Annotated in this window: 32 protein-coding genes and 3 tRNA genes (1 of these 35 only partly in view); 10 read left to right on the plus strand and 25 right to left on the minus strand. The window is 74.3% G+C overall.

Features of this window, described 5'->3' with window-relative positions; genetic code table 11:
- The 4 genes from FHL79_RS05580 to FHL79_RS05595 all read right to left on the minus strand — a co-directional run.
- Positions 1-883: the 5' portion of an NAD(P)H-dependent glycerol-3-phosphate dehydrogenase gene (locus FHL79_RS05580; RefSeq protein WP_138757630.1), read on the minus strand. It extends 113 nt beyond the left edge of the window; only the first 883 of its 996 coding nucleotides appear in the window; the start codon lies at positions 881-883; the stop codon falls past the left edge of the window.
- The gene (locus FHL79_RS05585) at positions 880-1,659 is read right to left on the minus strand and encodes a lysophospholipid acyltransferase family protein (RefSeq protein ID WP_138757631.1); all 780 of its coding nucleotides are present in this window, start codon (positions 1,657-1,659) and stop codon (positions 880-882) included. Before FHL79_RS05585 ends, FHL79_RS05580 begins: the two co-directional genes overlap by 4 nt.
- 127 nt (positions 1,660-1,786) lie before the next feature.
- Positions 1,787-3,316, minus strand: a complete 1,530-nt coding sequence (locus FHL79_RS05590) for an amidohydrolase (RefSeq protein WP_138757632.1) — start codon at positions 3,314-3,316, stop codon at positions 1,787-1,789.
- Positions 3,313-4,722 carry a serine hydrolase domain-containing protein gene (locus tag FHL79_RS05595; protein ID WP_138757633.1) on the minus strand — a complete coding sequence of 470 codons (1,410 nt, stop codon included), beginning with the start codon at positions 4,720-4,722 and terminating at the stop codon, positions 3,313-3,315. The genes FHL79_RS05590 and FHL79_RS05595 overlap by 4 nt, the downstream gene beginning before the upstream one ends.
- Positions 4,723-4,771: 49 nt before the next feature.
- Here FHL79_RS05595 and cofC point away from each other — a divergent pair, with 49 nt between their 5' ends.
- From cofC to FHL79_RS05615, 4 genes are read left to right on the plus strand one after another with little or no spacing between them, the layout of a single operon-like run.
- Complete coding sequence (cofC, locus tag FHL79_RS05600) at positions 4,772-5,434, plus strand: 2-phospho-L-lactate guanylyltransferase (protein WP_138757634.1); 663 nt, start codon at positions 4,772-4,774, stop codon at positions 5,432-5,434.
- Positions 5,435-5,448: 14 nt separating this feature from the next.
- The gene (locus FHL79_RS05605) at positions 5,449-7,524 is read left to right on the plus strand and encodes an RNA degradosome polyphosphate kinase (RefSeq protein ID WP_138757635.1); all 2,076 of its coding nucleotides are present in this window, start codon (positions 5,449-5,451) and stop codon (positions 7,522-7,524) included.
- Complete coding sequence (locus FHL79_RS05610) at positions 7,508-8,464, plus strand: NUDIX hydrolase (protein WP_138757636.1); 957 nt, start codon at positions 7,508-7,510, stop codon at positions 8,462-8,464. The genes FHL79_RS05605 and FHL79_RS05610 overlap by 17 nt, the downstream gene beginning before the upstream one ends.
- Entirely contained in the window at positions 8,464-9,111 is a 648-nt protein-coding gene (locus tag FHL79_RS05615; RefSeq protein ID WP_218938335.1) for a maleylpyruvate isomerase family mycothiol-dependent enzyme, read from the plus strand. The genes FHL79_RS05610 and FHL79_RS05615 overlap by 1 nt, the downstream gene beginning before the upstream one ends.
- Here FHL79_RS05615 and leuD read toward each other — a convergent pair.
- Together leuD and leuC are read right to left on the minus strand one after the other, a co-directional pair.
- Positions 9,108-9,722, minus strand: a complete 615-nt coding sequence (leuD, locus tag FHL79_RS05620) for a 3-isopropylmalate dehydratase small subunit (RefSeq protein ID WP_138757637.1) — start codon at positions 9,720-9,722, stop codon at positions 9,108-9,110. The genes FHL79_RS05615 and leuD overlap by 4 nt on opposite strands.
- Positions 9,723-9,727: 5 nt before the next feature.
- Entirely contained in the window at positions 9,728-11,140 is a 1,413-nt protein-coding gene (gene leuC, locus FHL79_RS05625; RefSeq protein ID WP_138757638.1) for a 3-isopropylmalate dehydratase large subunit, read from the minus strand.
- A 51-nt stretch (positions 11,141-11,191) separates the two neighbouring features.
- Here leuC and FHL79_RS05630 point away from each other — a divergent pair, with 51 nt between their 5' ends.
- The gene (locus FHL79_RS05630) at positions 11,192-11,893 is read left to right on the plus strand and encodes an IclR family transcriptional regulator domain-containing protein (RefSeq protein ID WP_138757639.1); all 702 of its coding nucleotides are present in this window, start codon (positions 11,192-11,194) and stop codon (positions 11,891-11,893) included.
- 54 nt (positions 11,894-11,947) lie between these two features.
- Here the strand turns inward: FHL79_RS05630 and FHL79_RS05635 are convergent, their stop codons facing one another.
- The 8 genes from FHL79_RS05635 to FHL79_RS05670 form a co-directional block, all read right to left on the minus strand.
- On the minus strand, positions 11,948-12,283 hold the full coding sequence (locus tag FHL79_RS05635; RefSeq protein WP_138757640.1) for an Asp23/Gls24 family envelope stress response protein: 336 nt from the start codon (positions 12,281-12,283) through the stop codon (positions 11,948-11,950).
- A gap of 31 nt (positions 12,284-12,314) precedes the next feature.
- Positions 12,315-14,012 carry a sodium:solute symporter family protein gene (locus tag FHL79_RS05640; RefSeq protein WP_138757641.1) on the minus strand — a complete coding sequence of 566 codons (1,698 nt, stop codon included), beginning with the start codon at positions 14,010-14,012 and terminating at the stop codon, positions 12,315-12,317.
- Between the two features lie 226 nt (positions 14,013-14,238).
- Positions 14,239-14,311 (minus strand) — tRNA-Glu (locus FHL79_RS05645).
- A gap of 104 nt (positions 14,312-14,415) precedes the next feature.
- Positions 14,416-14,488, minus strand: a tRNA-Glu gene (locus tag FHL79_RS05650).
- A gap of 67 nt (positions 14,489-14,555) precedes the next feature.
- Positions 14,556-14,627, minus strand: a tRNA-Gln gene (locus tag FHL79_RS05655).
- An 84-nt stretch (positions 14,628-14,711) separates the two neighbouring features.
- Positions 14,712-15,971 (minus strand): CPBP family intramembrane glutamic endopeptidase, encoded by a 1,260-nt coding sequence (locus FHL79_RS26095; protein WP_138757642.1) that lies wholly within the window; start codon positions 15,969-15,971, stop codon positions 14,712-14,714.
- Positions 15,968-17,461 (minus strand): glutamate--tRNA ligase, encoded by a 1,494-nt coding sequence (gene gltX / locus FHL79_RS05665; RefSeq protein ID WP_138757643.1) that lies wholly within the window; start codon positions 17,459-17,461, stop codon positions 15,968-15,970. Before gltX ends, FHL79_RS26095 begins: the two co-directional genes overlap by 4 nt.
- On the minus strand, positions 17,458-18,270 hold the full coding sequence (locus tag FHL79_RS05670) for a fumarylacetoacetate hydrolase family protein (protein ID WP_138757644.1): 813 nt from the start codon (positions 18,268-18,270) through the stop codon (positions 17,458-17,460). Before FHL79_RS05670 ends, gltX begins: the two co-directional genes overlap by 4 nt.
- A 36-nt stretch (positions 18,271-18,306) precedes the next feature.
- Here FHL79_RS05670 and FHL79_RS05675 point away from each other — a divergent pair, with 36 nt between their 5' ends.
- Positions 18,307-18,723, plus strand: a complete 417-nt coding sequence (locus FHL79_RS05675; protein WP_138757645.1) for a VOC family protein — start codon at positions 18,307-18,309, stop codon at positions 18,721-18,723.
- Positions 18,724-18,733: 10 nt separating this feature from the next.
- The gene (locus tag FHL79_RS05680) at positions 18,734-19,462 is read left to right on the plus strand and encodes a glutamine amidotransferase (RefSeq protein WP_138757646.1); all 729 of its coding nucleotides are present in this window, start codon (positions 18,734-18,736) and stop codon (positions 19,460-19,462) included.
- On the opposite strand, the gene cimA is transcribed toward FHL79_RS05680, so the two are convergent.
- Entirely contained in the window at positions 19,446-21,044 is a 1,599-nt protein-coding gene (cimA, locus tag FHL79_RS05685) for a citramalate synthase (RefSeq protein ID WP_218938336.1), read from the minus strand. The two genes, FHL79_RS05680 and cimA, sit on opposite strands and share 17 nt — an antisense overlap.
- Before the next feature lie 250 nt (positions 21,045-21,294).
- Between cimA and FHL79_RS05690 the strand changes: the two genes are divergently transcribed.
- The gene (locus tag FHL79_RS05690) at positions 21,295-21,699 is read left to right on the plus strand and encodes a hypothetical protein (protein WP_138757647.1); all 405 of its coding nucleotides are present in this window, start codon (positions 21,295-21,297) and stop codon (positions 21,697-21,699) included.
- 85 nt (positions 21,700-21,784) lie between these two features.
- Here FHL79_RS05690 and FHL79_RS05695 read toward each other — a convergent pair whose 3' ends face one another.
- From FHL79_RS05695 to serA, 3 genes are all read right to left on the minus strand, one after another.
- Positions 21,785-22,804, minus strand: coding sequence for a 3-isopropylmalate dehydrogenase (locus FHL79_RS05695; RefSeq protein WP_138757648.1), 1,020 nt, complete (start codon positions 22,802-22,804; stop codon positions 21,785-21,787).
- A gap of 106 nt (positions 22,805-22,910) precedes the next feature.
- Positions 22,911-26,285 carry a S8 family serine peptidase gene (locus tag FHL79_RS05700; protein ID WP_138757649.1) on the minus strand — a complete coding sequence of 1,125 codons (3,375 nt, stop codon included), beginning with the start codon at positions 26,283-26,285 and terminating at the stop codon, positions 22,911-22,913.
- 435 nt (positions 26,286-26,720) lie between these two features.
- Complete coding sequence (gene serA / locus FHL79_RS05705; protein WP_246080384.1) at positions 26,721-28,334, minus strand: phosphoglycerate dehydrogenase; 1,614 nt, start codon at positions 28,332-28,334, stop codon at positions 26,721-26,723.
- 160 nt (positions 28,335-28,494) lie between these two features.
- On the opposite strand from serA, the gene FHL79_RS25480 reads away from it, so the two are divergent.
- Positions 28,495-29,349 (plus strand): hypothetical protein, encoded by an 855-nt coding sequence (locus tag FHL79_RS25480; RefSeq protein WP_171058034.1) that lies wholly within the window; start codon positions 28,495-28,497, stop codon positions 29,347-29,349.
- Between the two features lie 48 nt (positions 29,350-29,397).
- On the opposite strand, the gene ilvC is transcribed toward FHL79_RS25480, so the two are convergent.
- The 6 genes from ilvC to ilvD form a co-directional block, all read right to left on the minus strand.
- Positions 29,398-30,423, minus strand: a complete 1,026-nt coding sequence (ilvC, locus tag FHL79_RS05715; protein ID WP_138757650.1) for a ketol-acid reductoisomerase — start codon at positions 30,421-30,423, stop codon at positions 29,398-29,400.
- Between the two features lie 78 nt (positions 30,424-30,501).
- Positions 30,502-31,032 (minus strand): acetolactate synthase small subunit, encoded by a 531-nt coding sequence (gene ilvN / locus FHL79_RS05720; protein ID WP_138757651.1) that lies wholly within the window; start codon positions 31,030-31,032, stop codon positions 30,502-30,504.
- A gap of 83 nt (positions 31,033-31,115) precedes the next feature.
- The gene (locus tag FHL79_RS05725; protein WP_138757652.1) at positions 31,116-33,071 is read right to left on the minus strand and encodes an acetolactate synthase large subunit; all 1,956 of its coding nucleotides are present in this window, start codon (positions 33,069-33,071) and stop codon (positions 31,116-31,118) included.
- 250 nt (positions 33,072-33,321) lie between these two features.
- Positions 33,322-36,129 (minus strand): putative bifunctional diguanylate cyclase/phosphodiesterase, encoded by a 2,808-nt coding sequence (locus tag FHL79_RS05730; protein WP_138757653.1) that lies wholly within the window; start codon positions 36,127-36,129, stop codon positions 33,322-33,324.
- On the minus strand, positions 36,126-38,774 hold the full coding sequence (locus FHL79_RS05735; protein WP_138757654.1) for a putative bifunctional diguanylate cyclase/phosphodiesterase: 2,649 nt from the start codon (positions 38,772-38,774) through the stop codon (positions 36,126-36,128). The genes FHL79_RS05730 and FHL79_RS05735 overlap by 4 nt, the downstream gene beginning before the upstream one ends.
- 90 nt (positions 38,775-38,864) lie before the next feature.
- A complete protein-coding gene (ilvD, locus tag FHL79_RS05740; RefSeq protein ID WP_138757655.1) occupies positions 38,865-40,574 on the minus strand; it encodes a dihydroxy-acid dehydratase in 1,710 nt (569 codons plus the stop codon).
- 81 nt (positions 40,575-40,655) lie between these two features.
- Between ilvD and FHL79_RS05745 the strand changes: the two genes are divergently transcribed.
- Positions 40,656-41,018, plus strand: coding sequence for a PH domain-containing protein (locus tag FHL79_RS05745; protein WP_138757656.1), 363 nt, complete (start codon positions 40,656-40,658; stop codon positions 41,016-41,018).
- A gap of 78 nt (positions 41,019-41,096) precedes the next feature.
- On the opposite strand, the gene FHL79_RS05750 is transcribed toward FHL79_RS05745, so the two are convergent.
- A complete protein-coding gene (locus FHL79_RS05750) occupies positions 41,097-42,059 on the minus strand; it encodes a 2-hydroxyacid dehydrogenase (RefSeq protein ID WP_218938337.1) in 963 nt (320 codons plus the stop codon).
- Positions 42,060-42,287 lie beyond the last annotated feature (228 nt).

Consider the following 42,287-nt stretch of genomic DNA (forward strand, 5'->3'; position numbering starts at 1 on the left):
CGCGGGCCAGGTCCAGCACCGAGCGGCAGGTCTTGACCCCCTCGGCGGTCTGCTTGGTGATCTCCAGGACCTCGGCCACCGACATGCCCTGGCCCAGGTGCTCCCCGAAGGTCCGGTTCCGCGACAGCGGTGAGGAGCACGTCGCGACCAGGTCACCGAGGCCGGCCAGGCCGGCGAAGGTGGTCACGTCGGCGCCCAGCGCCATGCCCAGCCGGGCGGTCTCGGCGAGGCCGCGGGTGATCAGCGAGGCCCGCGTGTTGTCCCCGAAGCCCAGCCCGGTGGCGACCCCGCAGGCCAGCGCGATCACGTTCTTGACCGCGCCGCCGAGCTCGCAGCCGACCAGGTCGGGATTGGTGTAGGGCCGGAAGTACGGGGTGCCGCAGGCGGCCTGCAGCAGCTCCGCACGCTCGGTGTCCGAGCAGGCGATGACCGTCGCCGAGGGCTGCTCCTCGGCGATCTCCCGGGCCAGGTTCGGCCCGGACAGCGCGGCGACCCGGTCCGCGCCGGCGCCGGTCACCTCGCAGATGACCTCGCTCATCCGCTTGGTGGTGCCGAGCTCGACGCCCTTCATCAAGGACAGCAGCGAGGCCTCGGGCGGCAGCAGCGGCGCCCAGCCGGCCAGGTTGTCCCGCAACGTCTGGCTCGGCACGGCGAGCACGACGACGTCCGCGCCGTCCAGCGCCTCGGCGGCGTCGACGGTGGCCCGCACAGCGGTGGGCAGCCGCACGCCGGGCAGGTAGTCGGCGTTCTGCCGGGTCCGCGCGATCGTCTCGACCAGCTCGGGACGGCGGGCGTGCAGGGACACCGAGCAGCCGGCGTCGGCCAGCACCTTGGCGAAGGTCGTGCCCCAGGAGCCCGCGCCGAGCACCGCGGCCCGGGTCATGCCACCTCCCCGGGGAGCGCCGGGCGCTCCGGCCGGGGGGCGAACTCGACGGGTGGGCGCTCCTGGCGGAGCTCGCCGAGCTGGTCCCGGACCCGGGTCATCAGCAGGTCGGTCACCTCGCGGAGCAGCTCCGGGGTGAGCGGCTGCCCGGCGCGCACCCGGGACCGCTGGGCGGAGAGGTCGACCGGTTCGCCGACCAGGTAGTCCGCCGGCGTCCGCAGCCGCAGGTGCAGCCGCTTGGTGTGGTAGTCGTGCACGAGCTGCGGCCCCCACTGGGCGACGGGCAGGACGACGGCATCGGTGGTCAGCGCCAGCCGCGCCACGCCGGACCGGGCCTGCATCGGCCACCAGCCGGGGTCGCGGGTCACCGAGCCCTCGGGGTAGATGACGACGAGCTCACCGGCGTCGAGCTGGGCCTTGGCGGCGTGCACCGAGGACATCGCGGCGTTGGTGCCCCGGGAGACCGGGATCTGCCCGGCGGCGCGCAGGATCGTGCCGGCCGGACCGGTGAACACCGACTCCTTGGCCAGGAAGTGCGGCACCCGGCCGCCGTCCCACACCAGCCGGGCGCAGGCGATCGGGTCGAGCACCGAGACGTGGTTGGCGACCAGCAGCACCCCGCCGGTGGGCGGGATGCGGTCCGCGTGCCGGTACCGCAGCCGGAACAGGAGCGAGGCCAGCGGGTACACGACCAGGACGCAGAACCGGAACGCCCAGCTGATCGGGCGGCGGGTGACCCGGCGCGGTGGGCGCGGGACGAGCAGCTCCTGCGGCACCTGGCACCTCCTCCGTGATCAGGGTCCGCCGGTCCTGGGCAGGACGCCGGCGTGGGTGACCTCGCTCATGATGTTGCCCTCCGCGCGGCCGGCGCCCGCACCTGCCCCCGCGCGAGGGCGGTGTCGCTCAGTCCAGCGACCCGCTGCGGTGCGTCCAGCGACCGGCGACCAGCGTGCCCAGGACCTCCGTCGTCCGCAGCCCACCGGCACCGTCGCGGGCCAGCACCGCGGCCGGCGGCTCGGCCACCACGACCAGGTCGGCGACGTCGCCGACCCGCACCGCGCGGCGGCCGCCGCTGGCGGCGGCGAGCGCGACGTCGAGGCCCAGGTGCTGCTCGGGGTGCCAGGCGGCACGGCCGTCCAGCGACCGGTGGACGGCGCTGGCGATCCCGTCCCAGGGGTCCAGCGGCGCCACCGGCGCGTCGGAGCCCAGCACCAGCTCCGCCCCGGCGTCCACCAGCGCGCGGTACGGGAAGGCCCACCCGGTCGCACCGGCCCAGTGCTGGTCGGCGGCGTCCCGGTCGTCGACGGCGTGCCGCGGCTGGACGCTGGCCGCCACCCCGAGCCGGGCGAAGCGCGGCAGGTCGTCGGGGTGCACCTGCTGGGCGTGCTCGATCCGGCCGGTGCAGCCGGCGGCAGCGAACCCGTCGAGCGCGACGCCTGTCGCCCGGTCACCGATCGCGTGCACCGCCAGGTCCAGCCCGGCCGAGGCCGCCCGGCGCAGCAGCCGCTCCAGCTCGGGCAACGGCGTGCGCAGCACCCCGTGGGGGCGCGGGCCGGCGGCCCCGGGGTAGGCGTGCGTGCAGAAGGCGGTGCGGGTGCCCAGCGATCCGTCGACGAAGACCTTGACCGGGCCCAGCCGCAGCCGGTCGGCGGCGACCGGGTCGGTCACGCCCGGGAGCGGGTCACCGCTGCGCAGCCCGGCGGCGATCGTCTGCTCCAACCGGTCGACCCACACCCCGGCAGCCACCCGCAGCGGCGGCCCGCCGGGCTGCCGCGCGGCCCGGCGTCGCCAGCTGGTCAGCGGGTCGCCGTACTCGAGGTCCACGACGGCGGTCACCCCACGGGAGGCGGCGGCCGCGGCTGCCTCGAGCACCCAGCCGTCCAGCACGGCAGGGCCGACCGCACCGGCCCGGGCCATCAGCTCCATGGCCTCCTGCTCCACCACGACACCGTCCGGGCTGGTCAGCGCGAAGCGGTGCACCGCCACCGAGCTGCACCACGCGGTGTGCAGGTCGCCGCTGGCCAGCACGACCGCCCGGCCCGGCAGCACGTCGTCGAGCAGCGCCGCGCACGGCACGTCCGGCCACAGCGCGTCCCGGAACCCGTGCCCGACCACCACCGAGTCCGGCTCCACGGCGGCACCGCGGACGGCGGCAGCGAGCAGCGCGGCCGCCTCGGCGGCCGACCGGGTCGCGGAGACGTCGATCCGGCGGCGGGTGGCGGCCCACTGCTCCAGGTGGACGTGCGCGTCGACCAGCCCGGGCAGCAGGACGGCGCCGTCGAGGTCCACGACCTCGGTGCCGGCCGGCAGCCCGGGCAGTCCCGGGGCGCCGGCGGCGAGGTCGTCGGCGATCGCGGTCACCCGACCGCCGCCGAGCAGCACGTCCCGCACCGCCGCGCCCAGTCGGGCCCGGCGCAGCAGCACCGCGCTCACCGGGCGACCTGCGCCGCCCGCCGCGCCCGGAAGACGTCGAGGGGCCAGCTGGAGATGCCGCCGGCGCGCACCCGGCTCACCGTCCCGTCCGCCGCCCACTCGTACTCCACGGTCTCCCCCGGGCTGCCGAAGCCGGGAACCGTCTCCAGCCGGAGAGTGTCCGGGCCCTCCACGGTCAGCTCGGCGCGCTCCTCGGTCGGCTCGGGCGCGCTCGGGTGCAGCAGCACCAGCCGGCCGCCGAGCAGCGCGACGTCGGTGGTGCCCCACAGGTTGGCGAACCGGCCGGTGTAGCGCGCCAGCTCCTCGGCCGGCGGCTGGTCGACGCCCTCCGGCGCCGCCAGCGCGAGGTCCAGCAGCGCGTACAGCCCACGGGCCAGGGCGTCGGCGGGGCCGTCGACGGCGTTGGTCAGCACGCTGACCACCACCTGTCCCACCGGGTCGATCCAGGTGCGGGTGATGTGCCCGGGGTAGCCGCCGCTGTGCCCGACGAGCTCCCGCTCGCCGAGGGTGCGCAGGTCCATCCCCAGCCCGTAGTACCGGGGGTCGCCGCCGTGGGCCCGGATCTCGGACTCGCGGCGGCGCATCAGCCGCTTGCTGCCCTCGGTGAGCAGCGCGGGGTCCCCGGCGAAGTGCGCGGCGCCGAAGGTGGTCAGGTCCCGCGCGGTGGACCAGAAGCCGGTGGCCGAGGCCATCGCCCGGGTGTCGACGTGCGGGATGGTCGCGCGCTCGTCCTCGCCGTCCAGCAGGCCGGTGTGCCCGGCGGCGTACTCCTCCGCCCGGGCCGGGTCCCACTCCGGGCCGGTGTCGACCAGGCCGAGCCGGTCGAGCACGGCGGCCTGCACGTGCGCGGCGTACCCGGTCCCGGTGACCGCCTCGATCGCCAGCCCCAGCAGCGAGTAGCCGATGTTGGAGTACTTGAAGTGCTCGTTGCGGTCGAGCACCGCGCCGTCGTCCGTGGCCGTGCGCAGCAGCAGCGCCTCGTCCGGGAAGGGCTGCAGCAGCTGCCAGTGGTCGTTGTCCCGGCCGTCGCGGACGACGCCGCCCTGGTGGCCGAGCAGCTCGCGCACGGTGACCTCGGCCAGGCCGGTGCCGGTCAGCGCGGGCACGAGCGAGGCGATCGGGTCGTCGAGCCGGAGCCGGCCGTCCTCGACCAGCTGCAGGACGGCGGTGGCGGTGAACGTCTTGGAGTGCGAGGCGATCCGGAACAGGTGCGCAGGGGTCAGCGGCGCGCCGGTGTCCAGGTCGGCGACGCCCAGCGCGGTGTCCAACACCAGCCGGTCCCCCACCCGGACGGCGGCCTGCACCCCGGGGACCCGCAACCGGCGGCGCTGGTGTTCCAGCCAGGACTCCAGGTAGGGCGCGGCGGCCGCGGCCACCTCGGCGGTGCGGGCGGGGTCGGGCTGCATGCGCGGGTGCTCCTCGCGGGACGGGTCGGCGGTGTGCTGAGCTTGTCAGGTGCAACGGTGGTCGGTCGTCGTCCCGGCCAAGAGGCTGGTCGCGGCGAAGACCCGGCTGACCCCGCTGACCGCGGCGCTCGGGGACGCACTGCCCGCCGGGCACCGGGACCTGGTCCTGGCGCTGCTGGCCGACACCGTCGCCGCGGCGCTGGCCAGCCCGGCGGTCGCGGGGGTCCTGGTGGTGACCGACGAGCCGCAGGCCGCCGCCCTGGTCACCGGGCTCGGTGCACGCACCGTCCGGGACGAGCCGGACGCCGGCCTGAACGCGGCGCTCGCCCACGGCGCCCGGCAGGCCCGCGCCACCGCCGGCGGTCCGGTCGCGGCGCTCTCCTCCGACCTGCCGGCCCTCCGCCCAGCCGAGCTCACCGAGGCCCTGCAGGCCGCGGGCGCGGTGCCCCGGGCCTTCGTCGCCGACGAGCTGGGCAGCGGGACGACGCTGCTGGCCGCCCGCGACGGCGAGCTGGACCCGCTCTTCGGCCGGGGGTCGGCCGCCGCGCACGCCGCGGGCGGGGCGCTCCCGCTGGCCGGTGACTGGCCTGGCCTGCGCCAGGACGTGGACACGCCCGCCGACCTGCAGGCGGCCTGCTGGATCGGGGCCGGCCCGCGGACCACCGCTTTCCTCCGGTCCGCTGCCGTGTCCATCTCCTGGACACCTCCGTGAGGCAGGATCGTCCTGTGCCCGACGCCCCCTCGCCGCTGCCCGCCGACCGGTTCCTCAACCGGGAGCTGTCCTGGCTGGACTTCAACAGCCGTGTGCTGGAACTGGCCGAGGACGAGGACCTGCCGCTGCTCGAGCGGGTCAAGTTCCTGTCCATCTTCGCCAGCAACCTCGACGAGTTCTTCATGGTCCGCATCGCCGGGCTCAAGCGCCGGCAGAGCACCGGGCTCAGCGTCCGCTCCCCCGACGGGCTGACCATCCGCGAGCAGCTGGCCCGGGTGACCGAGCGGACCCAGGACCTCGTCCACCGGCACGCCAGCGTCTTCGACAAGGACGTCGCGCCGCGGCTGGTGGAGCAGGGCATCCGGATCGTGCACTGGTCCGACCTCGGCGAGGCCGACGCGATGCGGCTGCGCGAGTACTTCCGGGACCAGGTCTTCCCGGTGCTCACCCCGCTGGCCGTCGACCCCGCGCACCCCTTCCCCTACATCAGCGGGCTGTCGCTGAACCTCGCCGTCTCGGTGCGCGACCCGGAGACCGGCGCCCCGCGGTTCGCCCGGGTGAAGGTGCCCAACAACGTGCCCCGGTTCATCCCGGTGGCGGCGGCCGGCGCGGCGGCCACCGACCGCGAGGCGGTGTTCCTGCCGCTCGAGGACCTCATCGCCGCGCACCTGACCGCGCTGTTCCCCGGCCTCGACGTGATCGACCACCACCTGTTCCGGGTCACCCGCAACGCCGACCTCGAGGTGGAGGAGGACCGCGACGAGGACCTCCTGCAGGCACTGGAGCGCGAGCTGGCCCAGCGCCGCTTCGGCCCCGCGGTGCGGCTGGAGGTCACCGAGTCCATCGACCCGCAGATCCTCGACGTGCTGGTGCACGAGCTGGAGATCAGCCCGGCCGACGTCGTCTCGGTGCCCGGGCTGCTGGACCTCGCGTCGCTGATGGCGCTCTACGACCTCGACCGGCCCGAGCTCAAGGACGAGCCGTTCGTCCCGGCGACCCACCCGCGGCTGAGCGAGGGCGAGACCCCCAAGAGCGTCTTCGCCACGCTGCGCGAGGGCGACGTGCTCCTGCACCACCCCTACGACTCCTTCGCCACCAGCGTGCAGCGGTTCATCGAGCAGGCCGCGGCCGACCCGAACGTGCTGGCGATCAAGCAGACGCTGTACCGCACCTCGGGTGACTCACCGATCGTCGCGGCGCTCATCGAGGCGGCCCAGGCCGGCAAGCAGGTCGTCGTCCTGGTCGAGATCAAGGCCCGTTTCGACGAGGAGGCCAACATCAGCTGGGCCCGCTCCCTGGAGCGCGCCGGGTGCCACGTCGTCTACGGCCTGGTCGGCCTGAAGACGCACTGCAAGACCGCACTGGTGGTGCGGATGGAGAACGGCGTGATCCGCCGGTACTGCCACATCGGCACCGGCAACTACAACCCCAAGACGGCCCGCATCTACGAGGACGTCGGCATCCTGACCGCCGACCCGCGGGTGGGTGCCGACCTCACCGATCTGTTCAACACCCTCACCGGCTACTCCCGGCAGACCACCTACCGCTCGCTGCTGGTCGCTCCGCACAGCATCCGCACCGGGCTGCTGGAGAAGATCCGTCGCGAGGCGCGGCACGTCGCCGAGGGCAAGCCCGCGGGCATCCGGATCAAGGTCAACTCCCTGGTCGACGAGCAGCTCATCGACGCGCTCTACCAGGCGTCGCAGGACGGCGTCCCGGTGGAGCTGGTCATCCGCGGCATCTGCACGCTCCGGCCGGGGGTGCCTGGGCTGAGCGAGAACATCAAGGTCCGCTCCATCGTCGGGCGGTTCCTGGAGCACTCGCGGGTGCTGCACTTCGCCAACGCCGGGACGCCGGAGTGGTGGCTGGGCAGCGCCGACCTCATGCACCGCAACCTGGACCGCCGGGTCGAGGTGCTGCTGCGGGTCAACGACCCCGCAGCGCAGCGGCAGCTGCAGCGGGTCTTCGACCTGGACATGGCGCCGGACGTGCGCAGCTGGCAGCTGGCCGGCGACGCGAGCTGGACCCGCACCGGCGACCGGAACTCGCAAGCGGAGCTGCTCGCCCTGCGGGGTGAGAGCACTGGCTGACCAGGGCGTCCTGATCCCGGCCGCCGGCGGTGCGGTCTGGCGCACCGGGGCCGCCGGGGTCCTGGAGACCGCGCTGGTGCACCGGCCCAAGTACGACGACTGGTCCCTGCCGAAGGGCAAGCTCGACCCCGGTGAGCACGCGCTGGTCGCCGCGGTCCGCGAGGTCCGCGAGGAGACCGGGCTGCAGGTGGCGGTCGGCCGGCGCAGCGTGCAGACCCGGTACACCGTGCGCAACGGCCCCAAGCGGGTCGACTACTGGGTGATGGAGGCCGTGGGCGGCTCCTTCGCCCCCAACGACGAGGTCGACGAGCTGCGCTGGCTGCCGATGCCGGCGGCCGCGGCGCTGGTGAGCCACGAGCACGACCGCGCGGTGCTGCAGGACCTCGCCCGCACCGACGTCCCCCGCGCGCCCGCGCTGCTCCTGCTGCGGCACGCCTCGGCCGGGAACCGCTCGGACTGGGACGGCCCGGACGAGACCCGCCCGCTGGACCGTCGTGGGCGGGCGCAGGCGGCCACGCTGGCCGCCGTGCTGCCCGCCTTCGCCCCGGTCCGGCTGCTGACCGCCCCGCCGGTGCGCTGCCGGGAGACGATGGCCTCGGTGGCCGCGGCCACCGGCCTCCCCGTCGGTGAGGTGCCCGAGCTCGGCGAGGAGGTCTTCGCCGCCGACCCGCAGGCCGGGCTGGCGGTGGTGCAGCGGCTGCTCGCCGACCCGACCGGGCTGACCGTGGTCTGCAGCCAGGGCGGGGCGATCCCGTCGGTGCTGGTGGCGCTCGGCGTGCGCTGGCACGACGCGGCCGGTGCGCTGTGGCCGCCGTCGGCCAAGGGCAGCGTGTGGGCGCTGGGCGGCCGGCCCGGTGCGCTGTCCGCCGACTACTACCGGGACTTCGCCGCCGACCCCGCCGCCGACCGGCACGCCGCCGAGCGTGCGGTCCGCAGCTGATGACGGTGGACCGGGAGCAGGTCTTCGCCGCGGCCGAGCGCGAGCGGCGGGCCGTGGCGGAGCTGCTGGCCGGCCTGGACGCGGAGCAGCTGGCGACGCCGAGCCTGTGCGCCGGCTGGGACGTGCGGACGGTGGCCGCACACCTGGTGACCGCCCTCACCGGTGCCGATCGCCGGTTCGTGACCGCGGCGCTGCGTGCCCGCGGCAACCTGCACCGGGCCAACGACGCCCTCGCCCGCGAGGAGGCACGCCGTCCCGTCACCGACCTGGTGGGCCGGCTGCAGCGCTCCGCCGGCCACCGGGTCAGCCCGCCGGTGGTGGGACCCCGGGGCCCGCTCACCGACGTCCTGGTGCACGGCGGGGACATGCGGGTGCCGCTCGGGTTGCCGCACGACCCGGCTGCCGACGGCGTCCGGGCGGCCCTGGACTTCGTGACCGGGAGCCGCGCCGTCGGCTTCGTGCCCCGCGCACGGCTGGCGGGGCTGCGGCTGGTCGCCGAGGACCTCGACGTGGCCCACGGCGAGGGTGCCGACGTCCGCGGCCGCGGCATCGAGGTGCTGATGGCGGTCTGCGGACGGCGCGCGCTGCTGGGCACCCTGCGCGGCCCCGGGGTGCCGGTGCTGGCTCGGCGGCTCAGCGCCGGCTAGGCCGGGTGGGCCGGCTGGGCCGGCAACGACCGGGGCAGCCAGGCCGGGCGCTGCGCCTCGAACGCGGTGATGTCCTCGAGGTGCCGCTCGGTGAGGCCGACGTCGTCCAGGCCCTCCAGCAGCCGCCAGCGGGTGTACGGGTCGATCTGGAACGGGACGGTGACGTCGCCGTGGGTGACCTGCTCGGCCTGCAGGTCGACGGTCACCGGCAGTGCCGGATCGGCCTCGACCGCCGCCCACAGCGCCTCGACGTCGGCCTCGGGCAGGACGACGGTGAGCAGCCCGGCCTTGGTCGAGTTGTTCCGGAAGATGTCGGCGAACCGCGGGCTGATGACCACCCGGAACCCGCCGTCCAGCAGCGCCCAGTTGGCGTGCTCGCGCGAGGACCCGGTGCCGAAGTCCGGGCCGGCGACCAGGATCGAGGCACCGGCGTACTGCGGCTGGTTGAGCACGAAGTCCGGCTCGTTCGTCCGCCAGGCCACGAACAGCCCGTCCTCGAAGCCGGTCCGGGTGATCCGCTTGAGGTACTCGGCCGGGATGATCTGGTCGGTGTCGACGTTGCTGCGGCGCAGCGGGGCGGCGGTGCCGGTGTGCGTGGTGAAGGCGTCCATCTCGGTCAGACTCCAGCCATCTCGAGGTCAGCAGGGGCGGTGAGCCTGCCGGTCAGCGCGGTCGCCGCGGCGACCGCCGGGGAGACCAGGTGGGTGCGCCCACCCTTGCCCTGGCGGCCCTGGAAGTTGCGGTTGCTGGTGGACGCCGACCGCTCCCCCGGCGTGAGCTGGTCGGGGTTCATGCCCAGGCACATCGAGCACCCGGCGCCGCGCCACTCGGCCCCGGCGTCGATGAACACCCGGTCCAGGCCCTCGGCCTCGGCCTGCTGCTTCACCGCGACCGACCCCGGGACGACGAGCATCCGGGTGCCGGCGTCCACGTGCTTGCCGGCCAGCAGCGCGGCGGCGACCCGCAGGTCCTCGATCCGCCCGTTGGTGCACGACCCGAGGAAGACGGTGTCGACCTCGATCTCGCGCAGCGGGGTGCCGGCGGTCAGGCCCATGTAGGCCAGCGCGGACTCGGCGGCCTGCCGCTCGTTCTCGTCGGCGATCTGCGCCGGGTCGGGCACGCTGGCCCCGATCGGCAGCCCCTGCCCGGGGTTGGTGCCCCAGGTGACGTAGGGCGTCAGCGACGCGGCGTCGATGTGCACCTCGCGGTCGAAGACGGCGTCGGGATCGGTGCGCAGCGTCGACCAGTGCGCGACGGCGGCGTCCCAGTCGGCGCCCTGCGGGGCGTGCGGACGGCCCTGCAGGAAGTCGAAGGTGGTCTGGTCGGGGGCGATCAGCCCAGCGCGGGCGCCGGCCTCGATCGACATGTTGCAGATCGTCATGCGGGCCTCCATCGACAGCGCCTCGATCGCGCTGCCGCGGTACTCGATGACGTGGCCCTGCCCGCCGCCGGTGCCGATCTGGGCGATGACGGCCAGGATGACGTCCTTGGCCGAGACACCCGCAGGCAGCTCGCCGTCGACGGTGACCGCCATCTGCCTGGCGGGGTACTGCGGCAGCGTCTGGGTGGCCAGCACGTGCTCGACCTCGCTGGTGCCGATGCCGAAGGCCAGCGCCCCGAAGGCGCCGTGGGTGGAGGTGTGGCTGTCGCCGCAGACGATCGTCATGCCGGGCTGGGTCAGACCCAGCTGCGGGCCGATCACGTGCACGATGCCCTGGTCGCGGTCGCCCATGGGGGCCAGCCGGATGCCGAACTCCGCGGTGTTGCGGCGCAGCGCGTCCACCTGCGCCCGGCTGACCGGGTCGGCGATGGGGCTCAGGATGTCCAGCGTCGGGACGTTGTGGTCCTCGGTCGCCATCGTCAGGTCGGGACGGCGGACGGTGCGCCCGGCCGCGCGCAGCCCGTCGAAGGCCTGCGGGCTGGTCACCTCGTGCACGAGGTGGAGGTCGATGTAGAGGAGGTCGGGCTCCCCCGCCGTCCGCCGGACGACGTGGGACTCGTACACCTTCTGCGCCAGGGTCTGGCCCATGGGAGCTCCTCCTCGTTGCCATCTCACAGAATGAGATGAGAGTATTGCTGCGTGGGACAGCCTAACCCCGTCGCGGTCCTGGACAAAGCCGTGGCCATCCTCCGCGCCGTGGCCGACGAACCGGCCAGCCTCGCCGAGCTGGTCGCCCGCACCGAGCTGCCCCGCGCCACCGCGCACCGGCTGGCGACGGCGCTGGAGGCCCACCGCCTGCTGCGGCGCACCATGGCCGGCGCATGGGCACCCGGCCCGGCCCTCGCCGAGCTCGGTCGCGGCGGTGCCGACCTGTCCGAGCTGGCCGGCCGGCACCTCAGCGCGCTGCGCGACGCGACCGGCGAGAGCGCGCAGTTCTACGTGCGCGACGGCGGCAGCCGGATCTGCATCGCCGCCGCGGAACGCTCCTCCGGGCTGCGCGACACCGTGCCCGTCGGCGCCCGGCTGCCGCTGACCGCGGGCTCGGCCGCGCACGCCCTGCTCGCCTTCGCTCCCGCCGAGGAGGTCACCCCGCTGCTGCCGGCGGCGAGCTTCACCGCCCGCACGCTGCTGGACGTCCGACGCCGCGGCTGGGCGCACAGCGTCGCCGAGCGGGAGGCCGGCGTCGCGTCGCTCTCCGCGCCGGTGCGGGACGGGGCAGGTGGCGTCCTGGGCGCGGTGTCGATCTCCGGCCCGGTGGAGCGGCTGGGGCGCCGGCCGAGCCCGGAGGTGGTCACCGCGGTGCTCGAGGCCGCCGTCGCGATCTCCCGCGCCGCCCGCTGACGGCCGTGGCCCCGCACCCGGGCGGGTGCGGGGCCACGATCTCGTCGGGTCCTCCTAGTGGTGCAGGTCCGAGCCGTCGCTCGTGCCCTCGCCCTTCTCCTTCTCCAGGGCCACGGGGTCGACGACGATCGGCCGCAGCACCAGCCACAGCGCGAACACCACGGCGACGATGATCATGACGATCCCGGACCACAAGTTCGCGTTCCAGTCGCCGGTCTTGGCCCGGTCGTCGGCGTTGGTGAAGAACAGGCCCATGATCGTGAGCACGATGCCGTACAGGCCGATCAGCCCGGCGATCACGGTGCGGACGTCGTAGGCGCCGGCGGTGTGCTTCTGCTTCGTGCCCTGCTCCGGCCCGTCCGCGCCGGCCTGTCCGTGTGCGGTGCTCATGTCCTGCTCCTCTCGGGAACGCTGGCGACGGTCAGCGGAAGATCACGTTCAGGATGATGACCAGCACCAGTGAGATGCCGGCCAGCTTGGTGGGCGACTGGTACCAGGGCAGCAGGTGCGCCTCCGGGTCGGTGCGCTGCTCCTTCGGGGTCTCGGAGTAGACCAACCCGACGAGTTCGGAGACCGGCTTGGGCGCGGTCACCATGGTGACCGCCACGCTCACCAGGATGTCGACGACGAACGCGGCACCGGCGGCGACGAAGCTGGCGCCCTGGCCGCTGATCGGCAGCACACCCAGGGACGCCGTGCCGAAGGAGTCCTCGCTCAGGAACGCGACGAGGACGGCGGCCAGCGTGCCGGAGATCAGGCCGGTCCAGCCGGCGGTCGCCGTCATCCGCTTCCAGAACATGCCCAGGATGAACGTGGCGAACAGCGGGGCGTTGAAGAAGCCGAACAGCGTCTGCAGGTAGTCCATCAGGTTGCTGTAGCCCGAGGCGATGATGGCGGTGAAGATCGCGATGACCGTCGCGCCGACCGTGGCCAGCCGGCCCACCATCAGGTAGTACGCGTCCGGCCGGTCCTTCTTCACGTACTGCTGCCACAGGTCGTAGCTGAAGACGGTGTTGAAGGCGGAGATGTTCGCCGCCATCCCGGCCATGAAGGCGGCCAGCAGGCCGGCGATCGCCACGCCGAGCAGTCCGTTGGGCAGCACCGCCTCCATCAGCAGCAGGATCGAGTTGTTGTAGTCGACCGTGCCGCCGGCGGCCTTCGCCTCGCTGATCGAGGGGATCAGCACCGCGGCGATCATGCCCGGGACGATGACGATGAACGGGATGAACATCTTCGGGAACGACCCGATGATCGGGGTGCTCCGTGCCGCGGACATCGACTTGGTCGCCATCGCCCGCTGGACCTCGACGAAGTTCGTCGTCCAGTAGCCGAAGGAGAGCACGAAGCCCAGGCCGAAGACGATGCCGATGACCGACAGCACCGGGTTCTCGATGGCCGACAGGCCGGTTCCCGGCCAGGACCGCAGCTGCTCGTCACCACCGACCGACGCCTCGACCCGGTCGACCAGGCCGCCGATGCCACCGACGCGGTGCAGGCCGATCAGCGTCAGCGGCAGCAGCGCGGCGACGATGACGAAGAACTGCAGGACCTCGTTGTAGATCGCCGCGGACAGGCCGCCCAGGGTGATGTAGCTGAGCACGATCGCCGCGGCGATGACCAGCCCCAGCCACAGCGGCCAGCCCAGCAGCGCGTTGACGACCGTGGCCAGCAGGTAGAGGTTGATGCCGGCGATGAGCAGCTGGGCCACCGCGAAGCTGAGCGCGTTGACCAGGTGGGCCCCGGTGCCGAACCGGCGGCGCATGAACTCCGGGACGCTGCGCACCTTGGAGCCGTAGTAGAAGGGCATCATCACGACGCCCAGGAACAGCATCGCGGGGACGGCGCCGATCCAGAAGTAGTGGAACGTGGCCATGCCGAACTGGGCGCCGTTGGCCGACATGCCGATGATCTCGACGGCCCCGAGGTTGGCCGAGATGAACGCCAGGCCGGTCACCCAGGCGGGCAGCGACCGGCCGGACAGGAAGAAGTCGAGGCTGTCGGACACCCGGCGCCGGGCGGCGAAGCCGATGAGCAGGACGACGGCGAAGTAGGCGACGACGAGCGCGTAGTCGACGGCGTTGGCGTCGAGCCGCAGGGTGTCGTCCGCTGCGAGGACCACCGGTGGTACCTCCGGGTGCTCAGGGATCGGGCGCCCAGCATGGGGGCAGCTGGGTCCGCTTGTCAGCCGACAGACGGGGCACGGTGGTGCGGCGTGTTGATCAGCGACGAAACGCTAACACCGGCGCAGCGGCCGACCATCCGGTTGGTCACTGCAACGGGTGACAGACCGCGACGGGGAACACGAGAGCCCCCACCCGGATCGGGTCGGGGGCTCTCGCCTGGTGTAGCCCCGAAGGGATTCGAACCCTCGCTACCGCCGTGAGAGGGCGGCGTCCTGGGCCGCTAGACGACGGGGCCATGATCGCGCCGTCGATTCTGGCACGTGCCACCGGGCGGCGCGCGGAGAGGTCCGGAGGCGACGGGAGCCCCCGACCCGGGTGGGTCGGGGGCTCCCTCTCGTGTAGCCCCGAAGGGATTCGAACCCTCGCTACCGCCGTGAGAGGGCGGCGTCCTGGGCCGCTAGACGACGGGGCCCCAGGCTGTGCTGGTGCTGCTCGGTGGTGCTGTGCTGCGGTCGTGCTGAGGAGGTGGATCTTCCTCGCTGGGGTACCAGGACTCGAACCTAGACTAACGGAACCAGAAACCGTCGGGCTGCCAATTACCCCATACCCCAAGGCCGTGCAGCACCTTTCGGCGCCGGGAGAGAACTGTACCTGATGCCCGGGACGGGCCCGGCGGGCACCCCCTCCCCCGCCCGTCATCCCCAGACCGGTGGCGGGCCCGGCACCCAGCCGGACGGGCCCCCGGGACGCCCGCCGACCGGCCCGGTCCCCGGGCGCAGGTCCACCGCCGGGCTGAGCAGCTCCGGTCGGAGCTGCGGCCGGGAGCGGGCCAGCCACCCGACGAACGCGACCATGCCGAGGATGCCCAGCAGGCTGGTGGCCCAGCCGATGACGCCGCCGGGCTCGGCGGCGGCCGCGCGGTCACCCAGCGCACCGGCCAGCAGGAAGATCACCACGTTGTTGACCGCGTGCAGCGCGATGGAGGCCTCCAGCCCGCCGGTCAGCCAGACCGCCGCGGACAGCGCGAGACCGATCGCGAAGCGGTAGAGGAAGGTCTGGAAGTCCGGCGGGGCGTGGGCGGCGGAGAACAGGGCCGCCGACACCACCCCGGCGACCGCCGCCCCCACCACCGGGCGGCCGATCCAGCCGGCGATCGTCTGGCTCAGGTACCCGCGGAAGACGTACTCCTCCGCAGCGGCCTGCAGCGGCGTCGTGGTGAGGACGACCAGCAGCATCCAGCCGAACGACGGTCCGGGGCCGGTGACGTCCACGCCGGTGGCCGCCACGGCGATCACCAGGCCGAGGGCCACCGCCACGCCGAGGGTGGCCAGCGCCCGCCAGGTCACCGGGCCGAAGAGCCGCCAGCGCAGCCGCCCCAGCACGGAGGAGGACCAGCCGATGCCCACCCCGTGCGGGACCAGCCAGCACACCCAGACGATCGGGATGGCGACGATCAGCGAGAGGTTGGTGACCAGCAGGACGGCGACGTCGGTGAGGTCGAGCAGGGCCAGGTCGGGCACCACACCGGTGACCAGGAAGACGATGAACACCACGAAGGCCGCGACGGCGTAGAGCACCGAGAACAGCAGCAGGCCCAGCAGCGGTCGCCACCACGCCCAGTCCCGGGCGCGCATGAGCAGCGCGTAGGGCTGCGGGGTGTCGAACGGCGGGGCACCGGGCGGGGTGACCGCCCGGACGGGCCCAGGTGTGGGGACGGGCGGCGGCGGGCCGCCCCAGGGCGGCGCACCCCACGGCGGCGCCCCCCACGGCGGCGCCCCCCAGGGCGGCCCACCCCACGGCGGGCCACCCCACGGCGGGCCACCCCACGGCGGGCCACCCCACGACGGGCCGGGGACGCCGACCGGGACCTGAGGCGGCGCGCCGTAGCGGCCGGTCGGCGGCGGACCGCTGTACGGCTGCTCCGGCGGCGGTGCGCCCCAGCCCGCTGCGGTCATCCGGTCGCTGCCCCGCGGGCAGCCGCGAGCCGGGCCAGCGTGCGCTCCCGGCCCAGCAGCTCCATCGACTCGTACAGCGGGGGCGACACCGTGCGACCGCTGATCGCGACCCGGACCGGGCCGAACGCCTGACGCGGCTTGCGGCCCAGTCCCTCGACGAGCGCGTCCTTGAGTGCGGTCTCGATGGCCGGCGTCGTCCACCCCGGCAGCGCCTGCAGCGCCGCGGTGGCCGCGTCGAGCACCTCGCCGGCACCGGCCCCGAGCTGCTTCTCGGCGGCGGCCGGCTCGATCGCGAGGTCCTCGGTGAAGAGGAAGCCGAGCAGCCCGACCGCGTCGGACAGCACGATCATCCGCTCCTGCGCCAGCGGCGCGATCTGCGCGAGCACGGCGGCCTGCTCCGCGGTGGGCGGGTCGCCGACCAGCCCGGCACCGGCCAGGTGGGGCGTGACCCGGGCGATGAACTCCTCGACCGGCAGCGCCCGCAGGTGGGTGGCGTTGATCGCCTCGGCCTTCTTCAGGTCGAAGCGGGCCGGGTTGGCGCTGACCCGGGTGACGTCGAAGGCCTCGACCAGCTCGGCGGGTGAGAACACGTCCCGGTCCTCGGCGATCGACCACCCCAGCAGGGCCAGGTAGTTGGTCAGCCCCTCGGGCAGGAAGCCGCGCTCGGGGTACACGTCGAAGTTGGCCTGCGGGTCGCGCTTGGACAGCTTCTTGGTGCCCTCGCCCATGACGTAGGGCAGGTGCCCGAACCGCGGCGTCCCGGCGGCGACGCCGATGTCGGTGAGCGCCGCGTACAGCGCGAGCTGGCGGGGGGTGGAGGGCAGCAGGTCCTCGCCGCGCAGCACGTCGGTGATGCCCATCAAGGCGTCGTCGACCGGGTTGACGAACGGGTACAGCGGGGCGCCGTTGCCGCGGACCAGCACGAAGTCCGGCACCGACCCCGCGGCGAAGCTCACCTCACCGCGGACCAGGTCGGTCCAGCCGAGCGCCTCGTCGGGCATCCGCAGCCGCAGCACCGGCTGGCGGCCCTCGTCCCGGAACGCGGCCTTCTGCGCGTCGGTGAGGTACCGGTCGGCGTTGTCGTAGCCGAGCTTGGGGTCCTGACCGGCGGCCAGCCGCCGGGCGTCGACCTCGTCGTTGGTGGAGAAGGACTCGTAGGCGTGGCCGGCCGCCAGCAGCCGCTGGGCGACGTCGGAGTAGACCTCGTGCCGCTCCGACTGCCGGTACGGCCCGTGCGGGCCGCCGACCTCGGGGCCCTCGTCCCAGTCGATGCCCAGCCAGTGCAGGCTGTCCAGCAGGTGCCGGTAGGACTCCTCGGAGTCGCGCGAGGCGTCGGTGTCCTCGATCCGGAAGACCAGCTGCCCGCCGGTGTGCCGGGCGTGCGCCCAGTTGAACAGCGCGGTGCGCATCAGCCCGACGTGCACCATGCCGGTCGGCGAGGGGCAGAAGCGGGTCCGGACGACGCCCGGCGCGACCTGCGGAGCCGTCATCGGTTGCTGCCCGCGGTGGAGGCCCGGTCGGCGCCGGCGACGGAGTTGGTGAGCGTGCCCAGACCCTCGATCGTGCACTCGACCCGCTGCCCGGGGGTGATCGGCCCGACGCCGGAGGGCGTACCGGTGAGCACCACGTCGCCCGGCAGCAGCGTCATCACCTGGGAGATGTAGGAGATCAGCGTGGGCAGCCCGAACAGCAGCTGGCTGGTGCGGCCGGACTGGCGCAGCTCGCCGTCCACCTGGCAGGTGATCTCCAGGTCGGCCGGGTCCTTGCCCAGCCCGGCGAGGTCGGTCTCGATCCAGGGCCCGAGCGGGCAGAAGGAGTCGAAGCCCTTGGCCCGGGTCCACTGGCCGTCGCTCTTCTGCATGTCCCGCTCGGAGACGTCGTTGCCGATCGTGTAGCCGAACACGCTGGCCATCGCCTGCTCGGGCGTGACCGACCGCGCGCCGCGGGCGCCGATGACGACGGCGAGCTCCACCTCGTGGTGCACGTTGGTGCTGCCGGCCGGGATGCGGATGGCGTCGCCCGGACCGATCACCGAGGTGGAGGGCTTGAGGAAGATCAGCGGCTCCGCCGGCGCGTCGCCGGTGGCCATCTCCTTGACGTGGTCGGCGTAGTTCTTCCCGACGCCGACGACCTTGCTGGGCAGGATCGGGGAGAGCAGCCGGACGTCGGCGGCGGCGTACCGCTGACCGGTGAAGGAGATCTGGCCGAAGGGGTGGCCCTCGATCTGGGCGACCTGGCCGTCCCCATCGAGGACCCCGAACGACATGCCGGCTGGGTGGGCGAAGCGGACGATGCGCACGTCGCCACGGTAGTCGCGACGGCGTCAGCGTTCGGCATGGCCGCCCGGATCACCGAACTCGTCCTCGACTGCCGCGACCCGGCCGGGCTCGCCGCCTGGTGGGCGGAGGTGCTCGGCTACGAGGTGGTCGGCACCGAGGACGACGGCGCGATCGAGATCGGCCCGCCCGGACAGGGGCCGAAGGGCGTGGTGCCCACGCTCCTCTTCGCCCCGGTGCCCGAGCCCGCGCCCGGCAAGCTGCGGCTGCACCTGGACCTCAACGCCACCGACCGCGACCAGGACGCCGAGCTCCAGCGGCTGCTGTCCCTCGGCGCCACCCCGGTCGACGTCGGCCAGGGACCGATCAGCGACACCATGACCTGGCACGTCCTCGCCGACCCCGAGGGCAACGAGTTCTGCCTGCTCCGGAGCCGGGTCGACCCGGCGCGGGGACTGCCCCGGCCGCCCACCTAACATCCGGGCGGTGAGGCCCTTCCTGCTGCTGTCCACCCGTGCGGAGGACGAGGCCGCGGACGGCGAGCACGCCGCCTTCCTCCGCTGCACCGGGCTGGCTCCCGAGCAGCTGCGGCAGGTCCGGATGGAGGCCGCACCGCTGCCCGAGCTGCGGCTCGACGACTTCTCCGGGGTCTTCCTCGGCGGCGGACCGTTCAACTCCAGCGACCCGGCGTCGAGCAAGTCACCGGTCCAGCGCCGGGTCGAGCGGGAGCTGGACGGGTTGCTGGACGAGGTCGTCGAGCGCGACCTGCCCTTCTTCGGTGCCTGCTACGGCGTCGGGACCCTGGGCGTGCACCAGGGCGCCGTCGTGGACCGGACGTTCGCCGAGCCGGTGTCCGCGGTGCCCGTCACGCTGACCCCCGCCGGGGCGGAGGACCCGCTGCTGGCCGGCGTCCCCGAGCAGTTCGACGCGTTCGTCGGCCACAAGGAGGCCTGCCGCACGCTGCCGCCGTCCGCGGTCCTGCTGGCCTCGTCACCGGCCTGCCCGGTGCAGATGTTCCGGGTGGGGCGCAACGTCTACGCGACGCAGTTCCACCCCGAGCTCGACGTGGCCGGCATCGTGACGCGGGTGCGCGTCTACCAGCACGCCGGCTACTTCCCGGCCGCCGAGCTGGACGAGCTGGTCGCCACGCTCACCGCCGCGGTGGTGACCGAGCCGGGCCGGATGCTGGCCACCTTCGTCAGCCGGTACGGCTGACGTCCGCCGGCCGGTGCCGCACCGCGTAGGTCATCGCGTCGACCAGCGCGTGCCAGGAGGCCTCGACGATGTTGTCGTGGACACCGACCGTGGTCCACTCCCCCGCCCCGTCGGTGCTGTCGATGAGCACCCGGGTGGTGGCGCTGGTGCCGCCGGTCCAGCCGAGGATGCGCACCTTGTAGTCCGCGAGCGAGACGTCGGCCAGCTGCGGGTAGCGGCCGACGAGGGCCTGGCGCAGGGCGTTGTCCAGTGCGTTGACCGGGCCGTTGCCCTCGCCGGTGCTGATGATCCGCTCCCCGTCCACGTGCACCTTGACGGTGGCCTCGCTGATCACCACGCCGTTGCCCCAGTGCTCCACCGAGCTGCGGTAGCTCTCCAGCTCGAACAGCGGCTCGGGGGCGTCGGGCAGCTGGGCGCGCAGCAGCAGCTCGAAGGAGGCGTCGGCGGCCTCGAAGGACCACCCGTCGGCCTCGAGCACCTTCACCTGGTCCACGACCCGCCCGATGGCGTCGGCCTGCCCGGCGAGGTCGACGCCGAGCTCGCGGCCCTTGAGCTCGATCGAGGCCCGGCCGGCCATCTCGGTGACCAGGATGCGCATGTCGTTGCCGACCACCTCCGGCGCGAGGTGGTTGTACAGCTCCGGGCTGACCTTGATCGCGCTGGCGTGCAGCCCCGCCTTGTGCGCGAAGGCCGAGGCGCCGACGAAGGGCTGGTGGTCGTCGGGGGCGATGTTGGCCAGCTCGGCGATGGCGTGGCTGACCCGCTTGAGCTCGGGCAGGCACCCGGTCGGCACCACCGGCAGCCCCATCTTGGTGACCAGGTTGCCGACCAGGGCGAAGGTGTCGGCGTTCCCGGCGCGCTCGCCGTAGCCGTTGGCGGTGCCCTGGACGTGGGTGACCCCGGCCTCGACGGCGGCCAGCGTGTTCGCCACCGCGCAGCCGGTGTCGTCCTGGCAGTGGATGCCCAGCCGCCCGCTGGTGCGCGCGCGGACGTCGGCGACGACCCGGCCCACGCCCATCGGCAGCATGCCGCCGTTGGTGTCGCACAGGACGCCGACCTCCGCGCCGGCGGCGAACGCCGTCTCCAGCACCTGCACGCCGTGGTCGGGGTCGGCTGCGTAGCCGTCGAAGAAGTGCTCGCAGTCGACGAAGACCCGCCGTCCGTGCGCGACCAGGAAGGCGACCGTGTCGGCGACCATCGCCAGGTTCTCCTCCACCGTCGTGCGCAGCGCCTCGCGGACGTGCCGGACGTCGGACTTGGCGACCACGCACACCACCGGCGTCTCCGCGTCGAGCAGCGCCGCGACCTGCGGGTCCTCCTCGACGCGGACCCCGGCCTTGCGGGTGGCGCCGAAGGCGACGAGCTGGGCGTGCCGCAGCTGCAGCTCGGTCCGGGCCCGCGCGAAGAACTCGGTGTCCTTGGGCAGCGCACCCGGCCACCCGCCCTCGATGAAGCCGACGCCGATCTCGTCGAGCAGCCGCGCGACGGCGAGCTTGTCGGCGACCGAGTAGCTCACCCCCTCACGCTGCGCACCGTCACGCAGGGTGGTGTCGAAGACGTGGAAGTCCAAGTCGGTGGCCACGGGTCCTCCCGAGGGGTGTCGCGAACTGGCCCAGACATGAAGAAACCTCCCGGGTCACGGGAGGTTGCGCGCAGTCGAGGAGGGAACTGCGCGCTAGCTGATGATGATCGTGCGGGTGGCGTCCATCGCGCCCAGTACAGCACGGAACCCGCGCCGGTGGAACGACTCGTCCAGTGGGTGGGACGACGCAATCCAGGTGACGCCGGGCGGCGGTCCGGGGCACGATCCGGGCCGACCTCGAGGAGGACCGGTGACCAGCACCTGGCAGGTCGTCCACCGCACGGACGACGGAGAGCGCGTGGGGTACGTGACGCCCGCGACCGGAGACGGCCGGCTCGTCGTCCCCATGACGCTGGCCGGCACCCCCGCCGCGGGGCCGCTGCCGGTCGACGCGGCCACCGCGCTGCTCACCGGCACCGGGCTGGCCGTGCTGGCCCGCCGCTGGTGGTGCCGGCTGCCGGACCCGCTGCCCGCCGGCGTCACCGACGCCGGCCGGCCGGACGAGGACTGGGCCTGGCGGCCGACCGTGCCGGTCGAGGTCTTCCCGACCGAGGTGCGGGTGCGCCCGGAGCACCCCGCACCGGAGGAGCGGTCCGCCCTCGCGGTGCTGCCCTTCCCCGCCGCCGACCTGCTGCGTCCCACCGCCCCCACGTGAACGCCGACACGGCCCCGCTGCAGGGCGGCCCCGTCCAGAGGCTCACCCCGAGCCTGCGAGGGGTGAGGAGGACGGGGTCGTTCGTCTAGCCCGACAGTGCTGCCAGCCGGTCGCCGATCTCCGCGGTGCGGATGGTCGCCTTCGGGTCGCGGGTGGAGAGGTCGAACGCGACGGCGGCGTTGACCTTCTTGGCCAGCTCCGGGCGGCCGAGGTGGTCCAGCAGCAGCCCGACCGACAGCACGGTGGCCGTCGGGTCGGCGGTCCCCTGCCCGGCGATGTCGGGGGCCGAGCCGTGCACCGGCTCGAACATGCTCGGGTTGGTGCCCGAGACGTCGAGGTTGCCGCTGGCGGCCATGCCGATCCCACCGGTCACGGCGGCGGCCACGTCGGTGACGATGTCGCCGAACAGGTTGTCGGTGACGATCACGTCGTAGCGGGACGGGTCGGTGATGAAGAACATCGCGGCCGCGTCGACGTGCTGGTAGGCGACGGTGACCTCGGGGAACTCCGCGGAGACCTCGTCCACGGTGCGGGACCACAACGACCCGGCATGGGTGAGCACGTTGGTCTTGTGGATCAGGGTGAGGTGCTTGCGCGGGCGGGCGACGGCCCGCTCGAAGGCGTAGCGCACCACCCGCTCCACGCCGAAGGCGGTGTTGAGGCTGACCTCGGTCGCGATCTCGTGCGGCGTGTCCCGACGCAGCACCCCGCCGTTGCCGACGTAGGGGCCCTCGGTCCCCTCGCGCACGCAGAGCATGTCGATCTCGCCGGGCCGGGCGAGCGGGCTGCGCACGCCGTCGTAGAGCTTGGCCGGGCGCAGGTTGACGTGGTGGTCGAGCTCGAAGCGGAGCTTGAGCAGCAGGCCGCGCTCGAGGATGCCGCTGGGCACCCCGGGGTCGCCGACGGCGCCGAGCAGGATCGCGTCGTGCTGGCGCAGCTCGTCGAGCACCGAGTCCGGCAGCAGCTCGCCGGTGCGGTGCCAGCGGGCCGCCCCCAGGTCGTACGGGGTGGCCTCGACGTCCGGGGCCACGGCCCGCAGGACCTTGAGGCCCTCCGCCACCACCTCGGGACCGATGCCGTCTCCAGGGACCACTGCCAGCCGCATGAGGGCAGAGGTTAGTGGGCGACCCCTCCCCCTCCCGCACCCGTACACGCCGGACGCCCCCCGCGAGGTGCTCGCGGAGGGCGTCCGGGTCGTGCGGGAGTGCCGGTCAGCCGGCCGGCGGAGCCCCCACCAGGGACACCGAGGCGTCCCCGGCCGACGGCGCGATCGGCACGGACTGACTGCGCCCGGTGGCCGTGTCGTTGTGCGGCAGGACGACCAGGGCACCCTTCTCCCCGCCGACGGCGACGTCGGCGGCGTAGGACGCGGGGTCCTGGGTGACGGTGATCGTCGTCCCGTCGGTGGCCGGCAGCAGCAACGCCGGGTTGCCGTCGGGGTCGCTGAACGACAGCCCCGGGGCCAGCGGGTCGAAGCTCATCGGCGTGCTGAGCTCCGCCCCGGTGGCGCCGGTGGTGGTGCCGAGGTCGTCGACCGTGTCGTAGGCGCTGACCGCCTGCACACCGAAGGAGATCCGCCCCTGCACCAGCGGCATCGCCGACAGCGGCACCCCCATCACCTGGACGTCGCTGTCGAAGGCGTTGGTGTCCACGAGCCCGTCGACCAGGTTCAGCGCGCCGACGTAGGGAGCACCGGCGGGCAGCAGCTGGTAGTCCCGGTCGGTGACGACGACGAGCGCGACGTCGCTGTCGGCGACCCGCGTGGTCGTCACCTGGTAGTCCCAGACGCCGTCACCGGTCGCGTCGAGGTAGACGCCGTAGTTCACCGCCGTCTCCGGCGAGGTGTACCGCCCGTGCGCCGAGACCGAGAAGTACAGGCCCGGGTCGTCGGCGAACGCCTGCACGTCCGAGGCGACGCCGACCGTGGCCAGGTCGACGGAGCGCTCGAGCTCGGACTTGTAGCAGTCCGGGCCGACCGTGGTCGTGCACCGGGGCATCTCCGGGCTGGTGCCCAGCTGCTCGAGGACGTCCACCAGCGAGGTGTAGCTGGTGGGCTCGTACGCCTCGCCGTTGGCCACCCCCTGGCCGCTCAGGGTGAGGGGAGAGCCGTCCGCCGCCGCCGACGCGGTGAGCGTCGAGGAGGGCTTGGCGTTGCTGTGCACCGGGACGCGCAGCGCGCTCCCGTTCCCGTCGAGCGGGGTGAGCACGACGCGGCCGCTGGCCTCACCGAGGAACTGGCGGCCGTCGTCGGTGACCACCGTGGGGTCGGCCACCTTGCGGAGCTCGTCCTGCACGGCGGTCATCGACAGGGTCACCGTGCGGGTCTGCCCCGGCGGCACGGTCACCCGCTGCGCGGAGAGCGAGTACCGGACGCCGGGCTGCTCGGCTGCAGCCTGGTAGGCCACCCGGTACACCGCGGCGCTGGTGCCCTTGTTGGCCACCGTGATGGTCCGGGTCGCCTGCACCTGCTCGGCGCCGACCTCGACCACCCCGAAGGAGGCCGAGACGACCCCGGAACCGGCCTCGGCGTAGGCCAGGACGGTGTTCTGCACCGCGGCCGCGGCGTCGATCCGACCGGAGCCGACGCGGTTGGGTCCGTAGACCTCACCGGTCCGCCCCTCACCGGTGTACACGTCGTGCACCGCGGTGTTCATCAGGTCGGCCTTGACCTCCTCGGTCGTCCACTCCGGGTGCGCCGCCCGGATGAGGGCGGTGACCCCGGCGGTGGTCGGCGTGGCCATCGACGTGCCGCTCTCGCTCACGCCGGCCGAGCCGGTGCCGACACCTGCGGAGTAGAGCGTGACGCCGGGGGCGGTGACGTCCGGCTTCACGCCGTCGGCCTGCCGCACCCCGCGGGAGGAGAAGGACGCGAGCAGGTCCACCTGCTCGGGGTCGTCGGCGATGGCGGCGTCCTTCAGGCTCGGCCCGAAGGTCACCGTGACGGTCTGCCCCGCACCGACCGCCGACTCCAGCGCCTGGCCGTCGGTGGCGGTGGTCAGGATCCCCGGGATCTCCGCGACGCCGGTGATGCCGGTCTCCAGCAGGTCGTCGTCGGAGACGATCAGGAAACCGATCGCACCGGCGGTCACCGCGTTGGTGCCCTTGGCGACCGAGCCGCAGGCGAAGCCGGCGGCCTGGATCAGCAGCACCTTGCCGGTGGCGTACCCGGCCGGCAGCGCCGCGCAGGCGCCCTCGTTGCCGGCCGGCGCGGCGATCAGGTCGCCGGTGACGTCGGGCTCGACCGCGCCGGACTCGTCGAGGTCGGGGTAGGCGACCGAGCGGAGCCCGGGCCGGGTGCCCTCCAGCACGCCGGCCGGACTGACGACCTGCCAGCCGTCGAAGACGCCGTATCCGTCGTTGCTCGCCGCGACGCCGATCCCCCGGGGCGCGTTGCCCGGGGAGCCGCCGATGTCGTAGCTGTCCCCGGCGTTGCCCGAGGCCACGACGGCCAGCATGCCGAGCTCCATGGCCTGGTCGATGGCCAGCGCGTCTGCGTCGTCGGCCAGCCCGTAGTCCGAGCCGAGCGACAGGTTGACCACGTCGAGGTGGTCGGAGGGGTCGCCGTCCTGGTTCGGGTCCAGCGCCCAGTCGACCGCCTGGATGGTCACGTCGGTCGAGCCCTCGCAGCCGAAGACCTTCAGGGCGTACAGCTCGGCCTCGGGGGCCATGCCCGGGCCGATCCGCAGGGCCTTCGGGTCCAGGCCGGGTCCATACCCGCCGCGGTAGGTGCTGCCGTCGGCGTTGACGCCGTAGCCCGCCGCGGTGCCGGCGACGTGCGTGCCGTGGCCGTTGCAGTCCAGCGGGTTGGCATCGGGCTTCGCGACGGGGTCGTAGGCGGGGCTGGTCGGGTCGGCGTCGTAGGCGTCGCCGACGAAGTCGTGGCCCCCGACGACCTTCGCGTTCGGGAAGACCCCCGCCGGCGCCGGCTGGCCCTCGGCCGCCTGCACCGCCCGGAACTCCTCGACGCTGCCGCTGCCGCCGAAGTCGCTGTGGGTGTAGTCGATGCCGGTGTCGATGACGCCGATGGACACGCTCCTGCCGGTGTTGCCCAGGGCCTCCCACGCCTGCACGGCCTGCACGACGCCGGCCGCGCCGGCGTTGCTGACCGTCTTCGGGGTGATCGGGTGCACGGCGGTGACGCCGGGCAGCGCGCTCAGCGTCTCGTAGTCGGCCGCATCGGCGCGCACCGCGACGCCGGACAGCACGCTGGCGGTCGAGTAGAGCACCGCCGCGTCCGGAACGGCGGCCGGCAGCTCGCCGACGACCTGGGCCGCCGCCGCCTCGGAGTCCCCGCGCGCGGTGGAGGCGGCCGCGGCTGCGGCGGCCTCCCCGGACCGCCCGAGCACGTCGGAGTAGACCTGCGAGGCCGCGGGTGCGGCGAGTTCCATGAAGAACGACGTCGGGCCGCTCTCCGGCAGCCCGGCGGGGCGCACCCCGTCGCGTCGCGCGGCGAGCTGCGCCTGGACCTCGGCGAGCTGCTGCGCGCTGAGGTCGACCTGCCCTGCCCGGCCTCCCCCGTGGTCGGCCACGTCGGCCGGTGCGGCCAGCGCGGTGCCTGCACCGCTGGTGGCCAGGGCCGCCGCCACGGCGACGACCCCCGTCCGGACGGCGACGCGTCGGCGTCCCGCCCGGGTCGTGCTCGATGTGCTGGGTCGCACGTTCTCCCCTGTCGGCCGGTTCTGCGAGACCCGCCGGCGGCCACCTGCTGTGTTCGGGCCGTGACCAACGGCGAGTCTCTAGAACGCTGGTCGTTGCCCTGTCCAACGGCCATAGGCCGTTCGGAGCAGCGCAGGTCGTCGGGCGACGCACTCGACCGCGCTGTGCCCGCCCTGTGCCGGTGGGGGGACCACTCACGGTGCCGACGCGCGCCCGTCGCGGCGAACGGAGCAGTCGCCCTCGGCAGACGCCGCGTTGCTGCAGGCCTCAAGCACCGGCAGGCCGCCCGCGGACACGACGAGGCCGCGCCGTCCGGTGGACGACGCGGCCTCGGGTGCGGTGCCGGGCAAGGCCCGGCGGCGGGGTCAGCTGGGGTTCAGGTCGGCCGATCGGGCCCGGCGGGCGCCGATCCGCCCCGCGATGTCCCCGAGCAGCTCGGTGCTCACCGGGCTGTCCACGGCGATCGCCATGAGCGCCTCCCCACCCTGTGTCGTCCGGCTGACCTGCGCACCGGCGATGTTGATCCCGGCCTCGCCGAGGGTCGCGCCGACGGCCCCGACCACCCCGGGCCGGTCGGCGTACACGAAGAACAGCAGGTTCCCGTCGGCGGTCAGGTCGACGTCGAAGCCGGCGACCTCGGTCAGCTTGGGCACCTGGTTCTTGCCGTACAGGGTGCCCGAGACGGTGACCGCGGTGCCGTCGGCCATCGCGCCGCGGACGGTGATCAGGTTGCGGTAGTCCGGGCTCTCCGGGTCGCTGGTCAGCGCCACCTCGAGGCCGCGCTGGGCGGCCAGCAGCGGGGCGTTGACGTAGGTGACCGACTCCTCCACCACGTCGGCGAAGACGCCGCGCAGCACGGCCAGCTGGACGACCGACACGTCGAACTCGGCGATCTTGCCGAGCACCTCGACGTGCACCGACTGGGCCAGGCCGCCGGCCAGCGCGGTGAACACCCGGCCGAGCTTCTCGGCCAGCGGCAGGCCCGGCCGCACGTCCTCGGCGACGACGCCGCCGGCCTGCACGTTGACCGCGTCGGGGACGAACTCGCCCTGCAGGGCCAACCGGACGCTGCGGGCCACCGCGGTGCCGGCCTTGTCCTGCGCCTCCGTCGTCGAGGCGCCCAGGTGCGGGGTGACGACCACGTTGGGGAGGCCGAACAGCGGGCTGTCGGTGCACGGCTCCTTGGCGTAGACGTCGATGCCGGCGGCACCCACCTGGCCGGACTGCAGCGCGTCGGCCAGCGCCGCCTCGTCGACCAGCCCGCCGCGGGCGGCGTTGACGATGATCACGCCCCGCTTGGTCGCCGCCAGCTGCTCGGCGCCGATGAGCCCGAGGGTCTCCGGCGTCTTGGGCAGGTGGATGGTGATGAAGTCCGACTCGCGGAGCAGCTCGTCCAGGGACACCAGCCGCACGCCCAGCTGGGCGGCGCGGCCGGGCTGGATGTAGGGGTCGTAGGCGATCAGGGTGACGCCGAAGGCCGCCAGCCGCTGGGCGACCAGCACACCGATCCGCCCCAGGCCCACGACGCCGACGGTCTTCTCGGTCACCTCCACCCCGGTGAACCTCGACCGGGCCCACGTCCCCTCGCGCAGCGAGGCGTCCGCGGCCGGGATGTGCCGGGCGGCGGACAGCAGCAGCGCGACGGCGTGCTCGGCGGCGCTGACGATGTTGGAGGTCGGCGCGTTGACGACCAGCACGCCGCGCTCGGTGGCGGCGGGCACGTCGACGTTGTCCAGCCCGATGCCGGCCCGGGCGACCACCCTGAGCTGCGGCGCGGCGGCGAGCGCCTCGGCGTCGATCTGGGTGGCCGAGCGGATCAGCACGGCCGAGGCCTCGGCGAGCGCCGGCAGGAGGGCGGCTCGGTCGGCGCCGTCGACGTGACGGATCTCGACGTCACTGCCCAGCACCTCCAGGACGCTGGGCGCGAGCTCTTCGGCGATCAGGACGACGGGCGTGGTCCCCGGCACAGTGGCGGTCACGGGTCCACAGCGTAGGGACGTCGGACCCGCCGTCCGGCGTCGGTGCCCGCCGGTCCCACTGGGTGGACGCGCCCGCGACCGGGCAGTTGTTGCCCGCGCCCCCGGGGCACCACCATCCTGGGCCGGAGCGCCGGTGCCACCGGCCCGTGCGGAGGAGACCATGAGCAACGACCGGGACGACGACCAGGGCCGCCAGGAGACGACGCCGCTCGGCCAGCCGCTGGACCCCACCGCGCCCCGGGACGACTCCTCGACCGGGACCGGGTCGAGCGCGTACGGGACCCAGCAGGGGACGGGACAGCCGTACGCGCCGACCGAGCAGTACGGCCAGCCGCCGCAGTACGGCCGGACCGAGCAGTACGGGCAGACCGGGCAGTACGGGCAGTTCGGCCAGCCGACCCAGTACGGCCAGCCGACCCAGTACGGGCAGCCGCCGCAGTACGGGGGCTACGGCCAGCCGCAGCAGTACGACCAGTACCAGCCCGCGCCCTACGGGCAGTACGGCACACCGCAGCCGGCCAGCTACGGCTACGCGCAGCCGCCGCCCGTCGCCCGACCGGGCGGGGTCATCACCGCGGCCGTGCTCGGTCTGGTGCTCGGCGCCTTCGGTGTGCTGGTCAGCCTGCTCTTCGTGATCGTCGGCGCGGTCGCGGCGGGTGGTGCCAGCGGCCTGGACGACGAGATCCCCGGGTTCGGGGCGGTCGGCGGGGCCGTCGCCGGCGTCCTGCTGGCCTTCGGGCTGCTGGCCGTGGCCTGGACGGTGCTGATGATCTGGGGCTCGGTGTGGGCGCTGACCGGCCGCAGCCGGGTGATGCTGATCGTCGCCGGGTCGATCGCGACGGCGGTGACCGGGGTGATGCTGATCGGGAGCCTCAGCGACGGGGACGGCGGCGGCATCGTGTTCGCGCTGCTGCTGTTCGCGGCGTCGGTGGCCACCGTCGTGCTGCCGTCGCTCTCCTCGGCCGCGCAGTTCTACGCCGCGCACCGGCAGCGCCGGGCACTGCTGCCCCGCTGAACGACGACAGCCCCCGCAGCGGGCTGCGGGGGCCGTCGGGTCGTCCTGCTACCGGGCGGCGGTACCGGTGTAGTCGTCGCTGGCGCTGACCCAGCTCATCAGGCCACGCAGCTGGCGACCGGTCTCCTCGATCGGGTGCGCCTCGGCGGCGGCGCGCTTGGCCGTGAAGTCCGGCGCACCGGCGTCCTGGTCGGCGATGAAGCCGGCGGCCCAGGAGCCGTCCTGGATCGCGGTCAGGACGTCCTTCATGGTGTCCTTGACCCGGGCGTCGATGACCTTCGGGCCGGAGGTGTAGTCGCCGTACTCGGCGGTGTCCGACACCGACCAGCGCTGCTTGGCGATGCCGCCCTCGTACATGAGGTCGACGATCAGCTTGAGCTCGTGCAGGCACTCGAAGTAGGCGATCTCGGGCTGGTAGCCGGCCTCGGTCAGCGTCTCGAACCCGGCGGTGACCAGGGCGGACATGCCGCCGCAGAGCACGGCCTGCTCGCCGAACAGGTCGGTCTCGGTCTCCTCGGCGAAGGTCGTCTTGATGACGCCGGCCCGGCTGCCGCCGATCGCTTTGGCGTAGGAGAGCGCGAGCGCCTGGGCGCTCCCGCTGGCGTCCTGCTCGACGGCGATCAGGCAGGGCACGCCCTTGCCGTCGCTGAACTCGCGGCGCACCAGGTGGCCGGGGCCCTTGGGGGCGACCATCGCCACGTCCACGCCGGCCGGGGGCTTGATGTAGCCGAAGCGGATGTTGAAGCCGTGGCCGAAGAACAGCGCGTCGCCGTCCTGCAGGTTGGGCTCGACGGACTCGGTGTACAGCTTCCGCTGCACGTGGTCCGGCGCCAGGATCATGATCAGGTCGGCCTCGGCGGACGCCTCGGCGGGCGTGACCACGCGCAGCCCCTCGGCCTCGGCCTTGGCGCGGCTCTTCGAGCCCTCGGGCAGGCCGACGCGGACGTCGACGCCGGAGTCGCGCAGCGACAGCGCGTGGGCGTGGCCCTGGCTGCCGTAGCCCAGGACGGCGACGGTGCGCCCCTGGATGATCGAGAGGTCGGCGTCGTCGTCGTAGAAGATCTCGGCGGCCATGCGGTGGTGATCCCTTCGATGGAGCGAGCTTTATCGCGATAAAGCGCGGCGGGTTGGGTGGAGCGGTTCTTGTAGGCGCTAAGCGGAGCGCTGGTCGACCGGGCGCAAGGTACCGGCGCCGCTCATCGACCGCGGTCCGCGGCCCAGGGCGACGGTGCCGGACTGCGCCATCTCCTTGATGCCCAGCGGGGTGAGGACGGCGACCAGCGCCTGCAGCTTGTCCGGCGTCCCGGTCGCCTCGAGGGTCACGGTGTCGACGTTGACGTCGACCACCCGGGCCCGGAAGAGCTCGGCGGTCTGCAGCACCTGGTTCCGGTCGGCCAGCGGTGCGCGGACCTTGACCAGCAGCAGCTCGCGCTGGACGGCGGCCCCGCCGTCCAGCTCGACGATCTTGATGACCTCGATCAGCTTGTTCAGCTGCTTGGTGATCTGCTCCAGCGGCTGGGACTCCGCCTCGGCGACGATCGTCATCCGGGAGAGGTCGGGGTTCTCCGTCGGGCCGACGGCGAGGGACTCGATGTTGAAGCCGCGCCGGCTGAACAGCGCGGAGACCCGCGCCAGCACACCGGACTTGTTCTCGACCAGGACCGAGAGCGTGTGGCGAGTCATGAGTGGACCTTCTTCCGTTGTGCTGTCCGGCCCCCTTTCAGGGGCCTGCCGCGAGCTTGCGAGTGGTGGGGGGAAGGGGGGTCCTACACCTGTCCCTCTCCGAAGACGGGCCGGACGTCGCGCGCGGCCAGGATCTCGTCGTTGCTCGCGCCGGCGGCGACCATCGGCCACACCTGGGCGTCGGACCCGACGATGAAGTCGATGACGACCGGGGCGTCGTTGATCGCCATCGCCTTCTCGATCACCGCGTCGACGTCGTCCTTGGACTCGCAGCGCAGCCCGACGCAGCCCAACGCCTCGGCGAGGGTGACGAAGTCGGGGATGCGCACCGGCTTGCCCGCCCCCTCGCGGGGACCGTGGGTGTTCAGGTGGGTGTTGGAGTAGCGGCCCTCGTAGAACAGCGTCTGCCACTGCCGGACCATGCCGAGGTTGCCGTTGTTGATGACCGCGACCTTGACCGGGATGCCCTCGATCGCGCAGGTGGCCAGCTCCTGGTTGGTCATCTGGAAGCAGCCGTCACCGTCGATGGCCCACACCGTGGTCTCCGGCCGGCCGTACTTGGCGCCCATCGCGGCCGGGACGGCGTAGCCCATCGTGCCCAGCCCCCCGCTGTTGAGCCAGGTGCCCGGCTTCTCGTAGCGGATGAACTGCGCGGCCCACATCTGGTGCTGGCCCACCCCGGAGGCGTAGATCGCGTCCGGGCCGGCGATCGCGCCCAGCCGCTCGATCACGTACTGCGGGGACAGCGCGCCGTCCTCCGGCCAGTCGTAGCCGAGCGGGTAGCGGGCCCGCCAGTCCTCCAGCTGCTCCCACCAGGCGGTCAGCTGGGGCGTGCGGCCGGCCTGGTGCTCGGCGCGCAGCGCGCTGACCAGCTCGGCGATCGTCGCCTTGGCATCGCCCACGATCGGGACGTCGGCCCGGCGGTTCTTGCCGATCTCGGCCGGGTCGATGTCGGCGTGGACGACGGCGGCGTTCGGCGCGAAGCTCGACAGCTCACCGGTGACCCGGTCGTCGAAGCGGGCACCCAGGGCGACGAGCAGGTCGGCCTTCTGCAGCGCGGTGACCGCGGTGACGTTGCCGTGCATCCCGGGCATGCCCAGGTTCTGCGGGTGGCTGTCGGGGAACGCGCCGCGGGCCATCAGCGTGGTGACGACCGGCGCGCCGGTCAGCTCGGCGAGCTCGGCGAGCTCCGCGCTGGCGCCGGCCTTGAGCACGCCGCCGCCGACGTAGAGCACCGGCTGCCGGGCGGAGGCGATGAGCGCCGCGGCCTCGCGGACCTGCTTGCCGTGCGGACGGGTGGTCGGCTTGTAGCCGGGCAGGTCGATCCGCGGCGGCCAGCTGAAGTCGGTGCGCGCCTGCAGCACGTCCTTGGGGACGTCGACCAGGACCGGGCCCGGGCGGCCGGTGCCGGCCAGGTGGAACGCCTCGGCGATCCGCTGCGGGATCTCGTCGGCCGAGGTGACCAGGAAGCTGTGCTTGGTGACCGGCATCGTGATGCCGCGGATGTCGGCCTCCTGGAAGGCGTCGGTCCCGATGGCCCCGGAGGAGACCTGGCCGGTGATGGCCACGATCGGCACCGAGTCCATGTACGCGTCGGCCAGCGGGGTGACCAGGTTGGTCGCACCTGGGCCGGACGTGGCCATGCAGACCCCGACCCGGCCGGTGGCCTGGGCGTACCCGGTCGCGGCGTGGCCGGCGCCCTGCTCGTGGCGGACCAGCACGTGCCGGATGCGGGAGTCGAACAGCGGGTCGTAGAGCGGGAGGATCGCCCCGCCCGGGATGCCGAAGGCCACCTCGACCCCGACCGCCTCCAGCGAGCGGACCAGGCTCTGCGCACCGGTGATGCCGGTGGCCGGCTCGGCGGCGGCCTCGGCCATGGTGCGGGCGACGGTCTCGACGCCGAGGGTCGCCGCTGCGGCGGCCTCGCTGGGGGCGGTGGGGGTGGCCGGCGCCGGGCCGGCGCCCGGGGCCGGACCGGCCGGGACGGCCGACTGGCCGGGGGCCGCCGGGGTACGGCCGGCGTGCGCGGTGGTGCTCATCTCGACGATCTCCCTGGGCGCGGGGTGGGGTGCTGCGGCGGACGACTGTCGCTGGTCCGGAGAGCGTCGGCCGGACGGTGCCCGGCCAACAAAAAACCCCTCGTGCCGATGGCACGGAGGGGTGGCGCGTCGGTCGGGGGGACCGGCGCGCTAGCGGATCGCTACGAGCAGACGAGTGCGGGGCACGGACACACTCTGCGCCCCCGGTCCGTGCGCCGTCAACCGGGCCGTCCCAACAGCTGGGACGGCCTCACTCACCAGCTGGGACGGCTGACGGAAGCGCGCCCGCCACGGCCGGCGCCGCGGCGTCCAGCAGCCCGGCGTCGAACGCGTCGATGACCGCCGGCAGGTCCGCCGGTGCGGTGGGCCGGCCGAGCAGGAAGCCCTGCAGGTAGCGGCAGCCCAGCTCGCGCAGGGTGGCGAGCTGTCCCGGGGTCTCGACGCCCTCGGCGACCACGTCGATCGACAGCCGCCGGCCCAGCTCGATCACGCTGAGCACCAGGGCGGCGCTGCGCTCGTCGTCCTCGATGCCGGCCAGGAACTGCCGGTCCATCTTGAGCACGTCGACCGGCAGCCGGGTCAGGTAGGCGAAGGTCGAGTACCCCCGGCCGAAGTCGTCCAGCGAGATGACACAGCCCATGTCGTGCAGCGTCTGCAGGTCACCCCCGCCGCGGTCGGGCTCGCCGATGAACAGCGACTCGGTCACCTCGAGCATCAACCGGCGCGGCGGCACCCCGGCCCGGCCCAGCGCGGCGGAGACGTCGGGGACCAGGCTGCCCGACTGCAGGTGCCGGGCGCTGATGTTCACGCCCATCTGCAGGTCGCGGCCCTGCCGCAGCAGCACGGCGAGCTCCGCGGTGGCCCGCTCCAGGACCCAGCGCTGCAGCGGCACGATCAGGCCGTCGTCCTCGGCCAGCGGGATGAACTCATCCGGCGGCACCTCGCCCAGGGTCGGGTGGTCCCAGCGGACCAGCGCCTCGAGCCCGAGCACCCGACGCTCGGCCACCCCGACCACCGGTTGGTAGACCAGCCGGAGCTGACCGCGGGACAGCGCGTCGGGCAGGTCGGAGGCGAGCCGGGTGCGCCGCACGGTGGCGGCGTCCGCCGTCTCCCCGTGCCGGCGGACACAGCCCTTGCCGGCCGCCTTCGCCGCGCGCAGCGCCAGGTCGGCGTTCCGGAAGGTGACCGCGACGTCGTCGGCCGGGTGCAGCTCGGTGACACCGATGCTGCACGAGACGTCGAAGACCAGGTCCGGGTCGGTGCCCAGGGTCGGCACCGACCGGTGCACGCCGGTCAGCTCGACGAGGATCCGCTCGGCGAGGGCGGTGGACTCCGCGAGCCCGGCGCGCACCACGACGGCGAACTCGTCGCCGCCGAGGCGGCCCACCAGGTCCCGGTCGCGCACGGTGGCCCGCAACCGGTCGGCGACCTCGCCGAGGAGCAGGTCCCCGGCGTCGTGCCCGGCGATGTCGTTGACGGCCTTGAAGCCGTCCAGGTCCAGCAGCAGCAGGCAGGCGCTCTCGCCCTCGGTGCTCCGGGCCCGGGCGCTGTCCAGCGCCGCCATCAGCCGGGCCCGGTTTGGCAGCCCGGTGAGGTAGTCGGTGTAGGCCATCCGCTCGAGCTCGAGCTCGTTCTGCCGCCGGTCGTCGACGTCGCGCAGGTGCAGCACCAGCCCGGCGCCACTGCCGACCTCCGCCGTGCCCTGCGGCAGGGAGGGCAGCGGCCCGGACGGGACCACCCGCACCGTCTCGTACGCCGGCCACCGGCCGTCCCGCGAGCGCAGCCGGAAGACCCGGCCGCGCCCCTGGTCGGGGTCGGTGCCGGCGGCGAGCGCGGCCGTCAGCTCGGCGCGGTCCTCGTCGTGCACGAACTCGGTGAGCGGTCGGCCCTCGAGGTCGCGGGCGGTCCAGCCGTGCGGGTGCGAGCCGGCCCCGGAGTCCCAGGTGATGCGGCCCTGCGAGTCGAGCACGATGGTGATGTCGGCGGCGCCGTGCACGAGGGTGCGGAAGTAGGCCTCGGTGCGCATCACCTGGCGGGTCAGCCGGGCGCCGTCGGCGGCCCAGGCCAGCGTCCGGACGAACGTCAGCACCAGCAGCAGGCAGGCCGCCGCCGCCTCGACCGGCAGGATGCCCCGGCCGAGCACCCGCCCGACCAGCAGCAGCAGGACGACGCCGAAGGCCCCGCAGTAGCTGATCGCGACGCCCAGCAGCGGCACGCTCGGGGTGTCGTCCTCCGCGGGCCGGTGCTGATCCGGGTCGGCGGCGAGGGCCAGCATCCCGGTGGCGAGCATGCCCAGCCAGGCGATCTCGGTGAGCAGGTCGAACCCGGTGGCGGGACGCACCGCAGCGACCGCTCCGGTCACGTTGAGCACCGCCAGGCAGACGAAGGAGGCCAGCAGCCAGCCGGCTGCGCGGCGGCGGGGCTCGCCGACGCCGGCGAAGGTCACCAGGCCCACCACGCACAGGAGCACCGCCGCGCCGGGGTAGACCAGCGTCACCGGGTCGGACGGGAGACCACCGTCGTCGCCGAGGACGTGGCGGACCAGGACCTCCAGCAGTGCGGCGAGCGCGACGAGGGCGACCGTGGCGTCCAGCACCACGCGCGAGGAGATGTGTCCCGCCGCCGCCCGCACCAGCCGGACACAGCCCAGCAGCGCGATCGGGACGGCCAGCAGCATCGGGGCGTCCTGCAGGCCGGCAGCGATCGGGTTGACCCCCACGCCGCGCACCGCGGCGATGGCCTGACCGGCGGCCAGCAGCCCGACGACGAGCGCGGTGGTGTGCCCGGGACCGGACGCCGGGCGCCCCAGCTGGCGGGCGTGCCGGTGCACGAGCAGGGCGACGCACGACGAGGCGACGGCGAGCACCGCCGGGCCGGCCGAGCCGGACGCCTCCGGCCACCGCACGGCCACGAGCACCAGGCCGAGTGCCAGCACACCGAGCAGGCCGAGGGCGGCGGCGCGCTCACGCGCCGGGGCGGTCCCCGGGACGGACGCGGTCGGCACCCCGAACAACGGCGAGGACCCGAGCAGGGTGCTGCTCCTGCCGGAGGCGGTCACCGGGCCACCCGCCCGACGATCCCGGGCCACAGCAGGCCGTCGTGGGCCTCCAGCAGCCCCTCCAGGGCCGACAGGCTCATCGGCCGGGCGAGCAGGAAGCCCTGGGCGTAGCCGCACCCGAGCGCCTGCAGGACGCCGAGCTGGCTGGCGGTCTCGACGCCCTCCGCGACGACGTCGACGGACAGCGCGGCCCCCAGCGACAGGACCGCCTCGCAGATGGCCCGGGTGTAGGGGTCCCGGTCGACCCGGGACAGCAGCGCCCGGTCCAGCTTGATGATGTCGACCGGCAGCTGCCCCAGGCCGCGCAACGAGGAGTTGCCGCTGCCGAAGTCGTCGAGGGCCAGGCGCACGCCCATCAGCCGCAGCGCCGTGACGTCGTCGGTGGCGTCCCGGCCGGCGAGCGCGGACTCGGCGACCTCGACGACCAGCCGCTCGGGCGACAGGCCGCTCTCCCGCAGCGCGGAGGCGACGTCGCCGACCAGCGTGCCGGCGGCCAGGTGCTCGGCGGAGACGTTGACTCCCAGCTTCAGCTCGAGCCCGTGGCCGGGCAGCGAGGCCGCCGCGGTGGTCGCGGTGTGCAGCGCCCAGCGTTGCAGGTCGACGAGCAGGCCGGCCCGCTCGGCGAGCGGCAGGAACTCCTCCGGCGGGACGTCGCCGTGGAGCGGGTGCCGCCAGCGCAGCAGGGCCTCCACGCCGGTGACCCGGTGGTCGGCGAGCGCGACGACCGGCTGCCAGACCAGTCCGAGCTCTCCCCGCTCGCGGGCGCCGACGAGGTCCAGCCGCAGCTGCTCCCGGCGGTCGCGGGCGGCGGTCAGCTCGGCCCGGTACCGGCGGACCGAGCCGGCACCGGCGGCGCGCGCGTCGCGGACCGCGAGCTCCGCGCGGTCCCCGACGGCCTCCGCGGTGAGCCCGGCGGTCAGCGGGGCCAGCCCCACGACGGCGGTGAGGTCGACGATGCCGGCATCGGTCGTCACGGGGGCGTCGATGACCGACAGGCAGCGGGAGGCCACCCGGTCCGGCTCGTCGCCGGTGCCGTGCGCCAGCACGCTGAACAGCTCGGCGCCGATCCGCGCCACCTGGTCCTCGGCGCGCACGGTCGCGCGCAGCCGGCGGGCGATCTCGGCCAGCGCGACGTCGACGACGTCCCGGCCGGCGTGCTCGCCGGCGGCGGCCAGCCCGTGCACCTCCACGAGCAGCAGGGCGACGTCCTCCGCGGTCGGGTCGGCCAGCCCGGCGAGCAGGTCGTCGAGCGCCCCCCGCTGCGCGGCCCGGTTGGGCAGGCCGGTGAGCGGGTCGGTGTAGGCCAGCGAGCTCAGCTCGAGCTCGCGGTCGAGCCGGGCGGTGACGTCGCGGCACTGCAGGACCAGGCCCTGCACGTCGTCGTCGGCCCGCAGGTCGCTGACCCCGGCCTCGAACACCCGCCAGTCCCCGGAGGCGTCCTGCAGCCGGAAGCTGCGCAACCCGGTCGGGGTGCCCCCGGCGAGCCAGCCGCGCACCGCCTGGGCGTCGTCGGGGTGGACGACGTCGGCGAGGGGACGGCCGGGCAGCGCCGGTGCACCCGCCGGGGGCAGCAGCGCCGGCGCGGCCCAGCTCACCCGCAGGTCGCCGTCGAGGATGAGCACCGCGTCGCTGCTGGAGCGCACCAGCGACCGGAAGTACGCCTCGCTGCGGCGCAGCCGGCTGCCCACCCGCGACTCGTCACGCGCGGCGACGGCCCGGTGGACGGCGGTGAGCGCCAGGCAGCACAGCAGCGCTCCCCCGGCGGCCGGGGTCGGCCGGCCACCGGCGAGCGGGACGCTGAGGAAGACCAGGACGGCCACCACCATGACCAGGTGCGGCAGCAGCTGCCCGGCCAGGCTGAGCCGGGCGGTGGTGCGGGTGGGGGGGGCGACGGCGTCGACCCCCGGGTCGCGCAGCGCGGCGAGGCAGAGCAGCACGAGGCCGGCCAGCTGGGCGGCGACGACCCAGCCCGGCAGCGCGGGCAGGCGCAGGTCGTCCCCCGCGACGGCGAGCTCGCGGGCGCCGGCCCACGCGGTGGCGGCCAGCAGCAGCAGGGCACCGCTGACCCGCCGGGCGCCGGCGGAGACGGCGATGAGGACCAGGACGGCGGACAGCACGCCGGCGGTCAGCAGGCAGATCAGCTCGAGGACGAGGCGGGCGTGCGCGGTCAGGGGCTGGCCGGCCAGCGCGGGACCCACGACGAGGACCTGGGCCAGCACGACCGAGGCGCTGAAGAACAGCGCCGTCTCGGTCAGCAGGCGGGCGCCGCCGGCGCGGAGCTGACGGCGGGTGAAGAGGGTGAGCAGGGCGACCAGCGCGAGCAGGACCGCGGGCAGCGAGACGAGCTGACCGACGGTGTCCGACGGGCTGCGCGTCGACTGCCGGTCGACCAGGGCGACGACGCCGGCGCTGGCCAGCCCGACGACCACGGCGACGGCGAGCAACCGCCAGCCGCGGAGCACCCCCCGGCGCGGGGCCCCGGGGTCCAGCCGGGTGCCGCGGGTCCACAGCAGTGCTGCGGTGACCAGCGCGGTGGTCAGCAGGAGCACGTCCGCGACCGTCGGCGCGACACCGCCCGCGGCCCCGGTGAGCACCGGGACGGCGAGCAGCCACTCCGCGGAAGCCCGCCGGCGCCTGTTCTGCACCTCAGGGAGGTCGGCACCCCGGGACCGCGACGACAGCCCGCGGGCCGACCGCCTCACCCGTCCGGGCCATGCCCGGACGGGCGGGGGTGGTCAGCTGGTGATGGCTCCCTGCGCCGCCGAGCCCACGAGCTTGGCGTACTTGCCGAGCACGCCGGTGGTGTACCGCGGGGCCGGCGGTGCCCAGCCCTCGCGGCGGCGGGCCAGCTCGTCGTCGTCCACCAGCAGGTCCATGGTGCGGGCCGCCAGGTCCAGCCGGATCCGGTCGCCGTCCCGGACGAAGGCGATCGGGCCGCCGTCGGTGGCCTCGGGCGCGACGTGCCCGACGCACAGCCCGGTGGTGCCACCGGAGAACCGGCCGTCGGTGAGCAGCAGGACGTCCTTGCCCAGGCCCGCGCCCTTGATCGCGCCGGTGACGGCGAGCATCTCCCGCATGCCCGGGCCGCCCTTGGGGCCCTCGTAGCGGATGACCACCACGTCGTTGGGCTTCAAGGTGCCCTCGGTGACGGCGTCCATCGCGCCCTGCTCGCCGTCGAAGACCCGGGCGGTGCCCTCGAACACGTCGGCGTCGAAGCCCGCGGACTTCACCACGGCGCCCTCAGGAGCCAGCGAGCCGCGCAGGATGGTCAGGCCGCCGGTCGCGTGGATCGGGTCGTTCATCGCGTGCACGATCGTGCCGTCGAGGTCGGGCGGGGAGATCTCGGCCAGGTTCTCGGCCATCGTCCTGCCCGTCACGGTGAGGACGTCGCCGTGCAGCAGCCCGGCGTCCAGCAGCGCGCGCAGCACCACCGGCACGCCGCCGACGCGGTCGACGTCGGTCATCACGAAACGACCGAAGGGCTTGACGTCGGCCAGGTGCGGCGTCCGGTCCCCGATCCGGTTGAAGTCGTCGAGGTCGAGCTCGACCTGCGCCTCGTGCGCGATCGCCAGCAGGTGCAGGACGGCGTTGGTCGAGCCGCCCAGCGCCATGACGACGGTGATGGCGTTCTCGAACGCCTCCTTGGTCATGATCTGCCGCGCGGTGATGCCCTTGCGGAGCAGCTCCACCACGGCCTCACCGGAGGCGAGGGCGATGGCGTCGCGGCGGGCATCGGGGGCCGGCGGGGCGGCGCTGCCGGGCAGCGCCATGCCGAGGGCCTCGGCGACGCTGGCCATCGTGTTGGCGGTGTACATGCCACCGCAGGAGCCCATGCCGGGGCAGGCGGCCTTCTCGATGGCGGTCAGCTCGTCGCGGGTGATCTTCCCGGCCGCGCACGCGCCGACGCCCTCGAAGACGTCGATCAGGGTGAGGTCCTTGTCGCCGAGCTTCCCGGGCAGGGTGGAGCCGGAGTAGACGAAGACGCTGGCCAGGTCCAGGCGTGCGGCGGCCATCAGCATGCCGGGCAGCGACTTGTCGCAGCCGGCCAGCAGCACCGAGCCGTCGAGTCGCTCGGCGAACATGACCGTCTCGACCGAGTCGGCGATGACCTCACGGGAGACCAGCGAGGCACGCATCCCCTCGTGGCCCATCGAGATGCCGTCGGAGACCGAGATGGTGCCGAACTCCAGCGGGTAGCCACCGGCGGCGAACACGCCCTCCTTGGCCCGCTTGGCCAGCCGGTCCAGCGAGAGGTTGCAGGGGGTGATCTCGTTCCAGGACGAGGCCACGCCGATCTGCGGCTTCACCCAGTCGTCGTCGCCCATGCCCACCGCGCGGAGCATCGCCCGGGCGGGCGCCTTGGCGTCCCCGTCGGTCACCTCGCGGCTGCGGGGCTTGACGTCGACGGTGCTCTCAGCGGTGGGGCGGTCTTCCACGGTCGTCACGTCCGGGGATGGTAGGCCGCCGGGGTGCGGGTGCGGCTGGCCCGGGGGCCGCCGTCCCAGCATCTGGGAGGATCTGGAGCCGTGGCTGTCGCTCGCTTGCGCATGGGCCGGACCGCGCTGCTGCCCATCACGTTCCTGGCCATCTGCCTGCTGCCCCTGGCCAACGCGACGCCGTGGCTGCTCCTGCTGCTGGTCGTGCCGGCTGCGCTGGCCGTCTGGGTCCACCGGGCCGGCGTCGACATCGGCGACGGCGGGATCACCGTGCGCTCGCTGGCCGGGGCACGCACCGTGCCCTGGGCGGAGCTGTCCGGCATCCGGGTGGGGCCGCGCAGCGACCTGTGGCTGGTGACCACCGCCGGCACCCAGGTGCGGCTGCCGGTGCTCCGCGCGCGTGACCTGCCCCGCCTCGCCCAGCTGTCCAACGGCCGCATTCCCCAGGTGTAGCGGAAGGACCCCGTCCCCCTCACCCCTCGCAAGCTCGGGGCGAGCCTCTGGACGGGGCCGTCAGGCGACGGGGTCCTTCTAGTAGTCGGTGACCACGTTCTGCAGAGGCTCGCCCGCCAGCACCCGCGCCAGCTGGTCGGTGACCGCGGTGGTGGCGCGGGCGTTGGTGTCCGGCACGGCTCCGGCGACGTGCGGGGTGAGCAGCAGCCCGGGGGCCGACCACAGCGGGTGCCCCTCGGGCAGCGGCTCGGGCTCGGTGACGTCGAGCGCCGCCCGCAACCGGCCGGCGGTCAGCTCGGCGAGCAGGGCGTCGGTGTCCACGACCACCCCGCGGGCGGCGTTCACCAGCAGCGCGTCGTCCTTCATCGCCGCGAGGAACGCGGCGTCGACCATGCCGGTCGTCTCCGGGGTGACCGGGACGATGAGCACGACCACGTCGGCGTGCGGCAGCAGGTCGGGGAGCTCCCCGAAGGCGTGCACCCCCTCGCGCGCCGTCCGGGCGACCCAGGTGACGTCGACGTCGAAGCCGGCCATCATCGCGCCGATCGTGCGGCCGATGTCCCCGGCGCCGACCATCAGCACCCGGGCGCCGACCAGCGAGTGGTCGGTGCGCATCTCCCAGTGCCCGGCGTCCTGCAGCCGGGTGAAGTGCGGGATGCCGCGCTGGGCGGCGAGCGTGGCGGCCACCGCCCACTCGGCGGTGGCCGGCGTGTGCGCCCCGCGGGCGTTGCACAGGACGACCCGCTCGGGGAGCCGGCCGACGAACCTCTCCGCCCCGGCGCTCATCAGCTGGACCAGCCGGAGGTGCGGCAGCGCGGCCCAGACCTCGGCGGGGAGCTCGCCGCCGCCGCGGGGCACCATCACCTGCGCCTGGGTGGCCTCGCCGGCGGGCACCCCGTCGGCCGGGTCGAACCGGTGCGCGCGGATGCGCGGGGAGACGGCCTCCACCGCCGCGGCGAGCGCACGCGAGGGGACGAGGACGTGCAGCGTCTCCTCGGCGCCGAGGTCGAGGACGGGCGCGGGAGGGGCGGTGTCGGGCACGGGTCCCGACCTTAGGTGCCCGGCGGTGGACCCTGCAGCGCGGACGGCGGTCGCCGTCGACCGGCCGCCGTACTGTTGCGGTCGTGGCACGGCGGACAGCGGGACCGGGTGCGCGGCGGTGGGCCGTGGTCACGCTGGGGTGCCTGCTGTTGACCGGCTGCGGCGGGGGCTACGAGCCGTCCGGCCCGTTCCGCGACGTGCCGCAGGGCCAGCCACCGCAGGTGGCCC

The organism is Modestobacter altitudinis, assembly GCF_005930475.1.
GTDB classification, from domain to species: domain Bacteria; phylum Actinomycetota; class Actinomycetes; order Mycobacteriales; family Geodermatophilaceae; genus Modestobacter; species Modestobacter altitudinis.

Bases quoted from the DNA above. Each gene is read 5' to 3' on its own strand.
- FHL79_RS05635 (WP_138757640.1), bottom strand. From the start codon at position 12,283: ATGAGCACCGCACACGGACAGGCCGGCGCGGACGGGCCGGAGCAGGGC.
- FHL79_RS05675 (WP_138757645.1), top strand. From the start codon at position 18,307: ATGGCCGCCCGGATCACCGAACTCGTCCTCGACTGCCGCGACCCGGCC.
- gltX (WP_138757643.1), bottom strand. From the start codon at position 17,461: ATGACGGCTCCGCAGGTCGCGCCGGGCGTCGTCCGGACCCGCTTCTGC.
- FHL79_RS25480 (WP_171058034.1), top strand. From the start codon at position 28,495: ATGAGCAACGACCGGGACGACGACCAGGGCCGCCAGGAGACGACGCCG.
- leuD (WP_138757637.1), bottom strand. From the start codon at position 9,722: ATGGACGCCTTCACCACGCACACCGGCACCGCCGCCCCGCTGCGCCGC.
- FHL79_RS05695 (WP_138757648.1), bottom strand. From the start codon at position 22,804: ATGCGGCTGGCAGTGGTCCCTGGAGACGGCATCGGTCCCGAGGTGGTG.
- FHL79_RS05725 (WP_138757652.1), bottom strand. From the start codon at position 33,071: ATGAGCACCACCGCGCACGCCGGCCGTACCCCGGCGGCCCCCGGCCAG.
- FHL79_RS05595 (WP_138757633.1), bottom strand. From the start codon at position 4,722: ATGCAGCCCGACCCCGCCCGCACCGCCGAGGTGGCCGCGGCCGCCGCG.
- leuC (WP_138757638.1), bottom strand. From the start codon at position 11,140: ATGGGCCAGACCCTGGCGCAGAAGGTGTACGAGTCCCACGTCGTCCGG.
- FHL79_RS26095 (WP_138757642.1), bottom strand. From the start codon at position 15,971: ATGACCGCAGCGGGCTGGGGCGCACCGCCGCCGGAGCAGCCGTACAGC.
- ilvN (WP_138757651.1), bottom strand. From the start codon at position 31,032: ATGACTCGCCACACGCTCTCGGTCCTGGTCGAGAACAAGTCCGGTGTG.
- FHL79_RS05615 (WP_218938335.1), top strand. From the start codon at position 8,464: ATGACGGTGGACCGGGAGCAGGTCTTCGCCGCGGCCGAGCGCGAGCGG.
- ilvC (WP_138757650.1), bottom strand. From the start codon at position 30,423: ATGGCCGCCGAGATCTTCTACGACGACGACGCCGACCTCTCGATCATC.